This is a genomic window from Stenotrophomonas sp. (assembly GCF_032056425.1).
Taxonomy (GTDB): domain Bacteria; phylum Pseudomonadota; class Gammaproteobacteria; order Xanthomonadales; family Xanthomonadaceae; genus Stenotrophomonas.
The window spans coordinates 1-54,280 of record NZ_DAMBCN010000013.1; the positions used below are offsets into that span (position 1 = coordinate 1).

The 54,280-nt window shown below is 65.1% G+C and carries 56 protein-coding genes and 1 pseudogene; 18 read left to right on the plus strand and 39 right to left on the minus strand.

The features are described 5' to 3' along the window. Positions 1 to 167: 167 nt before the first annotated feature. From RTY46_RS10250 to RTY46_RS10275, 6 genes are all read right to left on the minus strand, one after another. Positions 168 to 572, minus strand: coding sequence for a hypothetical protein (locus RTY46_RS10250; protein WP_312708313.1), 405 nt, complete (start codon positions 570 to 572; stop codon positions 168 to 170). Positions 573 to 616: 44 nt separating this feature from the next. Beyond that, a complete protein-coding gene (locus tag RTY46_RS10255; protein ID WP_312708189.1) occupies positions 617 to 820 on the minus strand; it encodes a PspC domain-containing protein in 204 nt (67 codons plus the stop codon). Between the two features lie 63 nt (positions 821 to 883). Further along, on the minus strand, positions 884 to 1,252 hold the full coding sequence (locus RTY46_RS10260; RefSeq protein WP_312708191.1) for a YfeK family protein: 369 nt from the start codon (positions 1,250 to 1,252) through the stop codon (positions 884 to 886). 33 nt (positions 1,253 to 1,285) lie between these two features. Continuing rightward, entirely contained in the window at positions 1,286 to 2,353 is a 1,068-nt protein-coding gene (phaC, locus tag RTY46_RS10265) for a class III poly(R)-hydroxyalkanoic acid synthase subunit PhaC (RefSeq protein WP_312708192.1), read from the minus strand. Next, positions 2,350 to 3,429, minus strand: a complete 1,080-nt coding sequence (phaE, locus tag RTY46_RS10270; protein WP_312708193.1) for a class III poly(R)-hydroxyalkanoic acid synthase subunit PhaE — start codon at positions 3,427 to 3,429, stop codon at positions 2,350 to 2,352. Before phaE ends, phaC begins: the two co-directional genes overlap by 4 nt. A gap of 22 nt (positions 3,430 to 3,451) precedes the next feature. Next, positions 3,452 to 4,066: a CDP-alcohol phosphatidyltransferase family protein gene (locus tag RTY46_RS10275; protein ID WP_312708194.1), complete on the minus strand. Its 615-nt coding sequence runs from the start codon at positions 4,064 to 4,066 to the stop codon at positions 3,452 to 3,454. Positions 4,067 to 4,411: 345 nt separating this feature from the next. Between RTY46_RS10275 and RTY46_RS10280 the strand changes: the two genes are divergently transcribed. Next, on the plus strand, positions 4,412 to 5,062 hold the full coding sequence (locus RTY46_RS10280; RefSeq protein ID WP_312708195.1) for a class I SAM-dependent methyltransferase: 651 nt from the start codon (positions 4,412 to 4,414) through the stop codon (positions 5,060 to 5,062). A 20-nt stretch (positions 5,063 to 5,082) separates the two neighbouring features. Here RTY46_RS10280 and RTY46_RS10285 read toward each other — a convergent pair whose 3' ends face one another. The 3 genes from RTY46_RS10285 to RTY46_RS10295 all read right to left on the minus strand — a co-directional run bounded on the left by RTY46_RS10285 (position 5,083) and on the right by RTY46_RS10295 (position 7,036). Beyond that, a complete protein-coding gene (locus RTY46_RS10285; RefSeq protein ID WP_312708196.1) occupies positions 5,083 to 5,571 on the minus strand; it encodes an 8-oxo-dGTP diphosphatase in 489 nt (162 codons plus the stop codon). Positions 5,572 to 5,612: 41 nt separating this feature from the next. Next, complete coding sequence (locus RTY46_RS10290; protein ID WP_312708197.1) at positions 5,613 to 6,125, minus strand: DUF1249 domain-containing protein; 513 nt, start codon at positions 6,123 to 6,125, stop codon at positions 5,613 to 5,615. A gap of 89 nt (positions 6,126 to 6,214) precedes the next feature. Further along, positions 6,215 to 7,036: a pyruvate, water dikinase regulatory protein gene (locus RTY46_RS10295; RefSeq protein WP_312708198.1), complete on the minus strand. Its 822-nt coding sequence runs from the start codon at positions 7,034 to 7,036 to the stop codon at positions 6,215 to 6,217. Positions 7,037 to 7,180: 144 nt separating this feature from the next. Between RTY46_RS10295 and ppsA the strand changes: the two genes are divergently transcribed. Both ppsA and RTY46_RS10305 read left to right on the plus strand, forming a co-directional pair. Then, the gene (gene ppsA / locus RTY46_RS10300) at positions 7,181 to 9,559 is read left to right on the plus strand and encodes a phosphoenolpyruvate synthase (protein ID WP_312708199.1); all 2,379 of its coding nucleotides are present in this window, start codon (positions 7,181 to 7,183) and stop codon (positions 9,557 to 9,559) included. 135 nt (positions 9,560 to 9,694) lie between these two features. Beyond that, on the plus strand, positions 9,695 to 10,588 hold the full coding sequence (locus RTY46_RS10305; RefSeq protein WP_312708201.1) for a mechanosensitive ion channel domain-containing protein: 894 nt from the start codon (positions 9,695 to 9,697) through the stop codon (positions 10,586 to 10,588). A gap of 71 nt (positions 10,589 to 10,659) precedes the next feature. Here RTY46_RS10305 and RTY46_RS10310 read toward each other — a convergent pair whose 3' ends face one another. Together RTY46_RS10310 and RTY46_RS10315 are read right to left on the minus strand one after the other, a co-directional pair. Further along, positions 10,660 to 11,775 carry an alkene reductase gene (locus tag RTY46_RS10310; protein WP_312708203.1) on the minus strand — a complete coding sequence of 372 codons (1,116 nt, stop codon included), beginning with the start codon at positions 11,773 to 11,775 and terminating at the stop codon, positions 10,660 to 10,662. Between the two features lie 220 nt (positions 11,776 to 11,995). Further along, positions 11,996 to 12,868, minus strand: a complete 873-nt coding sequence (locus RTY46_RS10315; protein ID WP_108749923.1) for an EcsC family protein — start codon at positions 12,866 to 12,868, stop codon at positions 11,996 to 11,998. Positions 12,869 to 12,989: 121 nt separating this feature from the next. Between RTY46_RS10315 and RTY46_RS10320 the strand changes: the two genes are divergently transcribed. Beyond that, complete coding sequence (locus RTY46_RS10320) at positions 12,990 to 13,535, plus strand: DUF4189 domain-containing protein (RefSeq protein WP_312708205.1); 546 nt, start codon at positions 12,990 to 12,992, stop codon at positions 13,533 to 13,535. A 54-nt stretch (positions 13,536 to 13,589) separates the two neighbouring features. On the opposite strand, the gene orn is transcribed toward RTY46_RS10320, so the two are convergent. Further along, positions 13,590 to 14,162, minus strand: a complete 573-nt coding sequence (gene orn / locus RTY46_RS10325) for an oligoribonuclease (protein ID WP_312708206.1) — start codon at positions 14,160 to 14,162, stop codon at positions 13,590 to 13,592. Positions 14,163 to 14,237: 75 nt separating this feature from the next. Then, positions 14,238 to 14,762 (minus strand): tRNA adenosine(34) deaminase TadA, encoded by a 525-nt coding sequence (tadA, locus tag RTY46_RS10330; RefSeq protein ID WP_312708207.1) that lies wholly within the window; start codon positions 14,760 to 14,762, stop codon positions 14,238 to 14,240. 128 nt (positions 14,763 to 14,890) lie between these two features. On the opposite strand from tadA, the gene RTY46_RS10335 reads away from it, so the two are divergent. Further along, complete coding sequence (locus RTY46_RS10335; RefSeq protein WP_312708208.1) at positions 14,891 to 15,094, plus strand: hypothetical protein; 204 nt, start codon at positions 14,891 to 14,893, stop codon at positions 15,092 to 15,094. A 46-nt stretch (positions 15,095 to 15,140) separates the two neighbouring features. Here the strand turns inward: RTY46_RS10335 and RTY46_RS10340 are convergent, their stop codons facing one another. Beyond that, the gene (locus RTY46_RS10340) at positions 15,141 to 15,650 is read right to left on the minus strand and encodes an N-acetyltransferase (RefSeq protein ID WP_312708209.1); all 510 of its coding nucleotides are present in this window, start codon (positions 15,648 to 15,650) and stop codon (positions 15,141 to 15,143) included. 403 nt (positions 15,651 to 16,053) lie between these two features. Between RTY46_RS10340 and RTY46_RS10345 the strand changes: the two genes are divergently transcribed. Both RTY46_RS10345 and RTY46_RS10350 read left to right on the plus strand, forming a co-directional pair. After that, positions 16,054 to 16,707 carry a hypothetical protein gene (locus tag RTY46_RS10345; RefSeq protein ID WP_312708210.1) on the plus strand — a complete coding sequence of 218 codons (654 nt, stop codon included), beginning with the start codon at positions 16,054 to 16,056 and terminating at the stop codon, positions 16,705 to 16,707. Continuing rightward, positions 16,704 to 18,014: an XVIPCD domain-containing protein gene (locus RTY46_RS10350; RefSeq protein WP_312708211.1), complete on the plus strand. Its 1,311-nt coding sequence runs from the start codon at positions 16,704 to 16,706 to the stop codon at positions 18,012 to 18,014. Before RTY46_RS10345 ends, RTY46_RS10350 begins: the two co-directional genes overlap by 4 nt. 69 nt (positions 18,015 to 18,083) lie before the next feature. On the opposite strand, the gene RTY46_RS10355 is transcribed toward RTY46_RS10350, so the two are convergent. The 25 genes and pseudogenes from RTY46_RS10355 to RTY46_RS10475 form a co-directional block, all read right to left on the minus strand. After that, a complete protein-coding gene (locus RTY46_RS10355; protein WP_312708314.1) occupies positions 18,084 to 18,944 on the minus strand; it encodes a hypothetical protein in 861 nt (286 codons plus the stop codon). A gap of 308 nt (positions 18,945 to 19,252) precedes the next feature. After that, positions 19,253 to 20,260, minus strand: coding sequence for an XVIPCD domain-containing protein (locus tag RTY46_RS10360; RefSeq protein WP_312708212.1), 1,008 nt, complete (start codon positions 20,258 to 20,260; stop codon positions 19,253 to 19,255). Positions 20,261 to 20,317: 57 nt separating this feature from the next. Further along, positions 20,318 to 20,854 carry a hypothetical protein gene (locus tag RTY46_RS10365; RefSeq protein WP_312708316.1) on the minus strand — a complete coding sequence of 179 codons (537 nt, stop codon included), beginning with the start codon at positions 20,852 to 20,854 and terminating at the stop codon, positions 20,318 to 20,320. A 351-nt stretch (positions 20,855 to 21,205) separates the two neighbouring features. After that, entirely contained in the window at positions 21,206 to 22,207 is a 1,002-nt protein-coding gene (locus RTY46_RS10370) for a DUF4189 domain-containing protein (RefSeq protein WP_312708213.1), read from the minus strand. Positions 22,208 to 22,229: 22 nt separating this feature from the next. Next, positions 22,230 to 22,697 carry a DUF4189 domain-containing protein gene (locus RTY46_RS10375; protein WP_312708215.1) on the minus strand — a complete coding sequence of 156 codons (468 nt, stop codon included), beginning with the start codon at positions 22,695 to 22,697 and terminating at the stop codon, positions 22,230 to 22,232. Further along, positions 22,697 to 22,840 (minus strand): hypothetical protein, encoded by a 144-nt coding sequence (locus tag RTY46_RS10380; RefSeq protein ID WP_312708216.1) that lies wholly within the window; start codon positions 22,838 to 22,840, stop codon positions 22,697 to 22,699. The genes RTY46_RS10375 and RTY46_RS10380 overlap by 1 nt, the downstream gene beginning before the upstream one ends. Before the next feature lie 255 nt (positions 22,841 to 23,095). Continuing rightward, positions 23,096 to 23,614, minus strand: a complete 519-nt coding sequence (locus RTY46_RS10385; RefSeq protein ID WP_312708217.1) for a DUF4189 domain-containing protein — start codon at positions 23,612 to 23,614, stop codon at positions 23,096 to 23,098. 38 nt (positions 23,615 to 23,652) lie between these two features. Next, positions 23,653 to 23,898 (minus strand): annotated as a pseudogene (locus RTY46_RS10390) (hypothetical protein); the annotation flags it as partial. Positions 23,899 to 24,109: 211 nt separating this feature from the next. Then, positions 24,110 to 24,637 carry a DUF4189 domain-containing protein gene (locus tag RTY46_RS10395; RefSeq protein WP_312708219.1) on the minus strand — a complete coding sequence of 176 codons (528 nt, stop codon included), beginning with the start codon at positions 24,635 to 24,637 and terminating at the stop codon, positions 24,110 to 24,112. A 90-nt stretch (positions 24,638 to 24,727) separates the two neighbouring features. Further along, a complete protein-coding gene (locus RTY46_RS10400; RefSeq protein ID WP_312708221.1) occupies positions 24,728 to 25,270 on the minus strand; it encodes a DUF4189 domain-containing protein in 543 nt (180 codons plus the stop codon). 681 nt (positions 25,271 to 25,951) lie between these two features. Continuing rightward, on the minus strand, positions 25,952 to 26,491 hold the full coding sequence (locus RTY46_RS10405; RefSeq protein WP_312708223.1) for a DUF4189 domain-containing protein: 540 nt from the start codon (positions 26,489 to 26,491) through the stop codon (positions 25,952 to 25,954). Between the two features lie 385 nt (positions 26,492 to 26,876). Beyond that, positions 26,877 to 27,485: a DUF4189 domain-containing protein gene (locus RTY46_RS10410; RefSeq protein ID WP_312708225.1), complete on the minus strand. Its 609-nt coding sequence runs from the start codon at positions 27,483 to 27,485 to the stop codon at positions 26,877 to 26,879. Further along, positions 27,400 to 28,560 (minus strand): type IV secretion system protein, encoded by a 1,161-nt coding sequence (locus RTY46_RS10415; RefSeq protein WP_312708317.1) that lies wholly within the window; start codon positions 28,558 to 28,560, stop codon positions 27,400 to 27,402. The genes RTY46_RS10410 and RTY46_RS10415 overlap by 86 nt, the downstream gene beginning before the upstream one ends. Before the next feature lie 81 nt (positions 28,561 to 28,641). Further along, entirely contained in the window at positions 28,642 to 29,445 is an 804-nt protein-coding gene (locus RTY46_RS10420) for a hypothetical protein (protein ID WP_312708227.1), read from the minus strand. A 46-nt stretch (positions 29,446 to 29,491) separates the two neighbouring features. Continuing rightward, a complete protein-coding gene (locus RTY46_RS10425; RefSeq protein ID WP_312708229.1) occupies positions 29,492 to 31,933 on the minus strand; it encodes a VirB4 family type IV secretion/conjugal transfer ATPase in 2,442 nt (813 codons plus the stop codon). Positions 31,934 to 32,019: 86 nt separating this feature from the next. After that, positions 32,020 to 32,328 (minus strand): VirB3 family type IV secretion system protein, encoded by a 309-nt coding sequence (locus tag RTY46_RS10430; protein ID WP_312708230.1) that lies wholly within the window; start codon positions 32,326 to 32,328, stop codon positions 32,020 to 32,022. Further along, positions 32,321 to 32,734, minus strand: coding sequence for a TrbC/VirB2 family protein (locus tag RTY46_RS10435; protein WP_312708231.1), 414 nt, complete (start codon positions 32,732 to 32,734; stop codon positions 32,321 to 32,323). The genes RTY46_RS10430 and RTY46_RS10435 overlap by 8 nt, the downstream gene beginning before the upstream one ends. 74 nt (positions 32,735 to 32,808) lie before the next feature. Further along, complete coding sequence (locus tag RTY46_RS10440; protein WP_312708233.1) at positions 32,809 to 33,771, minus strand: lytic transglycosylase domain-containing protein; 963 nt, start codon at positions 33,769 to 33,771, stop codon at positions 32,809 to 32,811. 3 nt (positions 33,772 to 33,774) lie between these two features. Beyond that, positions 33,775 to 34,818 (minus strand): P-type DNA transfer ATPase VirB11, encoded by a 1,044-nt coding sequence (virB11, locus tag RTY46_RS10445; RefSeq protein WP_312708234.1) that lies wholly within the window; start codon positions 34,816 to 34,818, stop codon positions 33,775 to 33,777. A 14-nt stretch (positions 34,819 to 34,832) separates the two neighbouring features. Beyond that, positions 34,833 to 36,080, minus strand: a complete 1,248-nt coding sequence (locus RTY46_RS10450) for a TrbI/VirB10 family protein (protein WP_312708236.1) — start codon at positions 36,078 to 36,080, stop codon at positions 34,833 to 34,835. After that, on the minus strand, positions 36,077 to 36,856 hold the full coding sequence (locus RTY46_RS10455) for a TrbG/VirB9 family P-type conjugative transfer protein (protein ID WP_312708237.1): 780 nt from the start codon (positions 36,854 to 36,856) through the stop codon (positions 36,077 to 36,079). Before RTY46_RS10455 ends, RTY46_RS10450 begins: the two co-directional genes overlap by 4 nt. 52 nt (positions 36,857 to 36,908) lie before the next feature. After that, positions 36,909 to 37,961 (minus strand): type IV secretion system protein, encoded by a 1,053-nt coding sequence (locus tag RTY46_RS10460; protein ID WP_312708239.1) that lies wholly within the window; start codon positions 37,959 to 37,961, stop codon positions 36,909 to 36,911. Positions 37,962 to 38,049: 88 nt separating this feature from the next. Continuing rightward, positions 38,050 to 38,496: a hypothetical protein gene (locus RTY46_RS10465; RefSeq protein ID WP_312708240.1), complete on the minus strand. Its 447-nt coding sequence runs from the start codon at positions 38,494 to 38,496 to the stop codon at positions 38,050 to 38,052. A gap of 416 nt (positions 38,497 to 38,912) precedes the next feature. Then, positions 38,913 to 40,592 (minus strand): type IV secretory system conjugative DNA transfer family protein, encoded by a 1,680-nt coding sequence (locus tag RTY46_RS10470; RefSeq protein WP_312708241.1) that lies wholly within the window; start codon positions 40,590 to 40,592, stop codon positions 38,913 to 38,915. Between the two features lie 36 nt (positions 40,593 to 40,628). Beyond that, the gene (locus RTY46_RS10475) at positions 40,629 to 40,886 is read right to left on the minus strand and encodes a hypothetical protein (RefSeq protein ID WP_312708242.1); all 258 of its coding nucleotides are present in this window, start codon (positions 40,884 to 40,886) and stop codon (positions 40,629 to 40,631) included. A 122-nt stretch (positions 40,887 to 41,008) separates the two neighbouring features. Between RTY46_RS10475 and RTY46_RS10480 the strand changes: the two genes are divergently transcribed. From RTY46_RS10480 to RTY46_RS10530, 11 genes are all read left to right on the plus strand, one after another. Next, positions 41,009 to 41,437, plus strand: a complete 429-nt coding sequence (locus tag RTY46_RS10480) for an HD domain-containing protein (protein WP_312708243.1) — start codon at positions 41,009 to 41,011, stop codon at positions 41,435 to 41,437. A 107-nt stretch (positions 41,438 to 41,544) separates the two neighbouring features. Continuing rightward, on the plus strand, positions 41,545 to 42,741 hold the full coding sequence (locus RTY46_RS10485; RefSeq protein ID WP_312708245.1) for an MFS transporter: 1,197 nt from the start codon (positions 41,545 to 41,547) through the stop codon (positions 42,739 to 42,741). Between the two features lie 139 nt (positions 42,742 to 42,880). Then, positions 42,881 to 43,126: a hypothetical protein gene (locus RTY46_RS10490; protein ID WP_312708246.1), complete on the plus strand. Its 246-nt coding sequence runs from the start codon at positions 42,881 to 42,883 to the stop codon at positions 43,124 to 43,126. 2 nt (positions 43,127 to 43,128) lie between these two features. Next, a complete protein-coding gene (locus RTY46_RS10495; protein WP_312708247.1) occupies positions 43,129 to 43,311 on the plus strand; it encodes a hypothetical protein in 183 nt (60 codons plus the stop codon). Between the two features lie 18 nt (positions 43,312 to 43,329). After that, positions 43,330 to 44,073 (plus strand): SOS response-associated peptidase family protein, encoded by a 744-nt coding sequence (locus tag RTY46_RS10500; RefSeq protein ID WP_312708249.1) that lies wholly within the window; start codon positions 43,330 to 43,332, stop codon positions 44,071 to 44,073. A 95-nt stretch (positions 44,074 to 44,168) separates the two neighbouring features. Then, positions 44,169 to 44,438, plus strand: a complete 270-nt coding sequence (locus RTY46_RS10505) for a hypothetical protein (protein ID WP_312708250.1) — start codon at positions 44,169 to 44,171, stop codon at positions 44,436 to 44,438. A gap of 145 nt (positions 44,439 to 44,583) precedes the next feature. Beyond that, complete coding sequence (locus RTY46_RS10510; RefSeq protein WP_312708251.1) at positions 44,584 to 46,710, plus strand: methyl-accepting chemotaxis protein; 2,127 nt, start codon at positions 44,584 to 44,586, stop codon at positions 46,708 to 46,710. A gap of 178 nt (positions 46,711 to 46,888) precedes the next feature. Further along, the gene (locus RTY46_RS10515; RefSeq protein WP_312708252.1) at positions 46,889 to 48,640 is read left to right on the plus strand and encodes an EAL domain-containing protein; all 1,752 of its coding nucleotides are present in this window, start codon (positions 46,889 to 46,891) and stop codon (positions 48,638 to 48,640) included. 64 nt (positions 48,641 to 48,704) lie between these two features. Beyond that, positions 48,705 to 49,898, plus strand: a complete 1,194-nt coding sequence (locus tag RTY46_RS10520; protein WP_312708253.1) for a GAF domain-containing sensor histidine kinase — start codon at positions 48,705 to 48,707, stop codon at positions 49,896 to 49,898. A gap of 87 nt (positions 49,899 to 49,985) precedes the next feature. Then, entirely contained in the window at positions 49,986 to 52,136 is a 2,151-nt protein-coding gene (locus tag RTY46_RS10525) for a TonB-dependent receptor (protein WP_312708254.1), read from the plus strand. Positions 52,137 to 52,219: 83 nt separating this feature from the next. After that, positions 52,220 to 53,908 (plus strand): ATP-binding protein, encoded by a 1,689-nt coding sequence (locus tag RTY46_RS10530; RefSeq protein WP_312708255.1) that lies wholly within the window; start codon positions 52,220 to 52,222, stop codon positions 53,906 to 53,908. Positions 53,909 to 54,280: the final 372 nt, after the last annotated feature.

Consider the following 54,280-nt stretch of genomic DNA (forward strand, 5'->3'; position numbering starts at 1 on the left):
TATTCATATAACCCTCGGGGTCGGATCAGGTGTCCAACTCCCGGGGGTCACTTCATGGAAGGGTTTACGGCGTCCCCCGCGAACCCAACCCGACCGACCAGCGCGACAACGTTGCATATGGCGACCCGCTGTCGCCAGCCACGAGGGGCTGCGCCGTTGGCTGGAACCTACGGCCACCAGCCGTGCCCGAACCGGGCGTAATGATCGGCCGCGCGCTCGAACGGGTTGCGTGCACTCACCCCGCCACACAGCAGGTACACCGGCAGGTACAACGGCCCCAGCACCAGGTACTGGTAGACGTGCGCCCGCTCGTGGTCATCCAGCCGGATCAGCGGTTCCACACCCCCCCCCGCCTGGTGCGCATAGGTGCGGCAGCACATGCCCAGATCGTGGCCGGTATGCAGGATCACATTGCCCAGGGTGATCGCCCCACCTGGGCCCCACGGCCAGCGGTCGAACACCAGCGCGCAGTCACGGCTGCTCCAGCGCAGCCGTGCCCCGCCCAGCAGACCGGCCAGCCCGCCGATCAGACCGATCAGCGTATTGGGCAGCGTCCAGGCCGCGCCCAGCATCTGCAGCGCGCGCAACCAGAGCGGCCAGGGCCGGGCGGCGGCGTTCAATCGGCCTCGTTGGGAATGAGCAGCCACAGGATCAGATAGACCAGAATGCCGGGAAACGCGGCAGAGGCCAGCGACACCAGCACATAGAGCACCCGCAGCAGCGTCGGGCTCCAGCCGAAACGGTGGGCGATACCGCCCATCACGCCGGCGATCATGCGGTCGTTCAGTGAACGCGACAGCGTTTTCGGCGTGGTGTTCATGGTGGTTCTCCAGGGTTACGGAAAAGGCAGTCGAGCTTGGCTCGACTCTACACCGCCCCCTGTCTACGGCGTGCGTTGGCGCAGGGCCTGCAGGCGGGCGCCGAACCAGGCGGCTGCGGTCTGCTCCGGCTGGTCCGGGCAGCGGATCCGGTACGGCTTGCCGCTCATGCTGCTCTGGCTGGCAGCCCGTTCAATGAACTGTTCGGCGGTATCGACCAGCTTCTTCTTCAGCAGGTAATCGTACTTGCGCTGCAGGTGCGCGCGCGCCGCGGCGGCATCATGCCAGCTGCCGTTGCGCTGGAACTGGCAGGTCGAGCCGTCCAGGCTGCCGATCAGCTGGGCGATCTCGCGCTGCGCCTGGGGATCGGGGGCGGCATGGGCGAACGGCACTGACAGCAGTGCGGCGAGGATCAACGGAATGCGGTACGTCATCATTTACCCAAGGCAGTCGAGCATGGCTCGACTCTACAGGTCGCGGGCCTTCAACCAGCCATCGATGGTGGCCGGCACTTCGCGCTGGGCGCGGCCGGACACATAGATGCCGATGTGGCCGCCGCGGAAACTGGACTCGGTGTAGTCCTGCGTGCCCAAGCGCCCGCGCATCGCGCGCGAGGCATCGGGCGGCACCAGATGGTCCTGCTCGGCATAGATGTTCAGCACCGGCAGCGTTACCTGCGACAGATCCACCGCCTCTTCGCCGATGCGCACGGTGCCGTTCACCAGCCCGTTGCCCTGGTAGAACTGCTTGATGAAGTCACGGAATGCCTCACCGGCCAGGTCGGGCGAATCGAAGATCCATTTTTCCATGCGCAGGAAGTCTTCCAGCGCCGCCTTGTCGTCCAGAATGTCGAGCAGGCCCACGTATTTCTGCACGTTCAAGCGGAACGGCTTGAGCATCAGGTAACTGGCGTTCATCAGGTCGGCCGGGATGTTGCCCAGCGTATCGACCAGCAGGTCCACATCGACCTGCCGCGCCCAGTGCGACAGCATGTTGTCGGCGGTATGGAAATCGACCGGGGTGACCATGGTGATCAGGCTGGCCAGCTTCTGCCGGCGCAGCGCGGCGTAGCACAGGGCGAACACGCCGCCCTGGCAGATGCCCAGCATGTCCACCGGCTCACCGCTGCGCGCACGCAGCGCATCCACGGCACCGTCGATGTAGCGCAGCAGGTAGTCTTCCAGTGTCTGGAAACGCTCGGAGCGGTCGGGGTAGCCCCAGTCCAGCACGTACACGTCCTGGCCCAGCGCCAGCAGCTTCTGTACCAGCGAACGGTCGGCCTGCAGGTCGACCATGTAGGGACGGTTCACCAGCGCATAGACGATCAGCAGCGGCCGGCGCCGGGTCGGCGCTTGTTCGCCAACGAAGCGATACAGGACCACCCTGCCATCGCGCCAGACTTCTTCGCGGGCCGTGGCACCGTAGTCCACGTCTTCCACCTGCGGCAGCAGCTTCAGCCCTTCCATCAGCTTGCGCTGCATGGCCAGGGTTTCCTGCATCAGGTCGTCGGCATTGAAGCCCAGCGGCCCTTTCATCGCGCACGCCCCTTCGTCGCGGCGCGATCGGTGGCCTTTCTGGGCTGCGCCTTCTTTGCAGGCGCCTGTTCCGGGGCGGCCTTCTTTGCCGGCGTCGCCTTCTTCGCCGCCTTGCGCGGCGCCGGCTTCACCTTCGCCGCAGCCGGCTGTGCCACCGGGTCAACGGCTGCCGTTCCGGCCAGCACCGCCACCTGTGCCTGCAGCCGGCGCAGGCTGCGCTCCAGCTCGGCAATGCGGCGGTGGGCAGCGTCCATCTCACTACGCGTCGGCAGACCGATGCGTTCACTCATCTGTTCCACCTCGCGTTGCAGGCCCGCGCGCAGGCGCATCTGCGCGTTGCCCAGCGAGGCATACACCTGCTGGAACGGCTCGGACAGGGCGACCTTGGCATACGCCTCTTCGGCCACTTCAATCCACAGATCGAACATCGCCCGCGCACTGGTCAGCTGGCTGCCCGGCTGCTCGTGTTCGGCCAGGCGCTGCTCGAACAGGGTAAAGGCTTCTTCCAGCGCCTGCTTGATCTGTTCCACATAGGCGCGCGAATGCTGCTGGTACTCCTCCTGCGCGCGCAGCAATGCCTGCCAGCGCGCCTGGTGCTCGCGGCCGGGACCGAAGGCCGGGCTCTGCAGCCACGGGCCGGCCTGCAGCTGCCATTGTTGCAGCCAGGCCGCGAACTCCGGCACCGATGCGCCGGCCTGGGTGCTGCCACGTGCACCCTGCAGCATCCACTGCAACATGCCCTCGCCCTGCCCGTTCACGGCCTCGCGCCAGGCCTGGGCCACATCGGCGCTGCTGGCGTCACGACCGGCAAAACGCGCGGCCACGTCCTGCATGGTGCCGTACCAGCTGCCGGCCTGTTCGCGGAAGCGGCGCAGCGCATCTTCAGGCGCGCCCTGCCCCTGTTCGGGCAACAACTGCCCCCACCAGTCGAACAGGCGCTGCCAGCTGGCCGGGTCATCGCCGGCCGGTGCGCCCGGTGCGCTGGCGTGGCGCAGGGCATCGCCCCAGGCGCCGAAGTACTGTCGGGCCAGAGCTTCAAAATCGCTGCTGCCGCCGTCGTGGGCCGAGCTGGTCATCGTGCGCCTCCGCGGGGCTGCATCAGGGCTTGGGAATGCGCAGGGTCTTGCTGATCATCAGCGAGCCGGACAATGCAAACAACAGCACCATCGGGTGCAGCTGCCACGGGCCGATCTGCCACTGCCCGAACCAGATGTCACGGCCGATGGCATCGGTGCCGGCCGCGATGGCCAACACGATCACCAGCGCCAGGCTGGTCGGAATGGGCGTGCCCTCGAAATACTTCACCTTGCCCTCGTCACCGGACATCGCCTCGGCGGTCACGTTGTAGCGGGCCAAGCGGCTGACACCGCAACACACGAAATAACTCAGCACCAGCCAGTCCCAGCCGCCCTGCATGCCGCAGGCATAGGCCAGCGCCGCCGGCGCCACCCCGAAGGAAATCACATCGGACAGCGAATCCAGCTCGCGGCCCAGGGTGGAGCTGGATTTGCGCCAGCGCGCGATCCGGCCGTCCAGTGCGTCGAAGATGAAGGCCAGCGGGATCAGCGCCATGCCGAACAGCAGGTACGCGCGCTCGCCATCCTGCAGGAAGCGCATCGCGGCAAACACCGCACCGGTGCCGCAGAACGCATTGGCCAGGGTGAACCAATCGGCCAACTGGAATTCGCGCAGCATCGAGAAATGACGTTTCATGGAATCTCACGGGGCATCAAGGGCCACAGGGTACCGCGACCACCGACGCGTACAACAGCGCGGCAAGGGCCGGCCTTCACCCGGCCCTCACCACTGCTCACCTGCGGTGAATTTTTAGCCACCCATCTTGACAGCCTAGGGGGGTGGCGCCTGCCACGGCTTATCCACAAAGTTGCCCACGCGTAATCCACACCCCCTGTGGACAACCCGGTCGCAGAAGCTGCGACCCTGGCTATTTTCTCATCACCACGATGCGGGGTTTTCCTACTTCCCAATCCCGTCGCACCCCGCTATGGTCAACGGCGGACCCGCCGCCGCCACGTCCGAACCCTTTGTTCCTGGACGATGTTGATGCTGGATGCACGTACGCTGGCCGCGCAGTTGCGGCAGCCCCATGGCGAAGCCGCGCTGGCCGTGGGCGAATCGATGAACCGCAGCAACGCGGCGCTGAACCAGGCGGCCATTGCGCTGCTGGCGGTCACCACGCAGGAACGGGGGCTGGAAATCGGGCCCGGCAATGCGGCCTTCGCGCCCCTGCTGCTGCAGGCCGACGGCAGCAAGTACCTGGGCATTGAGCTGTCCTCGGCCATGGTCGAGGCCGGCAACCAGGGCCTTGCGTCGGCGGGACTGGCCGACCGCGCCACACTGCGGCCCGGCGATGCCCACGCCCTGCCGGTGGCTAATGCCTCCATCGATGCTGCGCTGGCGGTCAACACGCTGTATTTCTGGCCGGACCTGGCGCCGGTACTGACCGAGATCGCCCGCGTGCTGCGCAGGGGCGGTCGGCTGTGCCTGGCCTTTGGCGATGCCACCTTCATGCGCAGCCTGCCCTTCAGCGAGGACTTCCAGCTGCACGAACTGGACGCCGTGGAACTGGCGCTGCGCGTGGCAGGCTTCAGTGTGTGCGGCTGGCGCGCGCATCGTGAAACGGCGGCCGGCAACGATGGGCAGCGCCGCGACAAGCATTTCCACCTGCTGCTGGCGCAGCGCCGCTGAGCCACCCCGCCGCGCCGCGCTCAGAGGCGGCTGAACGACCAGCTCTGCATGCGCCCGTCGCGGTACGGCATCACCCCGTGGAACGGTCGCGGGTCGGCATCGAACACCAGCGGCAGGAAGTTGCGGTCGCCTTCCCACATGGGCAGCGCGTCGAGCTTGTCCACGTCCACCCATTCCAGGGTGCCTTCGTGGTTGCCGCCGTGCGGGGTGCCCTCGAAGCTGTCGATCACGAACACGAAACCGAACCAGTCCTCGCCGTGCTTGCCGAAGCCCGGCCAGCTGATGGTGCCGCGCAGGCGCATGGCCGTGCAGTCGATGCCCGCTTCCTCGGCGATCTCGCGGCGCATGCCGGCGGCCACGTCCTCGGTGGGTTCGACCTTGCCCCCCAGGCCGTTGTACTTGCCCAGGTGATGGTCACCGGGCCGGGTATTGCGGTGGATCATCAGCACCTGGCGGCGGTCGGGCGACAGCACATAGCCCAAGGTGGCGACGATCGGGGTGTACGGCATGGGGCGGATCCGGCGGCGGGTAAGCCCACGATTATGGCCGATCAGCGCACCAGCGACAGGCGGCGTTCGGCCGAAACCGCCGCCGGGCCATCGGGGTCGCGGCGCAGGGTGGCCACGCCATGGCCGCGCTCGGCCAGGTATTCCAGCCACTTGCCCAGGAAGGTGTTCATGCGCATGCGGTGGTTGATCAGCTCGGCCGGCGGCGGGTACAGCCCCATGGTGTCCTGCCAGCGGCGGCCCACGTAGCAGTGGGTAGTCTCGGCCTGGCGGGCATCCTGGTACAGGCGCACATACGCCGAGGGATCCGGCTCGCCGGTCACCGGGTCGGCCAGATCATAGGTCAGGCGCAGTTCCACCGTGTAGCGGTGGCATTCGATCACGTCCAGGCGTACATCCAGCCCATCGCCCACCGAGGAAACGTAGCTGCCGGCCGTCAGCTCGGCCGGCGCGAACAGGCGCACCAGATGCCGGTAATTCTCGGCATACAGGCCCATCAGCCAGCTCAGCCGGCTGAGGCGGGGAATGCGTTCGGTACGGGGCGAGGCGTGGGCCATGGGTCGATCCTACACGTTGGCCATACAACGTGGGGGCTGACCCGCAAAGGCCAACCCCTGGCAGCGCCGGGCCCGGCGGGCCGCACCGGTCAGTACAGCTCGCGCTGCAGCCCCAGCGTGGCCAGCACCTTGCTGGAAATCTCCTCGATCGAGGTATGGGTGGTGCTCAGGGTCGGAATACGCTCCATCTGGAACATCACCTCGGCCGCGGCCACCTCACGCTTGCAGGTGTCCAGGTTGGCATAGCGCGAATTCGGCCGACGCTCCTGGCGGATCTGCTGCAGGCGGTCCGGATCGATCGTCAGCCCGAATAGTTTCCGACGATAGTTTCGCAGCCGCGGCGGCAGGCGGTCGCTTTCCAGGTCCTCGTCGGTCAACGGGTAGTTGGCCGCGCGCACCCCGTAATGCAGGGCCAGATAGATGCAGGTGGGGGTCTTGCCCGCCCGCGACACCGCCACCAGGATCACGTCGGCGTCGTCGTAGTTCACCGCGATCCCGTCATCGTGGGTCAGGGCGAAGTTCATCGCATTGATGCGGCGGTGGTAGGTATCGAAATCGACCATGCCGTGGGCCTGGCCGACCCGGGCCAGGCGCGGGCTGGCCAGCTCCCGCTCCAGCGGCTCGATGAACGGGGCGAACACATCCAGCATCAACGCCCCGCTTTCGGCCAGGATCAGGCTCAGGCCCTGGTCCACGCAGCTGTTCACCACGATGGGCCGGACCTGGTAGCGCTCCCCCGCCGCCTGGATCCGGGAACAGGCTTCACGCGCTTTTTCAGGGTCATCGACAAATGACATGCGGTCGGTAATGAAGCTGAACCCGGTGAACTGGGTGAGGAGGCTATGCCCAATGGTTTCAGCGGTGATACCGGTTCCATCGGAAACGTAGAACACCGGTCGGATGGTCGACATGCGCGCTTTTACCCCATACGAAGCCTAAAAAGGCCGCCAGCACAAGCTTGTGCCGGCGGTGGTATGCCCGGCATCATATCGGCTTCTTCCTACGGACGCGGCCACTCAGCCCGCCTCGGGCGATGGCCAAACGGAGCATCGCGCTTGAACGAGAACATCCTGTGGTTGCACGAACTGCGTCTGGCCGATCTGGCCCGCGTGGGCGGCAAGAATTCGTCCTTGGGCGAGATGATCGGCAACCTGGCCGGTCTGGGCGTCTCCGTCCCCGGTGGCTACGCCACCACGTCTGAAGCCTTCAAGGACTTCATCGCGCATAACGACTTGTCCAAGCGCATCTTCGACAAGCTGGCCACGCTGGACGTCGAAGACGTGACCGCGCTGACCGCCGCCGGCAAGGAAATCCGCAGCTGGGTGATCGATGCGCCGCTGCAGCCGCAGCTGGACCAGGACATCCGCAGCGCCTACGCCAAGCTGAGCGCCGACAACGGCGGCGGCGACGTGGCCGTGGCCGTGCGCTCTTCGGCCACCGCCGAAGATCTGCCCGATGCCTCCTTCGCCGGCCAGCAGGAAACCTTCCTCAACGTCACCGGTGCCGACGATGTCGTGCACAAGGTCAAGGAAGTGTTCGCTTCGCTGTACAACGACCGCGCCATCGCTTACCGCGTGCACCACGGCTTCAAGCATGAAGACGTGTTCCTGTCTGCCGGCGTGCAGCTGATGGTGCGCTCGGGCGTCGGCTCCTCCGGCGTGCTGTTCACCCTGGACACCGAATCGGGCTTCCGCGACGTGGTGTTCGTCACCTCCTCGTTCGGCCTGGGCGAAATGGTCGTGCAGGGCGCAGTGAACCCGGACGAGTTCTACGTCTACAAGCCCACCCTGCAGGCCGGCAAGCCGGCGATCCTGCGCCGCTCGCTGGGCAGCAAGGCGATCCGCATGGTGTATTCGGACGTGCCCGGTGAGCGCGTCAAGATCGAGGACACCCCGGCCGAACTGCGCAGCACCTTCTCCATCAGCGACGAGGACGTGCAGGAACTGTCCAAGCAGGCGCTGGTGATCGAAAAGCACTACGGCCGCCCGATGGACATCGAGTGGGCCAAGGACGGTGTCAGCGGCAAGCTGTTCATCGTGCAGGCGCGCCCGGAAACGGTGAAGTCGCGCAGCCACGCCACCCAGATCGAGCGCTTCGCGCTGACCGAAAAGGGCGGCAACGTGCTGGCCGAAGGCCGCGCCGTCGGCGCCAAGATCGGCTCGGGCGTGGCCCGCGTGGTCAAGACCCTGGACGACATGAACCGCGTGCAGCCCGGCGACGTGCTGATCGCCGACATGACCGACCCGGATTGGGAACCGGTGATGAAGCGCGCCTCGGCCATCGTCACCAACCGTGGCGGCCGCACCTGCCACGCCGCCATCATCGCCCGCGAACTGGGCGTGCCGGCCGTGGTCGGTTCGGGCAACGCGACCAAGGTCATCGAGGATGGCCAGCCCGTCACCGTCAGCTGCGCTGAAGGCGATACCGGCTTCATCTACGAAGGCCGGTTGAAGTTCGAGCGCACCACCACCGACCTGGGCAACATGCCGGCGGCGCCGCTGAAGATCATGATGAACGTGGCCAACCCGGAACGTGCCTTCGACTTCGGCCAGCTGCCGAACGCCGGCATCGGCCTGGCCCGTCTGGAAATGATCATTGCCAGCCACATCGGCATCCACCCGAATGCGCTGCTGGAATACGACCGCCAGGACGCCGCGACCAGGAAGAAGATCGACGAGAAGATCGCCGGCTACGGTGATCCGGTCAGCTTCTACGTGAACCGCCTGGCCGAAGGCATCGCCACCCTCACCGCTTCGGTCGCACCGAACCCGGTGATCGTGCGCCTGTCGGACTTCAAGTCCAACGAGTACGCCAACCTGGTCGGCGGCAGCAACTACGAGCCGCACGAAGAGAACCCGATGATCGGCTTCCGCGGCGCCAGCCGTTACGTCGATCCGAGCTTTGCCGCCGCTTTCGCGCTGGAATGCCAGGCCGTGCTGCGCGTGCGCAACGAAATGGGCCTGGACAACCTGTGGGTCATGATTCCGTTCGTGCGCACCCTGGAAGAAGGCCGCAAGGTGGTCGAGGTGCTGGCCCAGAACGGTCTGAAGCAGGGCGAAAACGGCCTGAAGATCATCATGATGTGCGAAGTGCCGTCCAACGCACTGCTGGCCGATGAGTTCCTGGAAATCTTCGACGGCTTCTCGATCGGTTCCAACGACCTGACCCAGCTCACCCTGGGCCTGGACCGCGATTCGTCCATCGTCGCGCACCTGTTCGACGAGCGGAACCCGGCGGTGAAGAAGCTGCTGTCGATGGCCATCAAGTCGGCGCGCGCCAAGGGCAAGTACGTCGGCATCTGCGGCCAGGGCCCGTCCGACCATCCGGATCTGGCCGAATGGCTGATGCAGGAAGGCATCGAGTCGGTGTCGCTGAACCCGGACACCGTGGTTGATACCTGGCTGCGCCTGGCCAAGCTGAAGGCCAACGGCTGATGCCGTAGTGGCAGGGGCTGACGTCGTGTTCATCGGCGTCCGCCCATACTGCCCTTGCATGCAAACCCCGCTGCGGCGGGGTTTGTTGTTTCTGGCGTGCGCGCACGCCGACGCCGCCGCTGCAAAGGAGCCCGCATGACTGCCACTGCCCCGCCCGCCCCCGCCCCTGCTTCCTGGTTCCATTCCATGGACTGGGAGCGCCTGCTGGAAACGTATGGTGTACCGCTGCTGGCCGCCATCGTGGTGCTGCTGGTCGGCATGTGGGTGGCACGCAGAGTGTCCAACACCCTGCCGCGTGCCACGGCACGAGTGGGCATGGATCCGATGCTCGGCAACTTCATGCGCAACGTGGTGTATTCGGCCTCATTGGTGATCGTGGTGGTGCTGGCCATCAACACGCTGGGCGTGCCGATCTCCCCGCTGCTGGCCGTGCTCGGCACCGCCGGCCTGGCCGTGGGCCTGGCGCTGAAGGACTCGCTGTCCAACATCGCCTCGGGGGTGATGCTGGTGACCCTGCGGCCGTTCCGCGTGGGCGATGTGGTCACCGTGGCCGGGCAGACCGGCACCGTGCGCGAAGTGCGTATCTTCCAGACCGTCATCACCGGCGCCGACAACCAGCACACCACCATCCCCAACACGCTGATCACCGCCGCGCCGATCATCAACCTGACTGCCGAACCCACCCGCCGCGTCGAACTGGTGATCGGCATCGGCTACGAAGACAGCATCCAGCTGGCGCGCGAAACCGCCATCGCCCTGATGAAGGCCGACAGCCGCGTGCTGCCTTCGCCCGAACCGGACGTAGTGGTGTACGAACTGGGCGACCATGCCATCAAGCTGGGCATCCGCTGCTTTACGAAATCGGCCGACCAGTTCGGCACCAAGGTCACGTTGCTGGAGCAGATCAAGCTGGGCTACGACAAGGCCGGCATCAATATTCCGTACCCTCAGCAGGACATGCACCTGTACCTGCACGGCAAGGATGGCGGCGTGCTGGAAGCCGATGCGCTGGTGCGCGACAAGCCCTGATCGGCAGTGCCGACCAACGGTCGGCACCTACCGGCATCGGTAGCGCCGGGCCACGCCCGGCGGATGCGGATTCAGGCCTCGACGGCCTCTTCCAGCGCTGGGTAATCGATGAACCCGGCGGCACCGCCGCCGAAGTACGTCGCGCGGTCCGGTGCGTTCAAGGCCGCGCCGGTACGCAGGCGCTCGGGCAGGTCCGGGTTGGCGATGAACGGCCGACCGAAACCGATCAGATCCGCCCACCCCTCGGCCAGCGCCTGCTCGGCGCGCTCGGCGCTGTACTTGCCGGCGTAGATCAGCGTGCCCGGGTACACCATCCGCAGCGCCTGCTTGAACGCCACCGGCATCACCGGCGCGTCCTCCCAGTCGGCCTCGGCGATGTGCACGTAGCCCACGCCCAGTTCGCCCAGCAGGTGCGCGGCGGCAAGATAAGTCGCCTGCGGCGTGTCATCCACCGCACCCTGCAGGGTGGTCAGCGGCGCCAGCCGCACACCCACGCGATCACCACCGGCCACCGCCACCACCGCCTGCACCACTTCGCGCAGGAAACGCAGGCGGTTCTGCAGCGCGCCACCGTAGCCATCGGTGCGCTGGTTGGCCTGCGAATCGATGAACTGGTTGATCAGGTAGCCGTTGGCGCCATGCAGCTCCACGCCATCGAAGCCGGCAGCCAGCGCATTGCGCGTGGCCTGGGCGTAATCGGCGATGATGCCGGGAATCTCGTCCTCGGCCAGCGCGCGCGGCATCGAGTGCTGCAGCATCTCGCCTACCCCGGCGTCCGGGCCGGCACCAGTGGGGTCCACGAACACCTTCACGCCCTCGGCCAGCAGCGCCGACGAAGACACCGGCGCGGCGCCATCGGGTTGCAGGGCCACGTGCGAAACGCGGCCCACATGCCACAGCTGCGCGTAGATGCGGCCACCGGCGGCGTGCACCGCATCGGTCACCTGCCGCCAGCCCTGTACCTGCTCGGCGCTGTGAATGCCCGGCGTCCACGCATAGCCCTGGCCCTGCGGGCTGATCTGCGTGCCTTCGCTCACGATCAGCCCGGCGCTGGCGCGCTGCGCGTAGTACTGCGCCATCTGCGCGGTGGCGACATTGCCGGCCGCCGCCCGCGAGCGAGTCATCGGCGGCATCACGATACGGTTGGGCAGGCGCAGCGGGCCCAGGCGGTAGGGGGTGAACAACATGGCGGCATCTCGTGCGGGGGATTGCCCACAAGAGTGGGGGTACCGCGCACGGCGCAACAGACGCAATCTGGCAAAACAGTTGTGCCGCTCAGGCAAGGATGAAGGCCGCCCCCGCGGTAGAGTCGACCGTTGGTCGACTATCGCGCGCAGCGCGGGCTTACATCGCGGCTCGCCCAGAAGCAGTCGACCAACGGTCGACTCTACCGGCTACGCTGCGCGGCTACAGCGTCGGCTCGATCAACGCCCCACCATGGGCAATGCGGTCGTAGCACGCGCGTACCACATCCTCGCCGTACTTCAGCTCCAGCCGGCGCACGATGAAATGGCCACGGGCCATGTCCTGGTAGTAATCGGTGAACATCGTATTGAGCGTCGCACCGGCCGCGGCGCCGACAATCGGCACCGCCTGCGCGGCGAACTTTTCAGTCACTACCACGCCGAAGCGCGCCGCCACCTTTTCCACCAGCTTGGCCAGCAGCTTGCCGGCTTCCTTCGGCGCCACGCCCAGGGTCAGGTCGCGCCCGGTCACCACGCGACCGGCCAGTTCGGCCGACAGATGCCGCATCACATCGGTGGTGAAACCGCGCGCCAGGTAATAGCCGGTTTCGCTGGCGTCATCGCGCGGCGAATTGCCGCCCAGCGCGAACACCTCCAGGCAAGCCTGGCGCGTGCTGAACTGCGACAGGTCGAAGCCCTCGCTGCGGGCAACATCGGCCACCGCGCGCATCATGATCGTTGTCGACACCGGCAACTCGATGAACAATGCGGCAAAGCCGAACGCACCTCCCACCGCACCCGAGGTTGCCGCCGCCAGCTTGTGCCAGCGCGTGGAGGCCGATTTGCCCGGCGTGTTGCCCATGCTCCACAGCGCCGCCTGCGCGGACTTCGACAGCGCCGCCTCCACCGCGCCATGAATGCGCCCGGAGATCGCCGTCGGTAGCGCCTTCACCGCAAACTCCAGCGGCGTGCCAACCAGGTTGGCCATGCGCGCCGTGATGGTGGGCGCCTCCAGCAGCGCGACCGCCCGCTGCAGGTCGCCCCAGTCCTGGGCGTCGTGGGCGATATCGCGCGGCAGCAGGATCGGCTCGTTCATGGGGCCGATCATAGCGCCGGTAAGTTGAACGTTTGGTGGTGGCCCGGACAGCGCGGGGCTATGATCGTGGCAACCGCCCGGTCTGCCGGGCACCACGGATGAACCATCACAAGGACGCACCATGCACGCACGTTTGTTGCTGATCGCTTGCTTCTTCCTGGCTGGGCTGGGCTTTTCACAACACGCCCACGCTGAAGGCAATTGCCCCCAAGGCTACTACCCGATTGGCGGGCAGGGCGTTGCCGGCTGCGCCCCGATTCCTGGCGGCGGAACAGGCGGCAGCGCTTCGTCGTACTTCAGCAATGTCAGAAAAGTCCCCCAGTGGATTGCCTATGCGCGTTCGCCGGATGGCCGCGTGCTCGGCTGGAGCGTTTTCCAGCACAAACAGAGGGGCGCCAACAAGCAGGCAATGAAAGCCTGCAACGCGCGCAGCGGCCAGAAGTGCGAGATCGTCGCTTCCTTCACTGGCCAGTGCTCGACCGCGCTGCAGCACAGTGACACCGGGCAGATGGAAGTGGTGGTGCGTGGATTCTATGACAGCTTTGACCCGACCAGCGAAGCCGCAAGACAGATCTGTCCCCATGGCTGCCGGGTGGTCACATCCGACTGCGCCCGCGATTTCTACCCAGTAGGTGGCCCCGACCGCGGGCCTAACTGGTATCCCTGAGACGAAGCGCCGCGCTTCAACACGGCGCTGCCGGCCAGTGGCCGGCACTACCGATCAGGCGGTCGGCAGGCCCGACAGTGCGCCCATGAACTGGCGGTAGTGGCGCAGTTCGGCAATCGAGTCGTGCACATCGCTCAGCGCGGTGTGGTTGCTGTTCTTGGTCAGCCCGGCGGCCACGCTCGGCGCCCAGCGCTTGGCCAGTTCCTTCACCGTGGACACGTCCAGGTTGCGGTAGTGGAAATACTTCTCCAGCCGCGGCATCTGCCGGTGCAGGAAGCGGCGATCCTGGCAGATCGAGTTGCCGCTCATCGGCGAAGCACCGGCCGGAATCCACTGCGCCAGGAAGTTGATGGTCTGCGCTTCGGCCTGGCCCAGCGTGGTGGTGCTGTCCAGCACGCGCTGCCACAGCCCGGAACGACGGTGCTGGTTGCGGTTCCACTCGTCCATCGCTTCCAGCGTTTCCAGCGTGTGGTGGATGGCGAATTCCGGGCCTTCGGCCAGCACGTTCAGCTGGGCATCGGTGACCACGGTGGCGATCTCGATGATCGAATCGTTGTCGGTATCCAACCCGGTCATTTCCAGGTCGATCCAGATCAGTCGTTCGTTGGCCGCGCCGTTCTCCACCATCGTGTCGCCTCGTTGCTGGGCAGGCAGGGCGCCCACCGGTAAAGGAAAGAGGCGCCCATCATACCCTTTCGCTGCTCAGGCCTCGTCGGCGTGGTTCTCCAGCAGCAACGGTGGCTTGCCACGCTTGGCACGGAAGTAGTTGGTCAGGCGCAGGCTGGCCTCCTTGGCCAGCACGCCGCCATGGATCTCCACCCGGTGGTTGTGGCGCGCATCGCCCAGCAGGTCGAATACGCTGCCGCAGGCACCGGTCTTGGGGTCGCTGGCGCCGTAGACCAGGCGTGACACGCGCGCATGCACGATGGCCATGGCGCACATCGCACACGGCTCCAGCGTCACGTACAGGGTGCTGCCGATCAGGCGGTGGTTGGCCAGCACGCGCCCGCCCTCGCGCATGGCGACGATTTCAGCATGCGCGCTGGGGTCGTGGCTGGCGATGTTGAGGTTCCAGCCCTCGCCCAGCACCTGGCCGTCTGCACCCACCAGCACCGCGCCCACCGGAATCTCATCGAACACGTGCTGCGCACGCTCGGCCAGCGCCAGCGCGTGGCGCATCCAGTGTTCGTCCGCATCGTGCACGGGCACGCCCAGGGAATCGCTCATGGTGGTTCTCGTAGTGAAGACCCGGCCACGCCGGACGGCCGGCATTGTACGCCCCGGGCACGTGCATGCAGGGTGGCCGGCCGCTCACAATCCTGGATTCGACGTTTTCCAAGAGAGGAGTGCCCGCAATGGGGAGTCAGATGCTGTTCTTCATCTTCGCCACTGTCATGGGCGTGGTGTGGATCCTGGTGCCGTTCGCGATCTTCGGCGTGCGCAGCCTGATGCGCGAACTGCTGGCCGAGCAACGGCGCACCAACGAACTGCTGACGCATATCGGCGGGTATCGCATTCCGCCGCCGGCGCCGGAGCCGCGCCCGTGGCAGGCACCGTGACGTTGGGGTCAGATCCGTTTTCCATCGGAAAACGGATCTGACCCTATTACAGCGGCGCAGCCGCCTCGAACGCCGGCGAGTAATGCACTTCGCCTTGTGCCATCGGCGGCCGCAGGCACAGGGCCTGGAAGTACTCCGGGGGTACGCCCGGCAACGTCAGGCCCGGTTCGGCACGAAAACCAAACCGACCGTAGTACGCCGGCTCGCCCAGCAGCACACAACCGTGTGCCTGCTGGCTGCGCAGCGCATCGATCGCCGCCTGCATCAGCGCCGCCCCCACGCCCTGCCCCTGCAGCGCCGGCAGCACGGAAAGGGGACCCAGGCCAAACCAACCGGCACTGCCGTCACTCACCGTCACGGGCGAAACGGCCACATGCCCCATCACCTCGCCATCGCGCTCGGCCACCAGCGAAACGGTCAATTCGCGCCGGTCGCGCAGCGCATCCACGATGAACTGCTCGGTGTGGCTGCTGTGTTCGGCCTGGCCGAAGGCGGCCTCGGTCAGTGCATGGATGGCGGCCACGTCGGCCGGTTGCTCGGGGCGGATGAAAGGCATTGCAAGGACTCCATGGAAGCGCGCACACCATGGCGCGGCCTTTGGATTCACGCAACCGCAACGTTGGCCCGCCTGCGCCCGCAGTGTGAATTGTTGATACACCTCACGAATTGAGACACCCATCCGCCGGAGCATCCACGTTACGGCCTGTGCCGCAAGTCCTTGTAAGGAAAGGCGTTTCCGCGACCTGGGCCGAGCCGGACGCGTCAAATCAATGACATGACCGGGTCGCAAGCGGTGGCACCGTGTCGGCATGGCCTCCCATAATCAAAACTCCCGTCCCCAAGGAAAGGAGACCTGCCGTGCACATTGCGTTGGCGTTCGCGCGCACGGCTGTACTTCCGCAGACGCTGCCTGCCGTGCTGCCGCATTGTCCCTGCCCCGCCGCACAGGGGGCCTGAGGATGCGCGGCCGCACATTTCCCTGCGTTGTTCTGTTGCTGCTGATCGCCTGCAGCCCGGAGGCTCTCATGTCCCAGGAGTTTGATTCCGCCGCCGCCAACGTCGCCCAGGGAGGGCGCGGCCTGGCAAAGCTCAACCCCACCCCGCGCAAGGCCTATGAACTGGTATTGCGGCTGGCCAATCCCCCCGGCGATTTCGCCGTGGTCGAGGGCGTGGCGCAATACGACGTCACCAACGAAGACCAATGCGGCTATATCGAGCCGGAAACCGGCACGCCCGCACGCATCACCAGCCAGGAGCCGGTGACCCTGCGCAAGGTGGCCGACAATGAATATCGCGGCACCGTGTACCTGGACCGCATGCTGGATGAGGACTACTACGGCCGCGGGGTCTGCACCTGGTCCTTCAGCGGTGCCGGGGCCATGCTCAAGGCCACCGGTGCGCAGGGCGAAACCCGCTTCCTGTCCTTCCTGGACGCCGATCCGTTCGTGGGCGGCGGCACTGAAACCCGCCACTACCCGCGCGGCGACTACCCGCGCGTGGCGGACATGCCCGACTACGGCGCCAGCGGCCAGCAGGACCCCAACCGCTTCCGCGCCGAACTGCGCGATGCCCTGTTCTCGGCCACCCTCAGCGCGCACGAGGTCAGCCCATGACGGTGACCAGCCAGGACTACGCCGCGCTGGCCAGCGATGCCTACCGCGATGAACGGGTGGGCCGGCACGATCCAGCGCAGGAGCAGCCGGTCACCCTCAACGGCCACGCCTACCGCGTGCTGGAACATGCCAACAACCGCCTCAACGGCTACCAGGGCACCATCTACCAGCGCGTGGACACGCACGACATCGTGGTCGCCCACCGCGGTACCGAACAGATCGGCCGCGACGGCATCCTCACCGATGGCGGCATGGTGCTGGCCCGCCGCAACCGGCAGGCCAACGACGCGCTGGAACTGACCCGGCACGCCCTGGCCTATGCGCAGAAGGAAGGCCGGGATCTGGGCCAGGCGCCCGAGGTGACCGTGACCGGGCATTCGCTGGGCGGCACACTGGCGCAGATTTCCGCCCACCATTTCAACCTGAAGGGCGAAACGTTCAATGCCTACGGCGCGGTCAGCCTGACTTACCGCATTCCAGAAGGCGGCCACAACGTGGTCAACCACGTGATGGCGGCCGACCCGGTCAGCGCGGCTTCGCAGCACTTCGGCGAAGTACGCATGTACGCCACGCAGAAAGAGATCGACACGCTGGGCAGCTGGGGCTTCAGCAACAGCCGCTTCCGCGCGCTCATTCCCGACAGCGCGCTGGGTGCCGCCGCTTCGTCGCTGGGCTCGCACAAGCTGAGCAGTTTCCTGGGCGACGACTCGGTGTTGAACACCGCCGGCACGCAGGATCTGGCCCGCGACAACAGCCGGATGATCAGTGAGTACCGCAACGAGGTGGAACGCGTGCGCCGCGGCATCACCATCGGTGCACGCGGCATCACTGGCAACCTGTACGACATCTACGACCACAGCCGCGGCCCGCTGCAGCCGGGCGAACCGGCACGGCGGGACGCCCCGGTGGCGCCCTTGCCAGACATCACGGACCGTGACCATGCAGGCAACCCGCTGTTCAACGATGCCCTGCGCGGCGTACACGCGCTCGATGCCCATGCCGGGCGAAAACCCGATGCAATGAGCACGCAGCTGGCCGGTTCGTTGGCAGCAGAAATGCACGCCGCCGGTGGCCGGCGCATCGACCAGGTGGTGATGAGCAACGACGCCTCGCGCAGCTTCGCCGTGCAAGGCCAGAGCGGCGACCCCGGCCATCTGCGGGTGTCGGTGGATACCGTCATTGCGACCCAAACGCCACTGGAACAGAGTAGCCAGCGCATCGATCAGCAGACCGCGCAGCGCCAGAGCCAGGAGCGCGACCAGCAGCAGGAGCTGGTGCAGAGCCAGGCACGCGCCCTGCCCTCCTGACCGGCGACGGCATGCGCAAAGGGGAGCCGGACCTGCCGGCTCCCGTTCGTGCAGCACGCACTGGCGCAGTTACCGGCTTGAGATCGCCGCGGCGCTGTCGCCGGCCGCGTTGTCGGCCGTGACGTAGACATCCGGGCCCGAATCCGGGAAGCCGCCACAGGCGCGATCACCCGGTGCCACCGGGTCACACGGCCACTGACGCCGCGACACGCGCTCGCGCAGCTCGAAATTCCGCCCGTTCCACACCACAAACGCCAGATGTTCGCGATTCCAGTCGCTGAACGCATGCGGGCCGGTCTTCTGCGGCGATTCCGGGTACTGCACGTACCAGCGCAGCGCCGGACCGTACTGCAGCTTGCTGTGGTCCAGCAGCACCCGCCCTTCGCGCGCCTGCACGCGCGCGCGGTCGTCTTCGGCGATCAACGGTGCCGATGGCATCAGCCTGGCGGTCACATCGTGGGCCACGCCGTCGGCTCCCATCTGGTACACGCGCTGGCTGACGTAGGCCTGCCGGCAGGCACCGGCCGCCACGCGCACCGGCTCGGGCCGCGCATCGGCCGGCAACGCGCGGTCGGCGCATTCGAACGGCGCCTGCACCAGATAGGTGGTGATCGCCGGATCAGCGCCTTCGAACGAGCGCACCCAGATGTCGCCCAGGCGGGCGATGAAATCCGGGCGCTGGCCAAAGCCGGCAACCGCCTTGAACCATACGCGCTGGCGCACCTCGCGTTCGCGCCAGGCGCGCGGCAACAGGATGTCCTGCTCCGGTACCGCCACCAGCAGCGCCGCCAGATGCGCGGGCGGCGTGCCCTGGCAGGCACCGATCATCAGATCGCCCTGCGGGGCCAGGCGTCCGGCCAGATCAACCGGGCAGCGGGCACCCAACTGGCGTTCGCTGGCCTGGTCGGGCGGCAACGGCACCACCGCCAATACAGGCGCGGCGGCGGTGGCCGCCGGCGCAACGGCTGGGGCCTGTGCGGCCCCGGCCACCGCCGGCACCTGTGCCGGAGCCTCGGTGGCGACCGGCGCTTGCTGTGCCTGCGCCAGCGATGCAGTCAGCGCCAGTGACAGCGCCCACAGCGGCGCCAGGCGAGCGCCGCCACGCGGTCGATGCGCGGCCCCACGCCGCGCGCAAGATTCATGATTCTGCATGTTGTGTCCCTACAAGGAAGTTCCATGAAGGCGCCCGCAGGCACCCAACCCATGCGATCCCGCGCCTGTGCCCAGGCGGACCGCGCTTACACCGACCGCGAACGCTGCTGTTCCTGCTCGCGGTTGACCGATGCCGACTGCTCCTGCCGGCTGGCAGCCTCGGCAGCCAGTTGCCGGCTGCTCTCGTCCAGCGATTGCTGCGCGGCCTGCGCGCGCTCCACGGCGCAGCGCTGCATGGCCGGATCGCCCATGCTGCCCTGCACGGCAAACAACATGCGCCCGTCGGCGCCCGCCACCACGTGATCAATCTGCTGCAGCCCAGCCTTGTGCGCGCCTGCCGCCAGCGCCGCGGCGGCGTTGTCCAGTTCCTGCGGCGTACGCAGGCCACTGCGCTCACCGAGCTGCTGCAGCCCCGTACGGGCGCCCACGAACAGGCCGTGCCCGGCGTGCGCCGGATCGGTCACGTCACGCGCGACCGGCGCGCGCTCGCCCACTTCGCCACGGCCCAGGCGCTCCATCACCTCGGGGGTCAGCTTCTGCTGCCAGCCGTCGAAGCGGCGCAGCCGGTCCTCCACCCCGTTCATGGCGCCGCTGATCGCGTAGGTGGCCTCGCGCACGTCCTCGCGCGCCTGCGCCGGCACGTGCTGTTGCCACTGCCAGACCGCAATGCGGCCAGCGTGCTCGGGTTGCGCGGCCAGCTCGGGGTGGTTGAGCAGATCCAGATCCAGTGCCTGGCCTGCGCGTGCATAGGCCTCCTTGCCGGTCAGCGGCAGATAGCCACGCCCGTGGTAGGTCAGCGCATCGCCCGGGACGTCGTTGCCCAACCGGCCGCCATACATCAGCTCGGCCAGTGCGCCCGGGCGCCCGCGCAGGGCCTCCTGGCGTGCCGACTCCAACGCTTCGTTACCGTTGCGCCACGCTGCTTCCACCGGGATCTGCGAGATGCCACGGGTGTAGTTGAAGCTCTCGTTCAGGCGCGACAGGCCACGCGACTCATGCCCCGCCTGGGCCATGAAGTTGGCCAGTTCGCGGGGCGAATCGATGCCTGCAGCCGTCGCCTGCCGCAGCAGTTCCGACTCCCTATCCCTCGACACGGTGCCACTCCTGGGTCGTCATCAGCGCGGGTTCCTTCCCGCCGGTTGAAGCTTGGCTCATGGAAGCGTCACCTCTGCGACGCTGGCCGGATCGAAATCCTCGAACCGCACCCGGCCGATCTCGGCCGCCGAGAATTCACGGATGCAGGTCGCCTCGGTTTCGATATCCACCACCTTGCGCCGCACGGTATCCACCCAACAGTCCCGCTCAGCCGAGGCATAGCGGAAGGTATAGACGCTGCTCCAGCGCTGGCGGCTGCCACCATTGGTGATCACACTGAAGGTGTCTTCCTCAACCATTGCATACGCAAAAGGATCGCCCGCCAGGCCACCACGCGTTGAACACGGCACCAGCTTGTCGTTGCGCGCGGCCAGCTGCCAGCGGCCGCCGCCGTCACCGCGCAGCAAAAGCAGCACCCGGTTCGGGCCGTGCTGGCCCGCCACCAGGCCTTCCGGCGCGGGCTGGTCGATTACCAGCAACTGATACTGCACACCCTCGCCGTTGCGCGCGCCCCTGACGGCTTCCAGCAGGTTCGCACCAGAGGGAACGAATGCCAGGGCATTGTCCATCTGCGCGCCACTCCGGTTTTCCATCCCCTCCCACTCCTTCAAGGTCATGCCGCCGGTGCCCAGCCACTTTGCAGGCACGGACGCCCGGCCCACCGGCCCCGGGCCGTCCGCCGAAACGGATCATAGCCGTGGCGCCGTCGCCGCGGCGATGGTGGTACGCGTCACCGTGGGACGGGGAAGACAGAGTCCTCATGGACGGAAAAGCTCCTGCAGGCGGCAACAGCGGCGCGTCATTTTTCTGACGCGCAGCGAGCTTACCGCGAGGAGGTTTGTTGCGTCGAAAACAAGCAATCAAAGAGTGCTGTTGATCACAGAAGATCAGGCAATCGCCACGCCATCAGCGGCGCCGGCCGGCATAGCGCGGCCAGCGCCCCATTACATGCAGTTGTTGAACACCAAGGGGCAGTATCTGGCGCCGCTGTCGACACAGTCGCCTACCGCCGCCTCTTCCGCCTCGGGAAGTTTCTTAGCGACCGCTGCGAACGTCTGCACGACCTCGCTGTCCTTGCCACGGCTGCGTACCACCGCCGCACACTGGCCAAGCGTGAAGGCCGCCGCCACCTTGCAGTCACTGGCGTTGCACTGCTTGACCGCCGTGTCACGCGCATCGCGTTCATTCACGCCGATGTGGATTGCATAGGCCTTGGGTGCAGCACCGACGGCGATCGCGGACCAGGCCTGCGCCATGTTGGCAACCGTGCGTCCATCCTTGGCGGTACCGGTGGACACCCCGCGCTTCTCCAACGGTTTGGCGATGAACTCCGCAGCGCCCGGGAAGGGCTCGAACCGGGGATCGGCCACCTTGCCCAGTACGTTCAACGAGACACGCTGGATGAAGCGTTCTGCCGCCTTGTAACCGTACTTCCAGCCGGTACAGAACGCCTGCTCGGGCGGGCTCGTGCACTCCCCGCCAGCCGCAGAACAGGTCGCCTTCGCCGCGGCGCCCGCGTCGTGCTTGCTTCCGCCCTGGCCCAGGTACATTCCGCCCTGCCCGCTGTATGCCGGCGCCACGCAGGTGTTGGCGAACGTCACTATCGGGTAGCAGACGCCCTTGCACGCCTTCATGGCGTTGGTCAGTGCATCGTTCTTGGTTTCATTGTTGAGGTGGACATGCCATGAGCCATCTTCCGTATTGACCGCCAGTGATCCCCACCAGTCGCGCTTTGCATCCTTCCGCAGCTGCGCATTGCGTGCAGCGAGGATGTTGCGCGCAATCTGGTCGGCGATGTAGTCCTCTTCGGTATAGACATACGCGCTGGCCTGCTGGCTCTGCTGCCACTGCACGTAGTTGTTGACGTTCTGCGCGTGCTGTTGCATCTGGGCCTGCCGGCCATTCTGCGCCACGGCCGGCAGCGCCGCGCACATCAGCAGTGCCACACCCAGCGACGCCCAGCGGCGGTCAGAAGCAGTATTCACCCTGCACCCCGCACTTCTTTGCACCCGACGCCTGGCAGCGCTCCAGGGCCTTGCTGCTCAACTCGGGGGCTTTGGTCGTGCGGCCGTCAGCCACCTCCACGAACGTTGCCCGGACATTGGGCCTGGAATCAGCATCGCTGGCGATGGCCATGCAGTGATGCCGGACCGGGAACACGACCAGGTCCTCGCACCCACCCCACTTCTGGTTGCAGTCACGCTTGGCCATCAGTCTGGCCTCAACCTGCGATCCGCCAACAGCGGTCACCACCTGCTGCTTGGCATCACTGACGGCCATGCCGATGAACATCTCGATGCCCTCGGGCAGCTGCGCCGTCATCGTCCCAGGCGGCGGCAACCCCTCCAGTCCAGAGGCCTGCTGTGCCTGCACGCCACTGGCCAATGCCAGCTGGACCAGCAATCCCAATCCCAGAAAACCAGCACTCATCCGCATCACATTCTCCTTTCCATGTCGGGTGCCATCGGGCGCGGCCCATCCAGGCCGCAGGCAAAGATGACCCGCCCGTCGGTCGCGTGCGGGAACGCCACCGGTGCCACTCCGCCGGCCAGCATCGCAACGCGGGCGGGAATCTGCATGAGTCGTTCCTTCGTACTACGCGATTGTGTTCGACACGCCAGATGCACTGCAGCACGGCGCACAGCGTGTCATTGTCCCCAGGGGCAGCGCGCCGAGTTCGCGTGCCCGACAGGTACGATACCGCGCCCCATCTCTGCGCAGTATCAGAGTATTCCTACATGCGATGTGGGCACGCTGGGTGCAACTGCGTGCAAGCAGGGCAATGGACGCCCCCGGGGCAAGGAGCGTGGCAGCGGGCCCGACCGCGGCTGGATTCAGCCTTCCTGGAAGAATGCTTTGGTGCAGTCCGAATGAACGAACGTGCACTCCTGGCTTCCGGTGGCCTTACAGTCCTGGATCGCCCGTTCCTGCGCCTGTCGTTTGGTTGCGCCCGTGTGGAACATCACTCCATTATGCGGACGCGTTGCACCCACTGCGGCGTAGCATTGATTGTAGTAAGTAAAGACCACCTCACAATCGGTAGCACCGCCCAAGCCACATCGCTCGAGCGCTTGTCGCTCCGCCGCCCCCTTCGCTTGATGCCCCGTGGCTGAACCCGCATCACCGGTAGCAGAGCTCGCGACAGCGCCCCATGTCTTCACCCAATAACCAGGGTTCTCCACCGGCGCGCCCCGCCCGCTGCCAGGGATAGGGGCACACCCTCCAACACCCTGGCCGCCAATCGGGTATTGGCCTGAAGGGCAACGCCCCTCGGCAAATGCGGTGCCGATAGACAATGACCCAAGCAACAGCATTGTCATGCAACCAGCCTTCCTCAAATTCCTCAGGCTCATCGGACCAGCTCCTGATTTCCTTGATTTGTGGAATACAGCACCAGCGTGTCGTTGCGCGCGGCCAGCTGCCAGCGGCCACGACCACCACCGCGCAGCAACAGCAGCACCCGGTTGGGACCGTGCTGGCCGGGCGACAGCCCTTGCGGCAACGGCTGGTCGATCACCAGCAACGGGTACTGGACGCCCTCGCCGTTGCGCTCGCCGCGCACGGCTTCCAGCAGGTTCGCACCGGAGGGGACAAATGCCAGGGCATCGTCCATGTGCGCGCCACTTTCCTTCCCCATCCCCTCCCACTCCTTCGAGAACGCCACGTCGACCGCCATCGCGGATCATAGCGCCGGGCGTGGCGCGTCGGGGAAGCTGGCAAGCATCACCCGTCGGGCGGGCACAGTCCTCATGGACGGGAAAGCTCCTCAGGCTCCCGACGTCGAAATCTTCCCAAGCAGAAAAGCACGCTGGATCACAAAACAACGCACTACTACTAATCGAAACACGCTATGGAATGAAGATGTCTGCGGTGCACTTGGTTCTTGCGACCCGACACTGGTGCGGAGAGAGCTGCTTCCCGCTCGCCTTCGCGGCGCACTGCTGCATGGCGACAATCACCGCACCCTGCTCGGACATGGCGGCGACGACACTGGTCGTCCCGGTGTCCAGGCCTGCGTGGGCGACCGCCACACACTGCCCTTGGAACAGCGTGGCCAGCGTGCACTCACCCTTGCCGAATTCCTTGCACTCCTTCAACGCCTCGCGCTTGGCCTTCCGCTGCGATCGCATCGAATTGCTGATGAAGGTGTCGCCACGGGAATCCATCGCCACACCGGCGACTGTCTGCGCCCAGTTCGGGCGGTTGCTGTACTGCGAGCCTGCTGCGTTCTGCGGGATGGGCGCGCACCCTTGCACACCCTGGCCGCCGATGGGATACATGCCTTGTGGGCAATTGCCTTCCGCCAAGGCCGTGAGCGGCAGCATGCCGGCGATCAGCAGCAGGCACAGAAACAGCGTTCTTTGGAGTCCTTTCATTGTTGCTCCTGGTGATGGCCTGTTAGGCAGGCGGGTCGTGCCCGTGTCGTTGTCGCGCGGGCGGCGGAGCGCCCGTGATGGACCCGCAGTTCAGAACTTCTCGAACTTCGGCAGGCTGCAGGCGGAGTAGAAGACCTTGCACTTTTTGCCTGTCGTATCCTTGCAGAACTTCGCCGCGTTCTTCTGGGCGTCTTTGATGGTCTTGCCCTTTGCATAGCCGCTCATGTTCCCTTCGACGTCAGCACTACGCAAAAGCCACGCAACGCATTGATTGTAATAGGTCATGACGACTTTACAGTCCTTGGCACCTTCCGCTCCACACATACTGGCTGCTTCAGCCAAGGCGCCCTGAGGCGTCTCGTTGTCGGCGGCTACGCCGACTACTGTAGTGCTCTCGGACTGCATGATGGCGCCGTATCTTTCATACCAGCGGCCCTTAGTTTGAGCAGGCATGGGTGGCGCATCGTCCTGACCACCTTGGCCTGCACCTGGAATGGCAGCGCATCCGCTCGCACCGCGCCCTCCCACCGGATAAGAGCCGGGTGGACAGCTACCGCCTTCAGCAAATGCGCTGCTTGCAGGTAGGATCGCCAAAACGATGATCAGAACGCAAAATACAATCGATTTCTTCATCCTGAAACCTCAACTCCAGATTGCCGCGCGTGCAAGGCAATGCACTTAGAACCAATCCGGCAAACACTCCAAAGTTCGAAGCTACTGCCATCTGTTGACTCGGCAAAGCGACAGCCCGGAATTGGAGCAGCAAATGCCGCGTGTTGAATTGGCCGGCCAATCAGCGGTAGTGCCTGAACTCGGACATACTGCATGCAGAGTAAACAATTTCACATTCAGCGCCCCCATTCGCCGCCGCGCACTCTTTCAAGCCGAGCGCCTCAGCTTTTCCGGTCGTTTCAGCACTAGCAAAATACGAAACACTCCTCCTTCCTGATCCGATGGCACTCGTCAAATCCGCAATAACGGCACATCGGTCATGGTAGGTTAGGTGGACTACGCATCTCTTGCCTCCGCGCTGCGAGCAAGCATCCAGGGCAGCCCTCCTGGCATCCTGCTTTGGCTTTCGAGAGACAGCAACGCTGGTTGGCGTTACGGCCCCAACCGGAACGTCCTCATCCTCTGCAATTGCACCCCAGCGTGACTCCCACTTGCGTGCAGGAACTGGTGCTGGTGGCATAGGCGGAAGGTCACTATATTCACCCTGAAGCGAGCGGTAGTGAGCATCCAGCCCATGCCGCCCTGCTACTTAACTCAAGCATTTACGGACAACCATCCGGCGGCGTCTCTTTTTGCGATCGACTATTTGAACGACCTGAATTCGGACATGCTGCACGCGGAGTAGACAACCGAGCAGTTGGCACCATTTGAATCTGCGCTACACCGCTTCAACGCGTTTTCCTTGGCAATTTCCACATTCTCAGCACCTGCCGCCACGGACGTACCATTCACGGTGCTTTTCGGGGGATCTGCAAGCGCCACGCATTGGTTGTTGTAGGTAAAAATAACGGCGCACTTCTGCCCGCCAGCAACACGGCACTGCTCAAGAGCGACAGACTGCGCCTCAGCTTTTGACTTTCTTGATTCAGACACCCCTGTGCCGCGCACAACACCACGAGCATTTGCGCTAACGTCGTCTGCAATTGCACCCCAGCGCTTTTCCCATTTCCCCGAAGGAACTGGAGCTGCCGGTGCCGAGGCGCCGCTGCCCCACCCCGGTATGGGGGCGCAGCCAAGCACGCCCTGTGAACTGCCAACAGGATACTGACCGGGCGGACACCTACCTTCGGCATAGGCAACCGTGGCAGAAGAAAGCAAACCCAGTAGAAGGAGCAATCGCATCAAATCTCTCCTGCACGGGCCGAATAACTTCCCCTATTCGGTGCGTTGCGCAACGAGCCCATAGGCTTCACACCAGCCTGAGAACCCGCACCGCCACCCATTATCGATCGACCATGGACTGGTGAAGCAACACCGCCGGACGCACGGGAAGGATTGGTCGTCTGAGGCGGCACATTACTACCCGGGGGCTGCCTATTAGGACCCGGCGTCGGTGCTATTGGACTGCCGCCTCTCTGCGAACATGCCATGAAGCCACCCAGTGCTCCGTGGAAGAACATCGCCGAGATTGGGGCGCAGTCAAGAGCAGGGTCGTCAGGATCAAGCCTATGCCGCTCTGCTGTATCACCTGCGTCGTCGACTGAACAGCCTAGCCACCCCGCGCAGATCAATAAGAAATGAATTCGGGCTTGGCGCAATCAGAATATACAACCTTGCATTGATCCAAGCCGGCCTTCACACAATCGCCCATGACTCTTTCTGTCGCCTGGTCCTTTGACGCACCGGTGTTCGCCCTGGCCTGCTTGTTTTTGTGGTCCGTTGCGAACGCTACACACTGGTTCTTGAAGGCCGTCAAATTATGGCAATCGCTCGCGCCTTCAGTCATACACCGGGTCTGCGCCTCGTCAACAGCCGCAGATTTTTTCTTCTGGCCAACGGACACCCCAACAGCACCCGATGCAGGTGATACAGAAATAGCTCCCCATGTTTTGATCCAACGGCCGGTCGGGCGAGGTGCCGCTTGGGTCCCTCCCTCGCCTCCTGGGATCGGAGCGCACCCTCCAACGCCTTGACCGCCCACTGGGTACTGTCCCGGAGGACAGCGCCCCTCCGCCAAGGCTGATCCAATGGTCAGCAAGGTGATCAGTGCCAAGAAGATGCGCGGAATACAATGCATTGTGACCTCCCCATCAATTGCCGCTATTTCTCTGTGCCGCTCGCATCCCCGAATCCTGATTGGGGGACGACCCAGCTTGTGAACCAAAGATTCTCTCATTGGTCTGCCACGCAGAGTTCGATGGGCTCAAAGCCCCCCCCTGTGCGGGCGCCGCCGGCACATAGCTACCCGGGGGCTGCCCATTAGGACCCGGCGTCGGCGCTATTGGACTGCCGCCTATCTGCGAATATGCCATGAAGCCACCCAGTGTTCCCTGGAAGAACATCGCCGCCATTGGGGGCACAGTCAGGATCAGGGTCGTAAGGATCAAGCCCATGCCGCCCTGCTGCATCGCCTGCGCGTTCAGACCCTCGTTGGATATGCCCTTGATCAGGAAGGTGTTGACCAGCGCCGATGTCCAGAACGCCGCCGCCACGCGAATCACCATATCCAGCGCAATCGACACCATGGCAGAGAGAACCGCCATCGAGAACATCGTGCCTATGCCGTAGAACAGCCACTTCTGGAAGAACTGCTTGGTCTGCTCGAACAGCAGACAAAGGATGAACAGCGGCCCCAACCCGATGAAGAGGGCCATTGCGACTTCGTAGAGCAGCAGCATCGAACCGGCGGTAACCGCCGGGCCTCCCGTGCCCAGCGCAATAAGGTACTGGGAGCGGGCCTTATCAGCCTGCAGCCCCTGATCGTCGATGATCTTGATCGAATCGATGGTGGACAACGCGACCTGCATCCAGGCAAGGCTGCGGTCGATCTGGTCTTCCGGCTTCTCGTTCTTGCCGGTCACCACTGTGGTGATCACGCCCTTCACGTCACCGGTGAGGAACTTCTGCAGGCTTGTCCCGAACATCGCAAAGCTGGTCGCCACGCTGACGATGAGGGCCGCCCGGGCAACGTTGGTCACCAACACCATCATGGAATCGCGGCTGCGGCCGGTCACGATGCGATAACCCTGCACCAGAACCCACAACGTCATGAGCGTGAGGGCCATGCCACCGACCCACTTCATCATGCGCTTCATCATGTCCAGACCAAATTCATTGATCCGATCGTGAAGGAAGTCGAGGATCAGGCGGAAGAACACGAAGTCGCCGATGGACTGGACACGCACCGCGTAGCCCAGCAGATCATGCAACCCGCCTGAGAAATCAAAACCGAAAATCGACCAGATCGACATTTCCACAATCCCTTGGTAGTCCCACTGCTGCCAGGCGCATTCGCCGGCAGCCATGCTGCTCGTCCATTCAAGGATGCAGCGTTACTTGACGCTCAGCGCAGCCTTCAGTGCGGCGGTCTTGACCAGCTCACTGACGAACTTCTTGCCACCCGGCTCGCCTTTCAGCGCAGCCTCGGCGACAACGCGCTGATTGGCCTCCATTACCTCGATGTAGGCGTCATAGGCCTTCATGCGCGCCTGCCAGGACTGCGCCTGCACGGCGAGCTCATTCGCCGTTCTCAGCGAATCACTGTTGACGGCATCAACATTGCCCCGGAGGTTACCCAGCTTGCGAAGATTGTTGATCGCCGTCATCAGCTGATCCATGCTGGGAATCGTATCGTTGATGAACTTGACCGAATCGTTGTACTTCCGGTTCTGCATCATGCGGATGTTCACGCAGATCTGCCGCTGCTGAACCTTCCAGTCGCCTTCTGGCTTGAAGTTGAAAAGGCTGAAGAGCGTATCAACCGACAGTCCATTCCCCGTTCCGCACGATTCCGCTACCAGATAGTCTTCAGGAACCGGAGTCAGAATCGCTCCCGGTGGAAGACCAAACGACTTGAATATTCCGTACGCCTCGATCATGGCATCCGAAATCTGCTTCAGCACCGCCAGCCAGCGCGTGTTGTCCTTGACGTACTCGTACATCGTCTGCAGGCGACCCATCATGGTCTCGAACCAGCCAGCGCCGTCGAACACGGGCACACCGCCGGCGACGGCGGTGGTGGGCGCCCCGGCGCCGAATGCAAGCGCCAGGCCCACGGCCAGCGCAGCAAATCGTGGCTTGATCCGGCCGCCAGACCGCGCCGTGTTTCCGACTGCCATGTTCATTGCCGTTTTCATTCTGTTCTCCATACTCAATGCGTAAGCGTCCCTGAAGCGCAGTGCTTCAGGCGGCCTCTTCCTTGTCGGGGGTCGAGCGCGAACCCTTGCGCTGTTTGTAGAAGTCTTCCAACCACTGTTCCGGCGTCAGTTCATCCACCGTCACGCGGGCGCGGACCGCAGCGGTCTGCAGCACGCGGTGCATCACGTCGATATTGTCGGTAGACGCCGAAATCACCGACAGAATGTCATCCATGCCGCGCAGGTTGAGCTGGCAGACACTGGATGCGTGGCCCTGCTTCACCAGGAAACAGCGCGAGCGCTCGTCCAGTGCGGTGACCACGCGGAATTCGGCCTCGGTCAGTTTGAGGCCGTCCATGTAATCGCTCTTGCTGGCGTTCGGGTTCGGCAGCAGGATCAGGGTAGCCGTCTGCTCGATCAACGCCGCGGAAATGTCGCTCTTCAACGCGTCTTCCGGGCTCTGCGTGGCGAAGATGCCCAGGCCGTTCTGCTTACGGATGGTCTTCTGCTTGTTCTTGGCGAACTCCTTCAGGCCACCCTCGCCGTCGAGGATCTTCCAGAATTCATCCATCACGTAGATCAGCGGACGACCGTCGATCAGCGACTCCAGACGGTGCAGCAGGTAGTTGATGACCGGCACGCGCACTTCGGGGTTGTCGATGATGTCGGTGTAGTCAAAGCCAATGATGTTGGCCTTGCTCAGGTCTACCGTGTCGACCGGATTGTCGAACACCCAGCCCAGCGAATTGCCCGACGTCCAGCGGCGCATGCGCGCATACAAGCCATCGTCGCCCATGTTGGGCAGGCTCTTCTGGAAGTTGGTCATGCTGCGCAGGTGCATCGGCGTGTCGAGCATGCTCTCCACCGCGCGGTAGATGTCATCTTCCTCGCGGGCGCTGTACTCGCGCTTGCCGGCCAGCACCTTGATGAGGTCGGCCAGGAACTGCACATTGGCTTCGTTGTTCTCGCACTGGAACGGATTGAATCCGGTCGGTGCGCCGTTCTCCAGGGCCAGGTAGTTGCCGCCGCAGGCGCGCACGAAAATCTCGGCACCGCGGTCCTTGTCGAAGAAGAAGATGGTCGGTGACGGCTCGTACTTCTGCACCTGGCTGAGCAGGAAGTTGATGAGCGCGGTTTTACCGGTACCGGACTTGCCGATCACCATGGTGTTGGCGATGGCCTTTTCACCCAGCGAGTTTTCCGACGGGTGGGTGGCGTGGAAGTTGAAGTAGTACGGCTGCCCGTTGGTGGTCTGCAACGTGGTGACGCAGTCGCCCCACGGATTATTGTGCTGCTTGCCGGTGGCGAAGTTGTGCAGCGGCGAAAGGCCGAGGAAGTTCAGCGAGCTGACATTGGCCAGACGCGTGCGGTAGCGCCAGTTGCCCGGCAGCTGCGAGTAGAACGAGGAGGTGACGGCAAGGTCTTCCTTGGTCGACACGAAACCGGCATTGGACAGCTCGGCGCGGGTCGTGGCGACGTTCTGTGACAGCCTGGCCTGGCTGTCGCCGTACACCGTCATGATGAAGTGGTACTCGCCCAGAACGAAGTTGCCGGAGGACAGCTGGTCCATCGCCTGGTCAAGCTCGACGATCTGGCTCACTGCCTTGTCGCCGGAGGAGATCATCATGCCCTTGGTACGGTCCAGCACCTTCAGTGCGTCCTGGCGCCCCATGGGGCTGAACGAATGGGTGATGACGTACTCGTAATCCAGGTACTTCAGGCCATTGAGAATGCCCGGGTAGGTGCCCTCGGCATACTCCTTGATGTTGAGGATGGCGCCGAAGTGGTTGGCACCATTGGGGGTATTGATGACGAAGTCACCGGTCTTGGCCGAGAACATGTGCCGGCTGACCGGCAGGTAATCCTTCACCGGCGCGGACAGCACCGGAACCGGCTCGTCGATGCGGTTGATGAGGTAACCGAACAGCTCCAGCGTTTCGGAGAACACCACGCCGTTCTTGGCCTCGTACATGCCCAAGCGGTACGGCGCGTAGTCACGGATGACGGCCTCGACATTGCCGGCCAGCTCCAGCAGCTTTTCGATCGCCTGTTCCTGCTCCGCGCGCAGCTTCTCAATATTGGCCGACTTCTCGACGAAGCGCTTACCGGCCACCACCGGACGATAGATCATCGTCAGGTACAGCTCGTTCTGCATGATGCGCTGCGAGGACAGCATGCCCATGTACTGGTCGGAAACGTCCTGGTTGAAACGCTGCTTGAACGAGCTCTTTCCCTTCAGCGTGCGGCGGCGACGGATGTCATGTACCCAGAATGCAACATTGACGAAATCCGGCGCGCGCAGGGTCTGCAACAGACGGTTGAAGGTGTTGTGCCGATGTTCCAGCTCCCATTCTTCGCGCCCCACGAACGGAAGGCCTTCCAGATGCCAGGTCAGCAGGAAGTCACCGCCCGTGGTCTTCACCACGTTCGGGGCTACATGCGATGACAGGGGAATGAATTCGCTGATGGAGGTGTCTGGGCTGAACATACGACTGCTTCCAATGGGATACGACCGACGGAAAACACGGGGGGCTCGCGGCGGCCCTGCAGGGGCCGCCGGAACCGGACCGGCCCTCAATCCATGCGGGCCGGCTTGTCGCGGTAGTGATTAGGGTTGAACACCCACATGCCATCGTGTTCGCGCACGTTACGAACTCTGAGTTTGACCATCAGGCGCAATCCCAGCAGTCGGAAGATCATCTCGTCGCGCTTGGCCATCTGCCGCATGATGAAAATGGCGACGGGAATGGTCAGCAGGAACCAGAAGTTCGTATACATGCTGAGCAGCAGCAGTCCGCCTGCCACCATGAAAAATGGCAGATAGGGCACGCCCAGGAACATGGCCGGGCGGGTGCAGCCACGAAACACGACGTTCTTATGCACCGTAGATCTGACCGACGTGCTTGAGGGCTTCGACGGTCATGGTGACACCGCCACCCACGCCGTCGCAGGAACCGGCGTCCTTGCCCAGCAGCATGCGGGCGATCTGGCCGGCCGCGCCGATCAGCACGCCACCAATCAGGATCGGGGCCACGTCGCCGATGCGCTTGTGGGCGAAGGCGATCTGGTAGCCGGCGAAGACCACGGCGATGGTCACCACGGCGATGGACGCCATGTTGAGCAGGCCGTTGACATTGGTGAAGAAGCCGCAGACGCGCTCGTCAGTGCCGCCGTAGTCGGTGCCCGCGAAAGCCTGGGGGGCGAAAAGCACACCGGCGAATGCGACGGCCATGAGCATGGTCTTCAGCGTGCGCTGGGCCTGTACGACGTCGAGATTGAACTGCTTCATGGATGGATTTTCCTTGTTGATGGACTAACACAACTGAATCGACCGGCCGGGGGACCAGTCGCACCACGACTTCGTCAGAACACGAAGGCCGCATCCCCTGCGGGAATCTGTCGGACCGGCGCGGCAGGTGCCGCCGCCGGTGCGTTGTAAACATTTCCAGGTGCTGCTGCCGGCTGATTGCGTTCGTTCCACGAACGCAGCATCACCGGTGCCTCATTGCCGCCGACGACGGCACCCGGCAACTGCTGGGGCATGCCCTGGGACGGCGGCTGTGCCGTGGCCTGCGGCAACTGCTGCGGCAAGCCCTGGGGTGCCTGCCCCTGCGGTTGCATTGCGCGGTCCACCGAGCCCAGCACGACCCGGGACAGTGCCTGGTCGGCGATGTTCAGCAGACTGCCGCGGGCCATCGCGCCGGCGGAGGGATAGACGGTGTAAGCGCGCGCAGGGTCGTTGGAGGGCACGTACACCGGGGCCGCGTTCTGCGCCACGATCCGCGCTTCCATCGGCGAGGCGCTCTGCGGGTGATGTTCGACCTTCACCACGCGGCGCTCGCCGCGGTTGACCACGTCGATGGGCGCTGCGCCGTTGCTGGCCAGCCGCTGGCCGCGGCGCATCGAGTCGTAGATCTTCTGCACGTAACCGTGCCGGAAGCCGGTCTCGAAATTGCCCGAGTAGTAGCAGCTGAACGACTTGCCCCAGTCCTGGCCGGAGCGCTTGTAGCACTCGGCCAGGATGCGTGAGCCCGCCTGCAGGTTCGCGCACTGCTGGAACGCTTTCTCGTAGGAATCCAGCCCGTACTTGCCCAGGTTGTAGCGGTTTACCTGGGCCAGGCCAACGGAGAAGTTGTAGCCCTTCTCTTCCAGCATGCGCACGGTGGCAAGCGCCTCATCGAGGGCCTTGGGCTGGCGCACAAGTGCCCCGCCAACCACGCCGATGGCATAGGGGTTGCGGGAGGATTCGACATTGATGACGTGCTGCATCACGTCCATGGAGACGGCCATTTCCGGGCACGCCATCATTTCCAGACCTGGAAGCATGGTTCAACCCTCCTGCCCCTGGGCACGCCCAGGATTGAAGTCGATGCCGGTGATGTAGCGCGCGCCGGCATGCGCTTTTATATGGACGACGATATCGATGGTCATCATCAGCAGCCGCTTGATGACGTTGAACTCCAGGCCCGACCCTTCGCTGGACGCCTTCACCATCAGGGCCAACTGATCCCAGGTCTGCTCGGGGCTGCCCGCGTGGCAGCTGGTGATCGAACCCGGATGGCCGGACGCGCAGTTGCGGATGAAGTAGAACGCCTCGTCGCCGCGCAGCTCGGCCAGGATGATGCGCTCGGGCTTCATGCGCAGGCACGCCTCCATGCAGCTCTTGGCGGTCACGTTGCTGGCGCTCTGCCCCCCCTTCGAGTACAGCAGATGCACGACGTTGGGCTGGGTCAGGAACAGCTCGCGGGCATCCTCGATGGTGACCAGGCGTTCGCTGTCTGGAATGTGATTGACCAGCGCCTTCATGAAGGTGGTCTTGCCGCTGCCGGTCGCACCGGAGACCACGATGTTCTTGCGGTACATCACCGCGCGCCGGAAGAACTCGGCGTACTCGCGGGTATGCCGCAGCTCCAGCAGCTCGCGATCCTGATCGCTCAGGCTCCCGTCCTGTTCGAGTATCTGCGCGAAGAAGCCGTCCTCGTGGTACTGGGTGAGTGACTTGGTGTGCTTGGAGGGCAGACGGATCGTAATGGACACCTTGCCCGCGTCGCAGGCCGGCGGAATCACGAACTGTGCGCGCTGCCCGGTCGGGAACGTGAGCGAGACCACCGGGTCGGCATCGGTGATGCGCTGGCCGGTGTTGCTCTCGTTGACGACCGCGGTGCAGAACTGCCGGGCCCGCTCGAACGTCAGGCTCGGCACGTCCACGCGCTGCCATCCTGCCCGCGTCTCCAGGTACAGCTCACCCGGACGGTTGATACAGATTTCCGTCACCTCAGGCGAAGTCATGTACTCGGCGATGCCCAGCACTTCGTACTGATAGCGCAGGAAATCGCTGGAAACGAGGGCGAGGGGTGACACTTCAGCGTCCATGATCGTTCTGTCGGTTACCGGCGCGGGTTGAGCACGTTGGTGAAATCGACGTCCTTGGCGACGTAGACGTTCACGATGGTGCCCTGGTTGATGGTGACCGTCGGCGGACGGTTGCTGCTGCTCAGCGCATCATTGGCCAGGCGCTCCATGGTGCGGGCGGTGGCGCTTTCATAAGGCGACTGCACGGCAAAGCCGTTGCTGGAAATGGTGGTACTTTCCGGGCCATGTTCCGCGGCGGCGTACTTGAACGCATCAGCGATGAGGCTGACCATCAGCGCCGAGGCGATGCGGCTGCCCCAGTGCGCGCTGTACTGGCCGGGGTGGCCTGCGCCACCGAGCTGGTCGACGCCGGGGCTGGACATGGCCACGTCGATACCATTGGGCGTGGTGATGCGATCCCAGATGACTTCCACGCGCTTGCCCTTCGCACCACCGGCGTAGGCACCGTAGATCTTCGAGCCCTTCGGCAGCAGCAGGCTGCGGCCATTGATGGAATAGACCGGCTCGGTCAGCAGGCAGGAGGTATAGCCCGACAGGTCGGTGATGATGCGGGTTTCCAGCACGCAGCGCAGGTACGTACCGCGCACCAGCAGCGCATCCGGGCTCTGGATGAAGCTTGCACTGGACACATCCTCGACATCCGGACCACGACGGGTACGCGTGTCCTGCGGCGGCTGGCCGTTCTGTGCGCCCATCTGCTGGATCATCATCCGGGTGTATTCGTCCTGCGCGCTGCTCAGCCCGCCCCCCTCGGACGGTCCGTCTCCGTTGCCGACAAAGCCCGGCTGGGCGCCCATCCGGCGCTCGGCCAGGGTTGGGCCACGATCGACGGTTTCACGTCCACCCAGCATCGGGCCGCGATCCGGTTCAACGGCAGGAGCAAGCGGCAGCGGCGGGATGGGCTGCGGCGGCGGCATGGCCGGCTGCGGATCCGGAGCGACCTCGGTCGGCAGCGTCGGCGTACTGGCACGCGCAACCTGCGGCGGCGGCTCGAGCTCGGCCTTGTCGTCGTTGCCCTGGCGGATCAACAGAAAGCCCATCGCCAGCACCAGCACCAGAATGCCGCCCAGGAACAGCAAGGCCTTGCGGTTCAGGCGCTGTTCTTCGGCCGAACGCAGCTGCGGGGCAGCGGCATCAAGATCCGGTGCGTCCTGGGTGCGGGCATTGCCGTAGTACGGGTTGGACGACGTCTCCTGGCTCGCCGGGCCCTGCCCGTACGGGGACTGGTTCGGATCGTTGTCCGGAGTGTTCTGCTGGCTCATTTCTTCACGTTCCTTCGCAGACCGACGACGTAGTCGCCGTGGCGGATGACCAGGTACGGGTAGGTCCCGTGCACGATCAGCGTATTGCCCTCAACGGTGGTGTTGACCACGAAGTCCTCACCGTATTCCTTCTCGCGGCCGAACACTGCCGGGAAAATGCCGGTCTTGTACTCTGGCGAATTCGGTAGCTTGAGATAGGTGAAGCGCCCGTCGTCGTAGGCGTGGACGGGGATCAGCCACCCCATCTTCTTCGCCTTGCTGGTCGAATAGGAGTAATTGAAGTTGTACTGGCGATCCTTGGCCAACTCGGTGCTGAGCAGCGGCTTGGCTTCTTCTTCCACCGCTTCCTGGGCCACGCCGAATACGGTCTCGTTCGGGTAGACGAACTCGATCTTGTACTGCACGCCGGCACGGCGGGCCTGTTCAAGCTGGCGCCAATCGGTGGCCACCACCTTCAGTTCGAAGATGTAGGAATGGGTCTCGGTGCGCACCATCATGTTGGTGTCCACGTCGACGTTCTTCGGCTTGAGGTAGAACACGTTCTCGCGACGGGTCAGTTCCCAGCCGCTGCTGAAGCCGGTGCTGTAGTCGAGGATCTTCTCGTTCGGACTCAGCTCGATCTGGGTGGTCAGACCCAGGCCGGTACGAACCGGGTAGATCCGGTCCTTCTCATACTCGTATCGGTCCACTGCCTGTGCCATCGCCGCGGTGGAAAACACCAGCGACAGCAACGACAGCAGCGCCAATGCGCTCCCCCTGACATTTCGACTACTCATCGGTTGCTTGCTCCATCAGCATTTCCGGTGGATTGGTTCTGTGCGCGGTGCATTACCCACCCCGCATCGGTTGCGCCTGCTGGGGCTGTACGCCCTGCGGCTGGGCCTGCTGCATCGGCTGGCCCTGCATCGGCTGGCCCTGCATCGGCTGGCCCTGCTGCATGGGCTGGCCCTGCTGCATGGGCTGGCCCTGCTGCATGGGTTGCGCCTGCATCGGCTGGCCTTGTTGCATCGGCTGCCCCGTAGCCGGATCGACCATCGGCGCCGCCGGACCGTTCGGGTCGTACATGCCTTGTGCCTGTGCTGCAGCCTGCTGGGCCTGCTGCGCAGCGTCCGCCTGCTGCTGCAACGCACTTTCGTCGGGCACCGGCACGCCACGGGCGTAATCGTTGTCCACGCGGTACTCGGTCACCTGGAAGGCCAAGGGATTGAGCACGCGATCCTGCTCGGACAACGCAAGGTTCTGGTTGTACTCGAAGCGCATTGTCACCAGCTGGTTGTCCAGGTAAGTGGTGACGCCCGTACGCTTGTCCAGCAGGCTGCGCTGGATGCGCACCGATGCACCGCGGAAGCTGCCATTGGCCTGTGCAGCCAGCGGCGTGATGCTGAGGATCTTCACCCGGATCGCCTTGCCACGGCCGTACATGACGAACGGATTCTGCGGATTGTTGCCCGCATAGCGCTGCTTCATGCTGGCGGCCACCGGATCGGTGGACATCACAAACACCAGTTCCCAGTCACGAAGGCCCATCACTGCCGAGTCGTAGGACTCACGCGCCAGCACATACTGAGCCACGTTGCTGCGGTTCACCGCTTCATTGGTGGTGATGGTTTCGCCCTGGAACGTGCCGCGCAGGCGCGCCACGGTGGCCGTGCCTGTGTAGGCATCGGCCATTACCAGGAACGGCACTTTTTCCTTCAGGGGCAGCATGTAGTAGTAACCGCCCGCCAGCGCCAGCGACATCAGCAGCGAACCAGTGGCCACCCACCAGGCCCGCCGCTCGCTGCGCCGTGCCATGTCGGCCACGGTGATCTCATAGCTGACCGCCTTGGCGACCGACTGCTCGACCTTCTGGCTGTTGCCTGCATCCTTCTTGCGGAACATGGATTCTTCCGTACTGCTGAAACATCAATGGGCGTGACGCCCCTGCGGCAGGCGCGGGGTGCGGCACGTTCGATGATTTCGGTGGGGCTCAGCTACCGCTGTTGGCGTCGGCCGCCGGTACCGACGCGGTAGGCGTCGATGCGGCGTTCTGCACCACAATCTGGTTGCCCACGATGGAGACGGAAACACCTTGTGCCGCGTAGGCAGCCGTGACATCGATCACGGCCTGCTGCGCGTTGGTGGTATCGATATCCGACACTGCACCGTACAGGGTGAAATCCGAGCTGAGGCGATAATCCAGGGTGCGGCCGGAATCCTTGGCCCAACGCTCAAGCATCGCCTTCAGCGTGCCATCCATCGGCGACGCCTGGTACACGTAGCTGGTATAGAGCGGGATCTCGGTCGGGGCCGTCGCAAAACGGTTTACCGGCTTCCAGCGTCCGCCGAAATCGGGTGCGGGCTTGGTGGCGCAACCGGCCACCATCAACGCCGCGGCTGCGGCGATGGACATTTTCACGATAAACGCCTGATTCATACGGGCTTCACTTTGACGTACGAAAAAGCAGTCCCGATGTTGGTCCCCTGGTCGTCCGGCGCTGCGTGGCGCACGCCAGAAACGTCACAGTAAGCCTGCTTAACAGGGCGCGACTGTCACGGTTCCCCTGCAGCCCGAAAGCTGCCAACCAGGTCGCATGCAGCGACTTTTCCAAGCCGCGTGCACGCGCCCTCACCAACGTCGGAACCATCCCTGTTCCAATGGCTGAAACTCCTGGCCACTCTGAAAGCAAGCTGAATCACGAGGATTCCCAAGCCGTGCATAGAGTCGCACACCCCCGCGTCAATTCCATGTCAGACAAGTCTGAATTCCATCAACGTATGGTGTTTTTTTGACGCGCTTCACTAATTCACTTTAATGAATCCGGGCGCATGTCACATTTGACCCTCGACAGTTCAGACTTCGAGCATCGGTGCGTCAACCTTCGGAAGTAGACGCGACGTGAAATATCGATCCTTGTAATACCGGATCTTGTCGCACTTCACTGGGTGCGGAATTCCCTCGTACAGGAAGACCTCCTTGTCCGGACCCATCGCCTTCAGCTCCTGCGGCAGCATCAACGCGCGGCGCTCCTCGCTGTAGCTGTGGGTCTTCTCGCGCGCGTGGGTGACGTTCTTCTTGCGGATGGTGGTGTAGCCCAGCATGTCCGAATAGTCGTTCGCGTCCTGCTGCTCACGCGGCGCGTACAGGATCTGCAGCGCGTGGTTGGTGATGATGGTGCGCGAGATCTCCCGCCCATAGGTGGCATCGAGCTGGGACATGCTCTGGATGATCGGCAGCAGGCGCACGTTGTAGCCGGCCATGTAGGACACTGCCGAGGCGATGATGTCCACCTTGCCGATCGAGGTGAACTCGTCCATCAACAACAGGCACTGGTACTTCAGGTCCGGATTGGACTTGGGCAGTTCCTTGGTGTTGAGATTGATGAGCTGGCTGAAGAACAGATTGATGATGAGGCGGCTTTCGGCCAGCTTGTTGGGCTGGATGCCGATGTAGATGGTCATCTTCTTCTTGCGCACGTCGGTGAGCAGGAAGTCGTTGGTGCTGGTGGCCTTGTCCAGCACGGGGTTGATCCAGGGGTTCAGCGGTTCCTTGAAGGTGCCGAGGATGGACGCGAAGGTCTCATCGGCCTGGGACAGCATGTTGGCGAACGCCGAACGCGCATTGCTGCTCAGGAACGGGCGCTCGGACAGACCCTTCAGGAACTTCTTCAGGTCGGTACCATCGCCGGACGACAGGCGGTATACCGCGCCCAGCGTGGGTGTGCCCATGCCGCCGGGGAAGCCACTGGCGCGCTCGTCGTCCCAGTTCTCAAACAGGTACAGGGTGAAGGCAATGAAGGCATTGCGCGCCTGGCTGACCCAGAACTTCTGGTCCTCGGCACCGTCTGGGTACAGCATGGCCGCGATGCTCATCAGGTCCGAGACGCGGAAGGCCGGGTCGTCGGACACATAACTGAGCGGGTTCCAGCGGTGCGTGCGGCGGTCTTCAGCAAAAGGATTGAACAGGTAGATCTCCTGGCCCTGGCTGGCGCGCCAGCCGCTGGTCAGGTCGAAGTTTTCCTGCTTGATGTCCAGCACGACCAAAGATTCGCCGTACTCCAGCAGGTTCGGGATGACCACGCCCACACCCTTGCCCGAACGGGTAGGCGCAGCCAGGATCACGAACTGCTGGCCATCCAGGCGCACCAGCTTGCCGCCATGGCTGCCAACCACGATGCTCTGCCCGGTCTTCTTGAACATGCCGTGCTTGGCCAGGTCGGCACTGGTGGCAAAGCGCGCATCGCCGTGCAGCGAGCGCTTGTCCTTCTTCAGCAGCAGCACCAGCACGACCACCGCCAGCACCAGCAGCGGCACGCCGAAGCCCAGGTAGCCGGCCCACTTGATCTTGCCCACGAACGGGGCGACCGCCGGCTGGCCGATTGCGTTGAAATACTGGTAGTAAGTGTTCCAGGTGAAGAGCTTGGTATCCAGGCCGAGCAACAGCAGGGTCAGATAGCCGGACAGCGCAAACCCGAGCACCAGGGTCGCCACGGTGGCGATGGCGATGAGCAGATACTTCTTACTGGGCAACACCCGAATCCTCCATGATGCGCCCAAGGGCGCGACGAGCTAGCGGCGGCGCCAGCGTGACGCCTTCTTCCGCAGGTGGTTTTCATCTTCCAGCCCGGGCTCGACGCCCTCTTCCCGCAGCAGCCGGTCAAGGTACTGCCGCGCTTCGGCCAGCGACATCAGATCGGACAGGCGTTCCCCGTCATCGGCGATGACCGCATGCCCGATCACATCGCCGGGAGCGTACACCGGCGCGTGGGTCACCGCTACCAATCGGTAGCGCCCGCGTAATTCAATCTGGTGTGTGTATTCCTGCATGCTCTCACTCCGTGACGGCGTTCACATGTCATTCCTGCGACGGACCCGTGGTCGGCGCGCACCCGGCTGGCAACGCGCGGGACCAGCACTGACAATACACGCCTGCACCCACGGAGATTGTCATGGAATGGATTGCACGCGCCCGCGCATTGGCCACCCGCGCCCATGCAGGGCAGGTCGACAAGGCCGGGCAGCCTTACATCGGCCATGTGGGGCGGGTGGCGGCCCGGGTCAGTGGTGATGACGATACCGAAGTGGTGGCCTGGCTTCACGACGTCGTGGAGGACTGCCCCGCGTATGCTGCGCAGGTACAGGACTTTCCCGAACACATCCAGCGCGCCGTGCAGCTGCTGAGCCGCAGCAGCACCGCCGATGCTGATCTGTACTACGCAGGCATCGCGGCCAACCCGATGGCATTGAAGGTGAAGGTGGCCGACATCGCCGACAACGCCGATGAGCAGCGACTGGGTGCACTGGACCCCGCCACCGCCGAGCGCCTGCGTGGCAAGTACCGGCTCGCGCTGGCGGCGTTGGGGCAAGCGCAGGTGTGAAAGCGCCGCCGGCTGAACGCTGATTTGCCCCGGCGCGGGTGCCACTGCTGCAGTGCAGCAGTACAATGGCCCGTTCCCCTGCCCCGTCGCGCCCCCCCTCCCCCCGCATGAGCCCCAATTCCTCTCTGGCCGCACGGCTCACGCCGCGCCAGCGCACCATGATCATCATCGCCCTGTCGCTGGGTGGCTTCGCCATCGGCACCAGTGAGTTCGCCAGCATGGGTCTGATGCTGGAAATCAGCCGCGGCCTGTCCATCAGCGAAACCCAGGTGGGCCACCTGATCAGCGCTTACGCCATTGGCGTGGTGGTCGGTGCCCCGATCCTGGCCTTCGCCGGCGCCAGCTTCCCGCGGCGCAAGCTGCTGCTGGCCCTGATGGGCTTCTATGCCATCGGCAATCTGGCCAGCGCACTGGCGCCCAACTACGCCACCATGCTGATCGCGCGCTTCGTCGCAGGACTGCCGCACGGTGCGTACTTCGGCGTGGCCATGCTGGTGGCCGCTGCGATCAGCCCGGCGGGCCAACGCGGCCAGGCAATGTCGCGGGTGCTGCTGGGCCTGTCGATCGCGATCCTGATCGGCAACCCGCTCACCACCTGGCTGGGCCAGCAGGTGAGCTGGCGCACGGCCTTTGCCCTGGTCAGCGTGCTGGCCATCGCCACCGTGGTGATGATCGCCCGCTTCCTGCTGCCCGACCCGGACGAGGTGCGTACCTCGCCGATGCGCGAGCTTCGGGCGTTCAACACCACCCAGGTGTGGCTGGCGCTGGGCATTGGCGCGGTCGGCTTTGCCGGCATGTTCTGTGTGTTCACCTACCTGGCGCCCACGCTGGTGCAGGTGACCGGCGTGGCCGAATCGTGGATGCCGCTGGCGGTGGGCGTGTTCGGCATCGGCGCGATCATCGGCAACATCGCCGGTGGCTGGCTGGTGGACAGATTCCACTTCAAGGCCGCTGCGGTGGTGCTGGCCTGGTCGATTGTGATGCTGCTGCTGTATCCGGTGGCGGCGCAGTCGGTGTGGACCATCGGCCCGATGATCATCACCGTGGGCACCATGGGCGCGCTGGCCGCGGTGCTGCAGACGCGGTTGATGGACGTGGCCGGCGAAGCGCAGACCCTGGCTGCCGCATCCAACCACGCTGCCTTCAACACCGCCAACGCGCTGGGGCCGTGGCTGGGCGGCATGGCCATCAGTGCCGGTTTCAGCCCGGCGACCACCGGCTACGTCGGCGCGGCCACTGCGATCGGCGGCCTGCTGTTGTGGTGTGTCTCGGTAATGGTGGACCGCCGCCGCAAGGCCGCCTGAGGTCCTGCACCCAGCCCTTGCCGCTTGCAGGGGCTGGGTGCACGCGATTGGATTTGATCTGGCCACCGCATCGGGCTGACGGGGTCATCACAGGTGAAAGTGTGACGATGAACGTACCTTCCCCTGCCCCCTTCCCCTCATGTCGGACACCGGTCATTTCGCCATTCGCGCCTTCGAGGCCGTCTTCAACATGGCCGGCGGGGTCGAGCGCATCACGTCGCTGACGGTGACCTGCAACCATTGCCAGGCCACGACCTCGTCCACCGAAGGCAATCTGCTGCACCTACCGGGCGGCACCCTGTTCCGCTGTGAAGACTGCGGCTGCCACCAGGCAGTGAGCAATGCCCGCGTGGCCGACTGGCAGCCGCGCGTGCTCGGCGTATGAACATGCACGCGACATTGACCGGCGCACAGCGACAGATTCTGCAGGCCATTGCCGATGCGGAGCAGGTGGACAGTGACGCCGCCACCTGGGCGGTCGCGGCAGACCTTGCCGTGCAGGCCGAGGACGGCGACATCGACCTGACCCCGCGAGGACGCGACGTGCTGCAGGCACATCCGCCGCGCTGAGGCAGCGACGGGGCGGTCATGCGACGTTTCGTGCAGGCCTTCGTGGGCGTGGACAGCTTTCCTGCTGCGCTACCCGGCGACGTGTCGGCAGCACTGGCAACAGCGAAGGCATGCTACAACATCGGCAAGGACGGCCACGCCTGGGTCTGGGCGGCCGGCGCGGCTGGGCCGCAGACCACCACGGTCGTTGCCGAGATGCAGTGGGGCCTGGTGCCGCGCTGGTCGAAGCACCCTTCCACGCCCTACACCACGGTGACCGCGCGGCTGGAGCGCGCCCCGCGCAGCCGCCTTTTTGCCGACGCCTGGAGCAAGCGGCGCTGCATCGTACCGATGACGGGCTATTTCAAATGGGACCGGCAGCGACGACCGCCGTGGCCAATGTTCGTCCAGCGCCAGGATGGTTTGGCCCTGTTGGCGGCGGGACTGTGGGAGCACTGGCAGGACGAGGCCGGCGACATGCGCGACACGTTCTCGATCCTGACCGATGGCAATCCTTCGATCCCGGCCCCGCTGTCTGCCGATGGGCCGGTGTTTGTGGAACCGGCGGCGGCGGCGGCCTGGCTGAGGGGCGAGCTGACCCATCCGGCGCAGCTGCGACGACACGCGCATACCGCCGTGCTGGAGGCTGCCTATGTAGGCCTGGGTATCCGCGACCCGCAACGCGATGATTACACGCTGCTGGAGCCTGCGGACCCCGATGCTCGGGGTGCCGACGACGCGCTGTCCGATTGGGATGGCGATGCGCTGGATGACGATGCGTGAGCGGAGGGCTTGGGGTCAGAGCCCTTTCCGCTTGAAACGGTTCCGCCCCTTGAAAAACACATGGCGTGGATGTGGCTTGCTGCACAGTGCAGCCCATGCATCACCGCCCTGCCCCCGCCCGCCATGACGCCGTCGCCCTGCAGGCAGGAATGCTCGGCAGTGCGCTGGGCGTAGGCCTGTTCAAGGCGCTGGCACTGTCGGGCGTGGTGTCCGGCTCGCTGATGGGCATGGGCCTGTGGCTGCTGGCCTGTGTCCTGCTCGGTGCATGGGCATTGGCAGCAGGCCTCGCCTGCCTCGCGCTGAGCCGACGCGTGTTCGTGCTGATGCTCGCGTTGTCGGCGGTGTTTGTGCTCTGCATTGCCTGACCCGCAGGCGCCTTCGAAAAAAATCCGAACCGGGACGCTAAAGCTTTGGCGTGCAGCGCCGCTATCGTCTTACTGCCTGCCGGGGCTCTCTCCTGTGCAGACACGCCCGGCAGTCGGGCTTACGACGACTACCGGACTTCACAAATTGAACACACTGCGCCGCTTCAAGGTAGGCACCCGCCTCGCCACTGGTTTCTCCATTCTGCTGTTGATGATCGCCACCATCCTGGCGATCGCCCTGCACAGCAACTACAAGCAGCGCCAACAATTCGACAACGCAGTGAACGTACGCGTGACCCGCATGGGCGAGCTGTACGACATGCTCATCATCAACAAGGAACTGTTGCTGCTGCGCCGCGATATGCTGCTGCGCCGCGGCCAGGAACTGGACCGCGATCTGGCCACCGTGCAGGCGCAGACCGCGCGCTACGATCAGATCTGGCAGCACTTCATTGCACGCCCAGCCACCAGCCCGCTTGCGCAGGCGATGCGTGACAAGGTGGCCGCGCGCCAGCAGGCCACGCAGACCGCGCTGGACGCGCTGGATGCGCGCATGCGTGCCGGCGATTTCGCGGCCGCCGACGCGCTGCTGTTGGACAAGGTGGCGCCGGCCGCCGCGGAGTGGAATGCCGCACTGGCCGAGTTTGCCGACCTGCAGCAGAAGCTGGTGGCCGAAGCAGCGGCGGACATGCAGTCACTGGCGGCGCGCACCACGCGCCTGCTGACCCTGTTCGGGGTCGCCAGCCTGGCCCTGGGCATCCTGGCCGCGTGGCTGATCTCGCGCAGCCTGACCGTCCCATTGGCCCGCGTGCAGGCCTCGATCAATGCCGTGACCCGCGGCGACCTGAGCGTGCGCGCCCAGGATGACGGCGACGACGAAGTGGGCCAGATGCTGCGTGCCACCGATGGCATGGTGCAGCTGCTGCAACGGTTCTCGCAGCAGACCCGGCAGATGATCGACCTGCATGCCGCCGAAGACATCACCCATCGCATGCCGACCGACTTCCCCGGCGTGTACGGTGAACTGGCCGAAGGCATGAACACCATGGTGTTCGAGCATCTGGACGCGATCGTGGACGCGATCGAGGTCCTGAACGAGTACGCCCAGGGCGATCTGCGCCGCAGCGCGCGGCGACTGCCGGGCAGCCGCGCGATCCTGCATGAATCGATGGATGCGGCCAAGGCCAGCCTGCATGCGATCAACCAGGACATCCAGCGCCTGGCACGGGCGGCCGCCGCCGGTGACTTCAGCGCGCGCGGCGATGCCAGTGCCTATCGCCACGACTTCCAGCGCATGATCGTGGATCTGAACCAGTTGATGGAAACCGCCGATGGCAGCCTGAAGGCATTGTCGGTGGTGCTGGGCGCGATGGCCGAGGGTGACCTGAGCCGACGCCTGCAGGGCGACTACCAGGGCGTGTTCGCGGCCATGCAGCGCGACACCAACCGCACCGCTGAAAACCTGTCGGGCATCGTCCAACGCATCCAGACGGCGGCGACCTCGATTGCCAACGCCTCGGACGAAATCGCCGCCGGCAACGCAGATCTCTCGCGCCGTACCGAGAGCCAGGCGGCCAACCTGGAGGAAACGGCGGCATCGATGGAAGAACTGACCTCCACCGTGCGCCAGAACGCCGAGCACGCCCAGCAGGCCAATGCTGCATCGCGCAGCGCCGGCGATGCCGTGCAGCGCACCGCCCGCGCGGTGCAGGATGTGGTGCAGGTGATGCAGCAGATCGATGCATCGTCGCAGCGCATCGGCGAGATGGTGGGCCTGATCGATGGCATCGCCTTCCAGACCAACATCCTTGCCCTGAATGCCGCCGTGGAAGCGGCACGCGCCGGGGAACAGGGGCGCGGTTTCGCCGTGGTGGCCAGCGAGGTACGTACCCTGGCCCAGCGCGCGGCAGCGTCGGCCAAGGACATCAAGGCGCTGATCGAGACCTCCGGCGAGAGCGTGCAGGCCGGCATCGGCATCGCCCGCCAGTCCGAACAGGCCATCGAGCAGCTGCGCGCCGCCGCCGCCCAGACCGACACGCTGATCCAGCAGATCGCCCAGGCCAGCAGCGAACAGGCATCCGGCATCGAGCAGGTGAACCAGACTATCGCGCAGATGGACGAGGCCACCCAGCAGAATGCCGCACTGGTGGAAGAAGCCAGCGCATCGGCGCGTGCCCTGGCCGACCAGGCCGGCGCGCTGGACCAGGCTGCCGCGACGTTCCGGATCGCTCCCTCCGGCGCGCATCGCGTGGCGTTGCCGCACGCGGCCTGAGTCGCTGCCCTGCCCCGCCCTGCCCAACTGAAGCATTCAGTGGGCAGGGCACAGGCACTGCCCTGAATCACCCGAGGCGACACCTCCTTCGCGCCGCCTGCGGCATGCTGGCGGTGTATCGCGCCCCCACTGCCGTAACGATTTCCCGTACATGCCCGCCAGCCGTGATGAAGAACGAATGTCCACCCTCGCCGGCCTCAATGCGCTGGGCGAGATCAGTGGCGCTTCCCTGGACAGCCTGACCGAGCTGGCCACCCACACGTTCAACGTACCCGTGGCGTTCGTCTCGCTGCTGCAGATCGACCGCCAGCGGCTGGTCTCACGCCGCGGCCTGGCGGTGTCGCAGACCCATATCCGCGATTCCATCTGCGCCAGCACGATTGGTTCACCGGAAACGCTGGTGATAGACGACCTGCTGCAGCACCCGCGGCATGCCAGCAATCCGCTGGTGGCGGGCGAACCGCACCTGCGTTTCTACGCCGGGGCGCCTCTGGTGGCGCGCAACGGCGTGGCCATCGGCGCGTTCTGTGTGATGGATGATAGCCCGCGCACCCTGTCGGACGCCGAGCGGCGGCAGCTGGAGACGCTGGCGCGTGCAGCCATGAACGAATTGGAGCTGCGCGCGATGAGTGGCCGCAGCGACCCGGTGAGCGGCCTGCCGGATCGCCAGCAGTTCATGCTGGACCACGACGCACTGGCCGAACGCGAGCCAGGCGCCTTCATGCATGCGGTGCTGGTGGACGTGTTTGATACCGCCGTTTCCACGGAGGCGGGACAGGTGCTGGGGATGGCCCCGCTGGAAACGCTGATACGGCGCACCGGCGTGCGCCTGAAAGTGGCGCTGGAGGGCGTAGCCCAGGTCTACCACGTGGGCGTGGCCCGCTTTGCGTTCGTGCTGGAACTGGAGCAGGCCAGCGCGGTGGAAGCCCTGCTGGCCGAGCTGCAGGCTCGGGTCACCCGGCCGATGATGGCCGCCGAAGTGCCGATGTCACCGGGCTTCCACGCGGGCGTGTGCGAGCTCACGCTCGGCGAGCACAGCGCCGGCGAAGTGATACGCCGCCTGCTGGTGGGGCTGAGCGCCGCGGTATCGGCCCGCGCGCCGTTCCGCTGGTATTCGCAGGGCCGCGATGCCAGTACCCGCCGCGGCTACCGCCTGGCCACCGATGGCCGCACGGCGCTGCAGCAGGACGAATTCCACCTGGTCTACCAGCCACGCTTCCGCGCCAGCGATCTGCGGGCGGTCGCCGCCGAGGTGCTGATCCGCTGGAACCACCCGCAGCTGGGCCCCGTCAGCCCGGCCGAGTTCATTCCGGTGTTCGAACGCACCGCATTGATGCACGGCATCACCGACTGGGTGGTGGACCGTGCGCTGGACCAGCTGGCGCGCTGGCACGCTGACGGCCTGCCGCTGAACCTGTCGATCAACTACTCGGCACGGGACATGGCCCGCGAAGGCGCGGCCGAGCGCTTGATCGCCGGAATCGACCGGCGCGGCCTGGCCTGCACCCGGGTGGAGGTGGAAATCACCGAGAGCCAGTGGCTGCGCGCCGATTCGCAGCAGGGCGTGCAACTGAAGCGGATGGCTGATGCGGGCATCCGCGTGGCCGTGGACGACTTCGGCAGCGGCTACAGCAACTTCGGCTACCTGACCGAACTGCCGATCAGCACCCTGAAGCTGGACAAATCGCTGATCGATCGGCTGTGCCTGGACAATCGCTCCAGTGTGAAAGTGGAAGCGATCATTGGCCTGGCCCATCGCCTGGGCTACACCGTGGTGGCCGAAGGCGCCGAGAGCGCCGACCAGGTCAGCCGCCTGCGCGCACTGGGCTGCGATGAGATCCAAGGATTTGCCCTGGCCCGGCCGATGGATCCGGATCAGCTCTTCACCGGCCACAGCCGTCCGCTGCTGGATATCCACGTGGCCGAGTGAACCGCTGGAGCGCCGCGCGTCGCTATACTGCCAACGCCCAGACGCGCTTGCCGGACTGCCTGCGATGCCCACACGAATCGACTTCCGCCCATCGCTGGACCTCGCCTGCCAGTTGACCGGCATGCGCGTTGCCCTGGTGGGCGAGATAACCGATGCACACTGGCGGGCCGTACAGAGTGTCGACCGCGCCGGCCTGGGCATCAGCAACGGCATGGTGCTGGACATCAACAAGACCTTCTGCAAGGACGTGAAGGCGCAGCAGTGCCCGGTCTGGTTTGCCGACGCGCAGGCCCACCCGGATTTCCAGCACAGCCCGGTACCCGGCCTGTATGGTTTCCGGAGCTATATCTCCGTGCCGATCACCCTGGCCGACGGCAGCATCTTCGGCACCCTCTGCACGCTCGATCCGCTGCCGCGGCCGGTGGACGAGAGCCATGTGGCGACCCTGACGATGCTGGCACGGCTGGTAGCCGCGCAGATCGATGCGGTGCACGGCCACGACGCCGATGCGGAACTGATCGATGGCCTGAAGGGCGATGGCAACACGCGCGACGTACGGTTGGCCGAATCCGAGCACAACAACGCCGAACTGCTGCGCGTGGGCAAGGAGCGCGAGGAGTTCATCGCGGTACTGGCCCACGATCTGCGCAACCCCGTGCAGGCCATCCGCGCCGGCGCCGACCTGCTTTCGCTGGGCACGCTGAGCGTGGCGCAGCAGAAGGTGCTGGAGCACATCAACGGCAGTACCGACCGCATCGCCGAGCTGATCGATGTGACCCTCGATTTCGCCCGGGGCCGCCTGGGCACCGGCATTGCCCTGAAGCTGGAAGACTGGTCGGACCTGTCCGGGGTGCTGGCCGTGGCCTGCCGCGAGGCCATGCGCGCCTATCCGCAGCGCCGTTGCGAGCTGGATCTGCAGTTGCCGCCGGTGTTCCGCTGCGACGGGGCGCGCCTGTGCCAGTTGCTGGCCAACCTGGTCATCAACGCCGCCGTGCATGGCACCGCCGGGGAACCCATACGGGTGACCGGCCGCGGCGAAGGTGACGGCCTGCGCATTGAAGTGGCCAACGCCGGGGTGATCCCCCAGGCGCATCTGGCAGCATTGTTCGAGCCGTTCTCGCGCCCGCAGGAAAAGCGCCTGGATTCCGGCCTGGGACTTGGGCTGTATATCGCCTCGCAGATCGCCAAGGCCCATGGCGGCACCCTGTCGGTGGCCAGCGACAGCGATTCGGGCACGGTACTGACCCTGCGTCTCTGAAACGAAACGGCATTGCCCGAACGGGGATGCGTGTCGAAGTGTTGCAAATGCTAATATTTCTCATTTGCAGCCACCCCCACACTGCCCATGCCCGTGAGATTGCCCCGCCGCCGCGCCCTGTGCGCCGCGCTCGCCCTGCCCTTGGCTATTGCCGCATACGCCACCTACGCCGCCGAGAGCCCGCCCGCCGGCGTGCAGGACCTGGACAAAGTGGAAGTGCGTGGCCGCGCACAGACCCTGTACCGGGTGGACGACGCCGCCGTCGGCACCCGCACTGACACGCCCCTGACGCTGGTGCCACAGTCGATCCAGGTGCTGCCGCGCGAACTGATCGACGACCAGGCCGCGCGCCAGGTGACCGATCTCTATCGCAGCATCAGCGGCATCAGCTTCTTCAGCTATGCCGGCGTCACCCTGCGCGGCTTCCGTCAGGAGAACGTGCTGTACGACGGCCTGCGCGGCGATCCTTATGCCGGTTTTTCGGTGCCGCAGCTGTTCAACATCGAACGGGTGGAAGTGCTGAAGGGCCCGGCCGGCGCGCTGTACGGCGGCGGCGATGCCGGCGGCGTGATCAACTACGTGACCCGCAAGCCCAGGGCCACCGCCGAGCGCCGCATCGAACTGCAGGTGGGCAACGAGGATTTCCGCGCCGCCTCGATCGAAGGCACCGGCCCGTTGAACCGCAGCGGCAGCGTGCGCTACCGCGCGGGCCTGTATGGCGACAGCGAATCGGGCGTGCGCTGGAACACCGACAGTGAAAGCGTGATCGGCGATGCCTCGCTGGCCTTCGACGTGGGCGATACCGGCGAGCTGGTCCTGCAGTTCACCGACATCACCCAGAACCTGGGCGGCAACCGCCTGCGCGGCGTGCCGGTGGACGACAACGGCAGCTTCCTGACCGACCGCCGCTGGAACCACAATGAGACCAGCGATTTCCTGGACATGCGCGCCAAGGTGGCGCTGGCGCAGTACCGCTTTGCGCCCACCGACGCACTGGACGTGGACGTGGCGGCGCGCTGGTTCAAGAACAGCGAACACCAGATGTACCACGAGCCGATGGGGCTGATCGACCGTGATGGCGACGGCGTGGCCGAGTGGATGACCCGCCAGCTGCGCAACCAGATCCGCGACAACGACGCGGTCACCGCCAATGCGAACGCCGTGTGGCGCACCCGAACCGGCAGCATCGAACACAAGGTGCTGTTCGGTGCCGATGTGTACCAGACCGATGCGGACTTCACCGCGCAGACCGCCAACAGCGCCGACCTGGCCCGCGGCGCCGGTCCGGTGCAGGGCATCGACCTGTTCAACCCGGTGTACGGCGCCAGCACGTGGCATGACTACAACCTGGCCACCCTGCCCTGGCGCAGCACGTCCACCCGCAGCCAGCGCTACGGTGGGTACCTGCAGGACGAGCTGACCCTGACCCCGCGCTGGCACGTGCTGGCCGGCCTGCGCTGGGATGGCTTCAAGGACGAAGACCGCATCGCCCACAGCAGCGTGGATGGCAACGACATCAGCTGGCGGCTGGGCAGCACCTTCATCGTGCGCGATGGCCTGAACCTGTACGCCAACGTGGCCAGCGGTTTCGTGCCGCAGAGCGCGGCGAACCAGAACCCCGCCGCCGGCGGCCCGTTCGATGCCGAGCGCAGCAAGCAGTGGGAAGTGGGCATGAAGTCGCTGCTGGCCGAGCGGGTCACCCTGAACCTGGCCGCCTACCGCATCGATCGCAGCAACATCGTGCAGGCCACCGGAGAGGTGGTGGGCGGGGTGAACCAGCTGGCCGCACTGGGCCTGGTGCGCAGCACCGGCATGGAGATGGACCTGCTGGCCGACGTGACCGAACGCTGGGTACTGAACCTGACCTACGCCTACAACGATGCGCGGGTGAAGGATGCCGGCCCGAGCGGCATCACCAATGCCTCTGGCGATCGCTTCGCCAACGCACCGCGCAACAAGCTGGGGCTGTGGACCCGCTACGACCTGCCCGCCCTGCATTCGGCCATCGGCTTCGGTGCCGATTACGTGGACGAGCGTGTCAGCCTGGACGGCCAGCGGGTGAAGCCGTACACCGTGTTCGACATGAGCTGGAAGACCACCTGGCAGCAGTGGCAGTTCCAGGCCAACGTCAAGAACCTGTTTGACAAGGTGTATGCGGCCAGCGGCTTCATCGAGCGCAACGGGCACTTCCCCGGCGAACCGCGCCGGGTCTACCTGCAGGCGGCCTACAGCTTCTGATGCGCGGCTGACCACCCGGCGGCGTGTAGAGCCTGCACACACGCCGTCGGGTACGCTGTGCCACCTTCCTGCCCTGAGCGGCCATGCACGCCTTTTCCCTTCCGGTCTCTGCCCCCGAGCAGCTGGCGTACCGTCTGCTGCAGGACAGTGACTGGGCACAGACCGCGCAGGCCGCGCAGATGCCGGCCGAGCTGCGCACCGTGCTGGCCATGGTGTTCGATTCACCCGAGCCGATGTGGATCGCCTGGGGCCCGCAGGACAAGGCGTTCTTCTTCAACGACGCCTATCTGCCACTGCTGGGCGGCAAACTGCACGGCGCCATGGGTGCACGCCTGGACGTGGTGTGGGCCGATGTCTGGGCCGACGTCTGCCAGGCCATCGACGATGCCTTCGCCGGCACCGCGCGCAGCTTCCAGAACCTGCGCCTGATGATGGACCGCGACGGCGCGATGAAGGAAACCTGGTGGACCTTCTCCTATTCGCCGCTGCGGCTGGGCAACGGCGAGATCGCCGGCCTGCTGTGCGTGGTGAGCGAGCAGACCGAACGGGTGATCGAGCGCGACCTGCACAGCCGCCAGGTGGCCGCCATTACCCAGGAAGCACGCGAGGCGCACCTGGAGCTGGTGCGCGCACGCGAGCAGCTGCGCCAGGCACAGAAACTGGAAGCCATGGGCCAATTGACCGGCGGCGTGGCGCACGACTTCAACAATCTGCTGCAGGTGATCACCGGTTCGGTGGACATGCTGCTGTATGGCTGGCCCAGTGATGACCCGCGCCGGCGCTACGCCCAGGCGATCGAATCGGCGGCCGAGCGTGCGACCAAATTGACCGCCCAGCTGCTGGCGTTCTCGCGGCGGCAGAGTTTGTCGCCGGAGGTGTTCGACCTGTGCGAGAGCGTGCAGGCGCTGGCGGACATCATCACCACCGTGGTGGGCGCGCGCATTGATGTGGAACTGAAGCTGCCCGACGTGCCGCTGCCGGTGCTGCTGGATCGCAACCAACTGGATACCGCGTTGATCAACATCGCGGTGAACGCGCGCGATGCGATCGAGGGCCACGGCCAGGTGACGCTGGCGGTACAACGGGTCAGCACCGTACCGTCGGTGCGCCAGTCAATTCCATTGAAGGGCGACTTTGCTGCCATCAGCGTGACCGATTCCGGCAGCGGAATCGACCCGTCGGTGCTCGAGCGCATCTTCGAACCTTTCTTCACCACCAAAGGCGTGGGCGCCGGCACCGGCCTGGGGCTGAGCCAGGTATTCGGCTTCGTGAAGCAATCGGAAGGCGAAGTGGATGTGCAGAGCCGGCCGGGGGCGGGCACCTGCTTCACCCTGTACCTGCCGCTGACCCAATGCACCGACAGCATGCCGCGCCCTGCCCCGCACCCCGGCCTGGCCAGTGGCGGCGGGCTGTGCGTGCTGGTGGTGGAAGACAACGTGGACGTGGCCGACTTCGCCGTGGGCGCGCTGCGCGAGCTGGACTATGGCGTGGTACTGGCGCGCAATGCCGCAGAGGCCATGGCCGAGCTGGAGCATGACGCCACGCGCTTCCAGCTGGTCTTCACCGACGTGGTGATGCCCGGCACCAACGGCCTGGAGCTGGCACGCACAATCCGCACGCAGTTCCCGAAGCTGCCGATCATCCTGACCAGCGGCTACAGCGAACTGCTGGCACGCGACCCGGGGCATGGCTTCACCCTGCTGCGCAAGCCATATTCACTGAAGCAGCTGGCCCAGGTGATGACCGAAGCGGCGCATGGTAGCGCACGGTAGATAACTCGTGCCCACCACGGTGGGCACCTACCGGGCAGCGCGCCGCCCTGCGTGGCCCTGGCTTGGTAGATGCCCACCTTGGTGGGCATTGCTCTTCGCCTATCCCTCGTGCCCACCAAGGTGGGCACCTACCGGGCAGCGCGCCGCCCTGCGTGGCCCCGGCTTGGTAGATGCCCACCTTGGTGGGCATTGCTCTTTGCCTAGCGCTCGTGCCCACCACGGTGGGCACCTACCGGGCAGCGCGCCGCCCTGCGCGACCCTGGCTTGGTAGATGCCCACCTTGGTGGGCATTGCTCTTCGCCTATCCCTGGTGCCCGCCAAGGTGGGCACCTACCGGGCAGCGCGCCGCCCTGCGTGGCCCCGGCTTGGTAG

Coding starts and splice junctions, on each gene's coding strand:
- RTY46_RS10250 (WP_312708313.1), bottom strand. CDS start 572: ATGCTGGGCGCGGCCTGGACGCTGCCCAATACGCTGATCGGTCTGATC.
- RTY46_RS10255 (WP_312708189.1), bottom strand. CDS start 820: ATGAACACCACGCCGAAAACGCTGTCGCGTTCACTGAACGACCGCATG.
- RTY46_RS10260 (WP_312708191.1), bottom strand. CDS start 1,252: ATGACGTACCGCATTCCGTTGATCCTCGCCGCACTGCTGTCAGTGCCG.
- phaC (WP_312708192.1), bottom strand. CDS start 2,353: ATGAAAGGGCCGCTGGGCTTCAATGCCGACGACCTGATGCAGGAAACC.
- phaE (WP_312708193.1), bottom strand. CDS start 3,429: ATGACCAGCTCGGCCCACGACGGCGGCAGCAGCGATTTTGAAGCTCTG.
- RTY46_RS10275 (WP_312708194.1), bottom strand. CDS start 4,066: ATGAAACGTCATTTCTCGATGCTGCGCGAATTCCAGTTGGCCGATTGG.
- RTY46_RS10280 (WP_312708195.1), top strand. CDS start 4,412: ATGTTGATGCTGGATGCACGTACGCTGGCCGCGCAGTTGCGGCAGCCC.
- RTY46_RS10285 (WP_312708196.1), bottom strand. CDS start 5,571: ATGCCGTACACCCCGATCGTCGCCACCTTGGGCTATGTGCTGTCGCCC.
- RTY46_RS10290 (WP_312708197.1), bottom strand. CDS start 6,125: ATGGCCCACGCCTCGCCCCGTACCGAACGCATTCCCCGCCTCAGCCGG.
- RTY46_RS10295 (WP_312708198.1), bottom strand. CDS start 7,036: ATGTCGACCATCCGACCGGTGTTCTACGTTTCCGATGGAACCGGTATC.
- RTY46_RS10305 (WP_312708201.1), top strand. CDS start 9,695: ATGACTGCCACTGCCCCGCCCGCCCCCGCCCCTGCTTCCTGGTTCCAT.
- RTY46_RS10310 (WP_312708203.1), bottom strand. CDS start 11,775: ATGTTGTTCACCCCCTACCGCCTGGGCCCGCTGCGCCTGCCCAACCGT.
- RTY46_RS10315 (WP_108749923.1), bottom strand. CDS start 12,868: ATGAACGAGCCGATCCTGCTGCCGCGCGATATCGCCCACGACGCCCAG.
- RTY46_RS10320 (WP_312708205.1), top strand. CDS start 12,990: ATGCACGCACGTTTGTTGCTGATCGCTTGCTTCTTCCTGGCTGGGCTG.
- orn (WP_312708206.1), bottom strand. CDS start 14,162: ATGGTGGAGAACGGCGCGGCCAACGAACGACTGATCTGGATCGACCTG.
- tadA (WP_312708207.1), bottom strand. CDS start 14,762: ATGAGCGATTCCCTGGGCGTGCCCGTGCACGATGCGGACGAACACTGG.
- RTY46_RS10335 (WP_312708208.1), top strand. CDS start 14,891: ATGGGGAGTCAGATGCTGTTCTTCATCTTCGCCACTGTCATGGGCGTG.
- RTY46_RS10340 (WP_312708209.1), bottom strand. CDS start 15,650: ATGCCTTTCATCCGCCCCGAGCAACCGGCCGACGTGGCCGCCATCCAT.
- RTY46_RS10345 (WP_312708210.1), top strand. CDS start 16,054: ATGCGCGGCCGCACATTTCCCTGCGTTGTTCTGTTGCTGCTGATCGCC.
- RTY46_RS10350 (WP_312708211.1), top strand. CDS start 16,704: ATGACGGTGACCAGCCAGGACTACGCCGCGCTGGCCAGCGATGCCTAC.
- RTY46_RS10365 (WP_312708316.1), bottom strand. CDS start 20,854: ATGGAAAACCGGAGTGGCGCGCAGATGGACAATGCCCTGGCATTCGTT.
- RTY46_RS10375 (WP_312708215.1), bottom strand. CDS start 22,697: ATGCGGATGAGTGCTGGTTTTCTGGGATTGGGATTGCTGGTCCAGCTG.
- RTY46_RS10380 (WP_312708216.1), bottom strand. CDS start 22,840: ATGCAGATTCCCGCCCGCGTTGCGATGCTGGCCGGCGGAGTGGCACCG.
- RTY46_RS10385 (WP_312708217.1), bottom strand. CDS start 23,614: ATGAGCCTGAGGAATTTGAGGAAGGCTGGTTGCATGACAATGCTGTTG.
- RTY46_RS10395 (WP_312708219.1), bottom strand. CDS start 24,637: ATGAAAGGACTCCAAAGAACGCTGTTTCTGTGCCTGCTGCTGATCGCC.
- RTY46_RS10400 (WP_312708221.1), bottom strand. CDS start 25,270: ATGAAGAAATCGATTGTATTTTGCGTTCTGATCATCGTTTTGGCGATC.
- RTY46_RS10405 (WP_312708223.1), bottom strand. CDS start 26,491: ATGCGATTGCTCCTTCTACTGGGTTTGCTTTCTTCTGCCACGGTTGCC.
- RTY46_RS10410 (WP_312708225.1), bottom strand. CDS start 27,485: ATGAGAGAATCTTTGGTTCACAAGCTGGGTCGTCCCCCAATCAGGATT.
- RTY46_RS10415 (WP_312708317.1), bottom strand. CDS start 28,560: ATGTCGATCTGGTCGATTTTCGGTTTTGATTTCTCAGGCGGGTTGCAT.
- RTY46_RS10420 (WP_312708227.1), bottom strand. CDS start 29,445: ATGAAAACGGCAATGAACATGGCAGTCGGAAACACGGCGCGGTCTGGC.
- RTY46_RS10425 (WP_312708229.1), bottom strand. CDS start 31,933: ATGTTCAGCCCAGACACCTCCATCAGCGAATTCATTCCCCTGTCATCG.
- RTY46_RS10435 (WP_312708231.1), bottom strand. CDS start 32,734: ATGAAGCAGTTCAATCTCGACGTCGTACAGGCCCAGCGCACGCTGAAG.
- RTY46_RS10440 (WP_312708233.1), bottom strand. CDS start 33,771: ATGCTTCCAGGTCTGGAAATGATGGCGTGCCCGGAAATGGCCGTCTCC.
- virB11 (WP_312708234.1), bottom strand. CDS start 34,818: ATGGACGCTGAAGTGTCACCCCTCGCCCTCGTTTCCAGCGATTTCCTG.
- RTY46_RS10450 (WP_312708236.1), bottom strand. CDS start 36,080: ATGAGCCAGCAGAACACTCCGGACAACGATCCGAACCAGTCCCCGTAC.
- RTY46_RS10455 (WP_312708237.1), bottom strand. CDS start 36,856: ATGAGTAGTCGAAATGTCAGGGGGAGCGCATTGGCGCTGCTGTCGTTG.
- RTY46_RS10460 (WP_312708239.1), bottom strand. CDS start 37,961: ATGTTCCGCAAGAAGGATGCAGGCAACAGCCAGAAGGTCGAGCAGTCG.
- RTY46_RS10465 (WP_312708240.1), bottom strand. CDS start 38,496: ATGAATCAGGCGTTTATCGTGAAAATGTCCATCGCCGCAGCCGCGGCG.
- RTY46_RS10475 (WP_312708242.1), bottom strand. CDS start 40,886: ATGCAGGAATACACACACCAGATTGAATTACGCGGGCGCTACCGATTG.
- RTY46_RS10480 (WP_312708243.1), top strand. CDS start 41,009: ATGGAATGGATTGCACGCGCCCGCGCATTGGCCACCCGCGCCCATGCA.
- RTY46_RS10485 (WP_312708245.1), top strand. CDS start 41,545: ATGAGCCCCAATTCCTCTCTGGCCGCACGGCTCACGCCGCGCCAGCGC.
- RTY46_RS10490 (WP_312708246.1), top strand. CDS start 42,881: ATGTCGGACACCGGTCATTTCGCCATTCGCGCCTTCGAGGCCGTCTTC.
- RTY46_RS10495 (WP_312708247.1), top strand. CDS start 43,129: ATGCACGCGACATTGACCGGCGCACAGCGACAGATTCTGCAGGCCATT.
- RTY46_RS10500 (WP_312708249.1), top strand. CDS start 43,330: ATGCGACGTTTCGTGCAGGCCTTCGTGGGCGTGGACAGCTTTCCTGCT.
- RTY46_RS10505 (WP_312708250.1), top strand. CDS start 44,169: ATGCATCACCGCCCTGCCCCCGCCCGCCATGACGCCGTCGCCCTGCAG.
- RTY46_RS10515 (WP_312708252.1), top strand. CDS start 46,889: ATGTCCACCCTCGCCGGCCTCAATGCGCTGGGCGAGATCAGTGGCGCT.
- RTY46_RS10520 (WP_312708253.1), top strand. CDS start 48,705: ATGCCCACACGAATCGACTTCCGCCCATCGCTGGACCTCGCCTGCCAG.
- RTY46_RS10525 (WP_312708254.1), top strand. CDS start 49,986: ATGCCCGTGAGATTGCCCCGCCGCCGCGCCCTGTGCGCCGCGCTCGCC.
- RTY46_RS10530 (WP_312708255.1), top strand. CDS start 52,220: ATGCACGCCTTTTCCCTTCCGGTCTCTGCCCCCGAGCAGCTGGCGTAC.